50 protein-coding genes, 1 tRNA gene, 2 other RNA genes and 1 pseudogene are annotated in these 52,230 nt (G+C 31.2%); 5 read left to right on the top strand and 49 right to left on the bottom strand.

The window, feature by feature from the left end:
• Positions 1 to 145: 145 nt before the first annotated feature.
• The 7 genes from yihA to HMPREF9129_RS06970 are packed head-to-tail and all read right to left on the bottom strand — an operon-like array spanning position 146 to position 8,282.
• Positions 146 to 757 carry a ribosome biogenesis GTP-binding protein YihA/YsxC gene (yihA, locus tag HMPREF9129_RS07000; RefSeq protein WP_040552771.1) on the bottom strand — a complete coding sequence of 204 codons (612 nt, stop codon included), beginning with the start codon at positions 755 to 757 and terminating at the stop codon, positions 146 to 148.
• Positions 747 to 3,071, bottom strand: coding sequence for an endopeptidase La (gene lon / locus HMPREF9129_RS06995; protein WP_004821924.1), 2,325 nt, complete (start codon positions 3,069 to 3,071; stop codon positions 747 to 749). Before lon ends, yihA begins: the two co-directional genes overlap by 11 nt.
• Positions 3,072 to 3,115: 44 nt before the next feature.
• Positions 3,116 to 4,354 (bottom strand): ATP-dependent Clp protease ATP-binding subunit ClpX, encoded by a 1,239-nt coding sequence (clpX, locus tag HMPREF9129_RS06990; RefSeq protein ID WP_004821922.1) that lies wholly within the window; start codon positions 4,352 to 4,354, stop codon positions 3,116 to 3,118.
• Between the two features lie 8 nt (positions 4,355 to 4,362).
• Positions 4,363 to 4,947 (bottom strand): ATP-dependent Clp endopeptidase proteolytic subunit ClpP, encoded by a 585-nt coding sequence (gene clpP, locus HMPREF9129_RS06985; protein WP_004821921.1) that lies wholly within the window; start codon positions 4,945 to 4,947, stop codon positions 4,363 to 4,365.
• A gap of 29 nt (positions 4,948 to 4,976) precedes the next feature.
• A complete protein-coding gene (gene tig, locus HMPREF9129_RS06980; RefSeq protein WP_004821918.1) occupies positions 4,977 to 6,305 on the bottom strand; it encodes a trigger factor in 1,329 nt (442 codons plus the stop codon).
• Between the two features lie 60 nt (positions 6,306 to 6,365).
• On the bottom strand, positions 6,366 to 6,581 hold the full coding sequence (locus HMPREF9129_RS06975) for a YdbC family protein (protein WP_004821916.1): 216 nt from the start codon (positions 6,579 to 6,581) through the stop codon (positions 6,366 to 6,368).
• Positions 6,582 to 6,587: 6 nt separating this feature from the next.
• Positions 6,588 to 8,282 (bottom strand): proline--tRNA ligase, encoded by a 1,695-nt coding sequence (locus HMPREF9129_RS06970; protein ID WP_004821914.1) that lies wholly within the window; start codon positions 8,280 to 8,282, stop codon positions 6,588 to 6,590.
• A 270-nt stretch (positions 8,283 to 8,552) separates the two neighbouring features.
• On the opposite strand from HMPREF9129_RS06970, the gene HMPREF9129_RS06965 reads away from it, so the two are divergent.
• From HMPREF9129_RS06965 to HMPREF9129_RS12905, 5 genes are all read left to right on the top strand, one after another.
• Positions 8,553 to 8,629 (top strand) — tRNA-Pro (locus tag HMPREF9129_RS06965).
• Positions 8,630 to 8,733: 104 nt separating this feature from the next.
• The gene (locus HMPREF9129_RS06960; protein ID WP_004821912.1) at positions 8,734 to 9,369 is read left to right on the top strand and encodes an HAD family hydrolase; all 636 of its coding nucleotides are present in this window, start codon (positions 8,734 to 8,736) and stop codon (positions 9,367 to 9,369) included.
• The gene (locus HMPREF9129_RS06955) at positions 9,357 to 9,929 is read left to right on the top strand and encodes a VanZ family protein (RefSeq protein WP_004821910.1); all 573 of its coding nucleotides are present in this window, start codon (positions 9,357 to 9,359) and stop codon (positions 9,927 to 9,929) included. The genes HMPREF9129_RS06960 and HMPREF9129_RS06955 overlap by 13 nt, the downstream gene beginning before the upstream one ends.
• Before the next feature lie 30 nt (positions 9,930 to 9,959).
• Positions 9,960 to 10,302, top strand: a transfer-messenger RNA (tmRNA) gene (gene ssrA, locus HMPREF9129_RS11050).
• A gap of 384 nt (positions 10,303 to 10,686) precedes the next feature.
• Positions 10,687 to 13,932 carry a transglutaminase domain-containing protein gene (locus HMPREF9129_RS12905; protein ID WP_147285872.1) on the top strand — a complete coding sequence of 1,082 codons (3,246 nt, stop codon included), beginning with the start codon at positions 10,687 to 10,689 and terminating at the stop codon, positions 13,930 to 13,932.
• A gap of 259 nt (positions 13,933 to 14,191) precedes the next feature.
• On the opposite strand, the pseudogene HMPREF9129_RS11045 reads toward HMPREF9129_RS12905, so the two are convergent.
• The 42 genes and pseudogenes from HMPREF9129_RS11045 to hrcA all read right to left on the bottom strand — a co-directional run bounded on the left by HMPREF9129_RS11045 (position 14,192) and on the right by hrcA (position 52,058).
• Positions 14,192 to 15,360, bottom strand: a pseudogene (locus HMPREF9129_RS11045) (IS256 family transposase).
• Positions 15,361 to 15,533: 173 nt separating this feature from the next.
• On the bottom strand, positions 15,534 to 15,932 hold the full coding sequence (locus HMPREF9129_RS06930) for a hypothetical protein (protein ID WP_004821902.1): 399 nt from the start codon (positions 15,930 to 15,932) through the stop codon (positions 15,534 to 15,536).
• Entirely contained in the window at positions 15,929 to 17,347 is a 1,419-nt protein-coding gene (gene gatB, locus HMPREF9129_RS06925; protein WP_004821901.1) for an Asp-tRNA(Asn)/Glu-tRNA(Gln) amidotransferase subunit GatB, read from the bottom strand. Before gatB ends, HMPREF9129_RS06930 begins: the two co-directional genes overlap by 4 nt.
• Complete coding sequence (gene gatA, locus HMPREF9129_RS06920; protein ID WP_004821899.1) at positions 17,347 to 18,783, bottom strand: Asp-tRNA(Asn)/Glu-tRNA(Gln) amidotransferase subunit GatA; 1,437 nt, start codon at positions 18,781 to 18,783, stop codon at positions 17,347 to 17,349. Before gatA ends, gatB begins: the two co-directional genes overlap by 1 nt.
• Before the next feature lie 8 nt (positions 18,784 to 18,791).
• Complete coding sequence (gatC, locus tag HMPREF9129_RS06915) at positions 18,792 to 19,073, bottom strand: Asp-tRNA(Asn)/Glu-tRNA(Gln) amidotransferase subunit GatC (RefSeq protein ID WP_004821898.1); 282 nt, start codon at positions 19,071 to 19,073, stop codon at positions 18,792 to 18,794.
• A complete protein-coding gene (gene ligA, locus HMPREF9129_RS06910; protein ID WP_004821897.1) occupies positions 19,063 to 21,030 on the bottom strand; it encodes an NAD-dependent DNA ligase LigA in 1,968 nt (655 codons plus the stop codon). The genes gatC and ligA overlap by 11 nt, the downstream gene beginning before the upstream one ends.
• On the bottom strand, positions 21,030 to 23,210 hold the full coding sequence (locus HMPREF9129_RS06905; protein ID WP_004821894.1) for an ATP-dependent helicase: 2,181 nt from the start codon (positions 23,208 to 23,210) through the stop codon (positions 21,030 to 21,032). Before HMPREF9129_RS06905 ends, ligA begins: the two co-directional genes overlap by 1 nt.
• Positions 23,211 to 23,219: 9 nt before the next feature.
• Positions 23,220 to 23,906, bottom strand: a complete 687-nt coding sequence (locus tag HMPREF9129_RS06900; protein ID WP_004821891.1) for a tRNA threonylcarbamoyladenosine dehydratase — start codon at positions 23,904 to 23,906, stop codon at positions 23,220 to 23,222.
• 26 nt (positions 23,907 to 23,932) lie between these two features.
• The gene (locus HMPREF9129_RS10690; protein ID WP_050794632.1) at positions 23,933 to 25,117 is read right to left on the bottom strand and encodes an S-layer homology domain-containing protein; all 1,185 of its coding nucleotides are present in this window, start codon (positions 25,115 to 25,117) and stop codon (positions 23,933 to 23,935) included.
• 113 nt (positions 25,118 to 25,230) lie between these two features.
• A complete protein-coding gene (locus HMPREF9129_RS12695; protein WP_040552767.1) occupies positions 25,231 to 26,178 on the bottom strand; it encodes a C40 family peptidase in 948 nt (315 codons plus the stop codon).
• Between the two features lie 131 nt (positions 26,179 to 26,309).
• Positions 26,310 to 26,644, bottom strand: an RNA gene (gene rnpB / locus HMPREF9129_RS10730) — RNase P RNA component class A.
• Between the two features lie 27 nt (positions 26,645 to 26,671).
• The gene (locus HMPREF9129_RS06885) at positions 26,672 to 27,448 is read right to left on the bottom strand and encodes a Nif3-like dinuclear metal center hexameric protein (RefSeq protein ID WP_004821886.1); all 777 of its coding nucleotides are present in this window, start codon (positions 27,446 to 27,448) and stop codon (positions 26,672 to 26,674) included.
• Positions 27,445 to 28,110, bottom strand: coding sequence for a tRNA (adenine(22)-N(1))-methyltransferase (locus tag HMPREF9129_RS06880; RefSeq protein ID WP_004821883.1), 666 nt, complete (start codon positions 28,108 to 28,110; stop codon positions 27,445 to 27,447). The genes HMPREF9129_RS06885 and HMPREF9129_RS06880 overlap by 4 nt, the downstream gene beginning before the upstream one ends.
• Positions 28,107 to 29,219, bottom strand: coding sequence for an RNA polymerase sigma factor RpoD (rpoD, locus tag HMPREF9129_RS06875; protein WP_004821880.1), 1,113 nt, complete (start codon positions 29,217 to 29,219; stop codon positions 28,107 to 28,109). Before rpoD ends, HMPREF9129_RS06880 begins: the two co-directional genes overlap by 4 nt.
• 11 nt (positions 29,220 to 29,230) lie before the next feature.
• Complete coding sequence (locus HMPREF9129_RS12420; RefSeq protein ID WP_004821878.1) at positions 29,231 to 29,629, bottom strand: hypothetical protein; 399 nt, start codon at positions 29,627 to 29,629, stop codon at positions 29,231 to 29,233.
• 40 nt (positions 29,630 to 29,669) lie between these two features.
• Positions 29,670 to 31,034: a DNA primase gene (gene dnaG / locus HMPREF9129_RS06865; RefSeq protein ID WP_004821876.1), complete on the bottom strand. Its 1,365-nt coding sequence runs from the start codon at positions 31,032 to 31,034 to the stop codon at positions 29,670 to 29,672.
• Positions 31,015 to 32,043 carry a deoxyguanosinetriphosphate triphosphohydrolase gene (locus HMPREF9129_RS06860; protein WP_004821875.1) on the bottom strand — a complete coding sequence of 343 codons (1,029 nt, stop codon included), beginning with the start codon at positions 32,041 to 32,043 and terminating at the stop codon, positions 31,015 to 31,017. The genes dnaG and HMPREF9129_RS06860 overlap by 20 nt, the downstream gene beginning before the upstream one ends.
• A 60-nt stretch (positions 32,044 to 32,103) precedes the next feature.
• Entirely contained in the window at positions 32,104 to 32,919 is an 816-nt protein-coding gene (locus HMPREF9129_RS06855; RefSeq protein WP_004821872.1) for a pyruvate, water dikinase regulatory protein, read from the bottom strand.
• Between the two features lie 8 nt (positions 32,920 to 32,927).
• Positions 32,928 to 33,551, bottom strand: a complete 624-nt coding sequence (gene ccpN, locus HMPREF9129_RS06850; protein ID WP_004821869.1) for a transcriptional regulator CcpN — start codon at positions 33,549 to 33,551, stop codon at positions 32,928 to 32,930.
• A gap of 8 nt (positions 33,552 to 33,559) precedes the next feature.
• The gene (gene glyS / locus HMPREF9129_RS06845) at positions 33,560 to 35,644 is read right to left on the bottom strand and encodes a glycine--tRNA ligase subunit beta (RefSeq protein WP_306424721.1); all 2,085 of its coding nucleotides are present in this window, start codon (positions 35,642 to 35,644) and stop codon (positions 33,560 to 33,562) included.
• Positions 35,628 to 36,509 (bottom strand): glycine--tRNA ligase subunit alpha, encoded by an 882-nt coding sequence (locus HMPREF9129_RS06840; RefSeq protein ID WP_004821866.1) that lies wholly within the window; start codon positions 36,507 to 36,509, stop codon positions 35,628 to 35,630. The genes glyS and HMPREF9129_RS06840 overlap by 17 nt, the downstream gene beginning before the upstream one ends.
• Positions 36,510 to 36,530: 21 nt before the next feature.
• A complete protein-coding gene (locus HMPREF9129_RS11435; RefSeq protein WP_004821864.1) occupies positions 36,531 to 36,698 on the bottom strand; it encodes a hypothetical protein in 168 nt (55 codons plus the stop codon).
• Positions 36,695 to 37,216, bottom strand: a complete 522-nt coding sequence (gene recO, locus HMPREF9129_RS06835) for a DNA repair protein RecO (RefSeq protein WP_004821863.1) — start codon at positions 37,214 to 37,216, stop codon at positions 36,695 to 36,697. Before recO ends, HMPREF9129_RS11435 begins: the two co-directional genes overlap by 4 nt.
• A complete protein-coding gene (gene era, locus HMPREF9129_RS06830) occupies positions 37,213 to 38,103 on the bottom strand; it encodes a GTPase Era (protein ID WP_004821861.1) in 891 nt (296 codons plus the stop codon). The genes recO and era overlap by 4 nt, the downstream gene beginning before the upstream one ends.
• Positions 38,096 to 38,500, bottom strand: a complete 405-nt coding sequence (cdd, locus tag HMPREF9129_RS06825; RefSeq protein WP_004821859.1) for a cytidine deaminase — start codon at positions 38,498 to 38,500, stop codon at positions 38,096 to 38,098. The genes era and cdd overlap by 8 nt, the downstream gene beginning before the upstream one ends.
• Positions 38,500 to 39,207, bottom strand: coding sequence for a diacylglycerol kinase (locus HMPREF9129_RS06820; RefSeq protein WP_004821856.1), 708 nt, complete (start codon positions 39,205 to 39,207; stop codon positions 38,500 to 38,502). The genes cdd and HMPREF9129_RS06820 overlap by 1 nt, the downstream gene beginning before the upstream one ends.
• 4 nt (positions 39,208 to 39,211) lie before the next feature.
• Positions 39,212 to 39,658: an rRNA maturation RNase YbeY gene (gene ybeY, locus HMPREF9129_RS06815; protein ID WP_004821854.1), complete on the bottom strand. Its 447-nt coding sequence runs from the start codon at positions 39,656 to 39,658 to the stop codon at positions 39,212 to 39,214.
• Positions 39,658 to 40,614, bottom strand: a complete 957-nt coding sequence (locus tag HMPREF9129_RS06810) for a PhoH family protein (RefSeq protein ID WP_004821853.1) — start codon at positions 40,612 to 40,614, stop codon at positions 39,658 to 39,660. The genes ybeY and HMPREF9129_RS06810 overlap by 1 nt, the downstream gene beginning before the upstream one ends.
• A 72-nt stretch (positions 40,615 to 40,686) precedes the next feature.
• The gene (locus HMPREF9129_RS06805; protein ID WP_004821851.1) at positions 40,687 to 40,959 is read right to left on the bottom strand and encodes a hypothetical protein; all 273 of its coding nucleotides are present in this window, start codon (positions 40,957 to 40,959) and stop codon (positions 40,687 to 40,689) included.
• Positions 40,960 to 40,976: 17 nt separating this feature from the next.
• The gene (locus tag HMPREF9129_RS06800) at positions 40,977 to 41,159 is read right to left on the bottom strand and encodes a hypothetical protein (RefSeq protein ID WP_004821850.1); all 183 of its coding nucleotides are present in this window, start codon (positions 41,157 to 41,159) and stop codon (positions 40,977 to 40,979) included.
• Positions 41,159 to 42,085 (bottom strand): flotillin-like protein FloA, encoded by a 927-nt coding sequence (floA, locus tag HMPREF9129_RS06795; protein WP_370882809.1) that lies wholly within the window; start codon positions 42,083 to 42,085, stop codon positions 41,159 to 41,161. Before floA ends, HMPREF9129_RS06800 begins: the two co-directional genes overlap by 1 nt.
• A 64-nt stretch (positions 42,086 to 42,149) precedes the next feature.
• Positions 42,150 to 43,403, bottom strand: a complete 1,254-nt coding sequence (locus HMPREF9129_RS06790) for an NfeD family protein (RefSeq protein ID WP_004821844.1) — start codon at positions 43,401 to 43,403, stop codon at positions 42,150 to 42,152.
• A gap of 36 nt (positions 43,404 to 43,439) precedes the next feature.
• Positions 43,440 to 43,886: a GatB/YqeY domain-containing protein gene (locus HMPREF9129_RS06785; RefSeq protein ID WP_004821843.1), complete on the bottom strand. Its 447-nt coding sequence runs from the start codon at positions 43,884 to 43,886 to the stop codon at positions 43,440 to 43,442.
• A gap of 10 nt (positions 43,887 to 43,896) precedes the next feature.
• Complete coding sequence (gene rpsU / locus HMPREF9129_RS06780; protein WP_040552761.1) at positions 43,897 to 44,079, bottom strand: 30S ribosomal protein S21; 183 nt, start codon at positions 44,077 to 44,079, stop codon at positions 43,897 to 43,899.
• Between the two features lie 88 nt (positions 44,080 to 44,167).
• The gene (locus HMPREF9129_RS06775) at positions 44,168 to 44,506 is read right to left on the bottom strand and encodes a histidine triad nucleotide-binding protein (protein ID WP_004821839.1); all 339 of its coding nucleotides are present in this window, start codon (positions 44,504 to 44,506) and stop codon (positions 44,168 to 44,170) included.
• A 9-nt stretch (positions 44,507 to 44,515) separates the two neighbouring features.
• Entirely contained in the window at positions 44,516 to 45,805 is a 1,290-nt protein-coding gene (mtaB, locus tag HMPREF9129_RS06770; protein WP_004821837.1) for a tRNA (N(6)-L-threonylcarbamoyladenosine(37)-C(2))-methylthiotransferase MtaB, read from the bottom strand.
• Positions 45,802 to 46,515 carry an RsmE family RNA methyltransferase gene (locus tag HMPREF9129_RS06765; RefSeq protein ID WP_004821834.1) on the bottom strand — a complete coding sequence of 238 codons (714 nt, stop codon included), beginning with the start codon at positions 46,513 to 46,515 and terminating at the stop codon, positions 45,802 to 45,804. Before HMPREF9129_RS06765 ends, mtaB begins: the two co-directional genes overlap by 4 nt.
• Positions 46,491 to 47,411: a 50S ribosomal protein L11 methyltransferase gene (prmA, locus tag HMPREF9129_RS06760; protein WP_004821832.1), complete on the bottom strand. Its 921-nt coding sequence runs from the start codon at positions 47,409 to 47,411 to the stop codon at positions 46,491 to 46,493. Before prmA ends, HMPREF9129_RS06765 begins: the two co-directional genes overlap by 25 nt.
• Positions 47,412 to 47,453: 42 nt before the next feature.
• Positions 47,454 to 48,569: a molecular chaperone DnaJ gene (dnaJ, locus tag HMPREF9129_RS06755; protein WP_004821830.1), complete on the bottom strand. Its 1,116-nt coding sequence runs from the start codon at positions 48,567 to 48,569 to the stop codon at positions 47,454 to 47,456.
• A gap of 89 nt (positions 48,570 to 48,658) precedes the next feature.
• Positions 48,659 to 50,476, bottom strand: coding sequence for a molecular chaperone DnaK (dnaK, locus tag HMPREF9129_RS06750; RefSeq protein ID WP_004821828.1), 1,818 nt, complete (start codon positions 50,474 to 50,476; stop codon positions 48,659 to 48,661).
• A gap of 15 nt (positions 50,477 to 50,491) precedes the next feature.
• Positions 50,492 to 51,037, bottom strand: coding sequence for a nucleotide exchange factor GrpE (gene grpE / locus HMPREF9129_RS06745; RefSeq protein WP_004821827.1), 546 nt, complete (start codon positions 51,035 to 51,037; stop codon positions 50,492 to 50,494).
• 1 nt (position 51,038) lies between these two features.
• On the bottom strand, positions 51,039 to 52,058 hold the full coding sequence (gene hrcA / locus HMPREF9129_RS06740; RefSeq protein ID WP_004821825.1) for a heat-inducible transcriptional repressor HrcA: 1,020 nt from the start codon (positions 52,056 to 52,058) through the stop codon (positions 51,039 to 51,041).
• Positions 52,059 to 52,230 lie beyond the last annotated feature (172 nt).

Genomic DNA, 52,230 nt, shown 5'->3' with positions numbered 1-52,230 from the left:
AATTTATATATGTATGTAAATACTGTAAGATGTATAAATAATTATCAACTAAATTGTAATTTGAGTTTTCACTAGAGCTGTTATTGCAGAAAATATACACTTATTTGTAAGTTTTTCAACCGATTCATTTAACAGTTCTTCGTAATTAGAGCTCATCCTCTTCACTTCCGTCATAAAATCCAACTATATCTTCAAAAATATCCCACATTTCATCAACCATTTTTTTATCTACAGAAGAAAATGGAATTATATTATCTCTATTTTTTATTCCCAACTTCTTTTGTATCTTTGCAATATGATTTTGGTATTGTCCACGTGAAATTTTATCTGCCTTAGTTGCAATTACAAGACCTGAATGTCCATTTGCAATTAGATAATCATACATAGCTTTATCCAATTCTGAAGGTTCATGCCTAATATCAACTAACAACAATACTTCTAATAAATTCTCTCTGTTTTCAAGATAAGTATTTATAACTCCAGCCCAAGAATTTCTTTCAGTCTTAGAAACTTTCGCATAGCCATATCCCGGCAAGTCCACAAGTCTTAAATCTGAAACTCTATAAAAATTTATAGTTCTTGTCTTACCTGGAGAGGAAGAAGTCCTCGCAAGGTTCTTCCTCCCAAGCATTGCATTTATAAATGATGACTTCCCAACATTAGACCTCCCTGCAAATGCAAACTCATATACATCAGGTTCCGGATACTGTTCTCTTTTTACAGCAACTTGTTCTAAACGTGCGTCATCAGTTTTCATCATTTCCTCCAAAGATGTGTTCTATTGCTTCATTAGCTTCATTTAAAGTTACAATTTCAAGCTTATTTACAATATTTTCATCAATCTCTTTTAAATCTCTCTCGTTTTCTCTTGGTATTAAAACTTTCTTGATTCCCATTCTCTCAGCCGCTAAGAGTTTTTCTTTTAAACCGCCTATAGGCAAAACTCTTCCGGTCAATGTTATCTCGCCTGTCATCGCAACATCTGATTTAATCTTTCGACCTGTTAAACTTGAAAGCACAGAACTAAACATTGCAACTCCTGCTGATGGTCCATCTTTTGGAACTGCTCCTTCCGGAACGTGAATGTGAATGTCTGATTTTTTTCTAAACTCAGAGTCTACATTTAAAGTTTCTGCATTACTTGCTATATAAGAAATCGCAGCATTTGCCGATTCTTTCATGACATCCCCTAGTTTACCTGTCAACATCAATTTCCCTGAACCGTCCATAACTGTAGATTCAATTTCAAGAGTCTCTCCACCAACTTCAGTCCAAGCAAGTCCATTTACAACTCCCACTCTATTTTTTTCTTGAACTAAATCAAATAGAAATTTCTTTTCTCCTAAATATTGATTTAAGTTATTTTCTGTAACAGATAGAGATTTTTTATTTTCTTCTACTATTCTCAAAACAGCTTTTCTAATACATTTGGCAATTTCTTTTTCAAGGCCTCTAACTCCAGCTTCTCTTGTGTAATAATTTATGATGTCTTCGATTGCCTTGTCTGTAAATTTAATTTGAGATTTCTTTAGTCCATTCTCTTTTATCTGCTTAGGCAGCAAGTATCTCTTAGCTATTTGAAATTTTTCTTGTGGTGTATATCCGCTTAATCTGATTACTTCCATTCTATCTAAAAGTGGTCTTGGTATTGTAGAAGTTGAGTTAGCAGTTGCTATAAAGAAAACTTTCGATAAATCAAAAGGAAGTTCTAAATATCTATCTGTAAAAGTATTGTTTTGTTCCGGATCAAGAACTTCAAGTAGTCCACTTGCAGGATCCCCTTTAAAATCACTTCCAACTTTATCTATCTCATCTAATAAAAACACAGGATTATTCTCTTCTGCTTTTTTCATTAAGCTTATAACTCTTCCGGGTAGAGCGCCGATATAAGTTCTTCTATGACCTCTTATCTCAGCTTCATCGGTTATACCTCCAAGACTCATCCTTACAAATTCCTTAGATAGAGAATTTGCTATTGAAGAAGCTATGGAAGTTTTTCCAACTCCCGGAGGACCTACTAAACACAATATTGGACCTTTAGAACTTTCTGTTAAATTTCTAACTGCCATAAATTCTAAAATTCTTTCTTTTACATCTTTTAGTCCATAGTGCTCAGAATCTAATATTTCTCTAACTTTACTCAACTCAACTGTATCTGCTGAAGATTCATTCCATGGTAATTCTAATATCCAATCTAAATAAGTTAAAATTACTGAATACTCCGGTGAAGAAGGATTTAACTTAGAAAGTCTGCTAACTTCTTTAAGCGCTTTTTCTCTAACGTAGTCAGGTAAATCTGTATCTTCAATCTTTTCTTCGTACTCAAGAAGTGTATCTTCTTCTGCATTGTCGCCAAGTTCTTTGTGTATTACTTTTAACTGTTCTTTTAAATAATACTCTCTTTGAACTTTATTCATATTAGATTTAACTTGTTTGTCAATTTTTCTTTCAATAGAGAGCAATTCTATTTCTCTTTTTAAAATTCCATGAAACTTAGTAAGCCTTTCAAATGGGTCCAATGTTTCTAAAAGGTCCTGACTCTTTTCTAAATCTAAATTTATATACGCTGCTGATGTGTCTACTAAAGATTCTGGAGATGATGAATCTACAACGGACTGCAAAAGACCTGGTATAAGCCTTGAGTCCAATTCAGTATAATTTTCTAAATCTTCTTCAATGAGTCTCATAGCCGCTAAAACTTCTTGATTGTCGTCTTCATTACTTTCATATTTTATCTCTTCAACTGCGGCTTCATAAAAGAAATCCCCAATAAAAAATTCTTCTATTTTAGCTCTCTTTACTCCTTCAACGAGAACTCTGACTACTCCTCCCGGAAGTTTTAAAATTTGTTTTATTGCGGCTAAAGTTCCATAATCAAATAAATCTTCTCTCTTTGGTTCCAATACTGCAGAATCTTTTTGTGCTACCAATAAAACATATGAGCCGTTTATTTCAGCAGCCTCTACTGCCGCTATACTCTTTTGTCTTCCGCAATCAAAGTGTGTTACCATCCTTGGAAAAACGACTAAATCCCTCAATGCTATTAAAGGCACTTTTTTATTTTCACTCAAATTATCACCTACTATAAAATAGGACTCACTAAGTGAGCCCCTAATTAATTTACATTCTTTAAAATTAACTCTGGACTCTTGTCTCCACTAACCGAATCCTTTGTTATAATTACCTTCTCAACATCATCTCGAGATGGTATTTCATACATTATATCCATTATAGTATTTTCTATTATACTTCTAAGACCTCTTGCTCCAGCCTTTTTTTCTATTGCAGACTTTGCAATATACTTAAGAGCTTCATCCTCAAACTCTAATTCTACATCATCAAGCTTTAACAATGCTTTATATTGTTTGACGAGTGCATTTTTAGGTTGAGTTAAAATTTCAATCAGAGCATCTTCATCCAACTGTTCTAAAGTAACTGTTATAGGTAGACGACCTATAAGCTCAGGTATCAAACCAAATTTTAAAAAGTCCTCTGTCCTTACATCCTTTAGAAGTAGTCCTCTGTCACGATTTTTATCAGTTAATTCACTTCCAAATCCCATAGAAGATTTTTCAGTTCTGGACTCAATGATACTATCTATTCCGTCAAATGCTCCCCCAACTATAAATAATATGTTGGTTGTATCAACTTGTATAAATTCCTGATTAGGGTGCTTTCTTCCGCCTTGTGGAGGTACATTAGCTACTGTGCCCTCTATTATTTTCAATAGAGCTTGTTGTACACCCTCTCCACTTACATCTCTTGTTATAGATACATTTTCAGCTTTTCTAGCTATCTTGTCTATTTCATCAATGTAAATTATTCCCTTTTCAGCTTTTTCTATATCATAATCTGCAGCTTGAACTAACTTTAAAATGATGTTCTCTACATCTTCACCAACATAGCCCGCTTCAGTAAGAGTTGTCGCATCTGCAATTGCAAACGGAACATTTAATACCTTAGCTAAAGTTTGAGCCAGAAGAGTCTTACCACTACCGGTTGGCCCAACCATTAGAATATTAGATTTTTGTAGCTCAACATCATCTTTATCTCTATGCGTTGAAATTCTCTTATAGTGATTATATACAGCCACCGCTAATGATCTCTTTGCTTTTTCTTGCTTTATAACATATTGATCAAGCACGTTTTTTATTTCTGCAGGTTTTTTCAAATCAAACTCTGTGTTTAAAAGTTCTTTTTGTTCTTCATTTAAAATTTCTTCACAAAGGTCTATGCATTCATTACAAATGTATACATTTGGTCCTGCAATAAGTCTGTCAACCTGATTATACGCTTTACCACAAAAAGAACATCTGGCAATTTCATCCTCTTTATTTAAAGTACCTTTTGCCATTTAACACCTCAGTTTCTCTTCTCAATTACTTTATCGATTATACCGTACTCAAGAGCTTCATCTGCTGTTAAATAATAGTCTCTGTCTGTATCTAACTCTATCTTATCCAACGGTTGACCGGTTCTCTCTGAAAGTATTTTATTTAATCGTTCTCTTACTTTTAAAATTTTTTCAGCTTGAATCTTTATGTCTGTCGCTTGTCCTTGAGCTCCTCCCAAAGGTTGGTGAATCATTATATCTGCATTAGGTAGCGCAAATCTCTTCCCCTTTGTGCCAGCTATTAAAAGAAATGCTCCCATAGATGCTGCCATACCCATACATATTGTGGAAACATCACACTTTATATATTGCATAGTGTCATAGATTGCAAACCCCGCACTCACAGACCCCCCCGGGCTGTTTATATATATTTGAATATCCTTAGTATTATCTTCTGCTTCTAAAAACAATAATTGTGCAACTACAAGGTCTGCTACTTGGTCGTTTATCTCGCCTGTTAAAAATATTATTCTTTCTTTTAATAATCTTGAATAAATATCGTAGCTTCTTTCCCCTCGTCCAGTTTGCTCAACTACCATAGGCACTAATGCCATTTAATCACCTTTCTTTTCTCTTTTATAAATTATTTATCCTCTTCAGAATCAGTTTCTTCGGCAGGTTCTATAAATTTAGCATTCTCATATAAATAATCAAGAGTCTTTTTGTTCATAAGGTCTTCTTTTATGGATTCTCTATTTGAACCATTCATATACTCTCTCATTTTTGTTTTTTGTTCTTCATTATCTTTGAAATACAGGTTTACTATATTCTCAATTTCAGCATCTACATCTTCATCAGTCGGTACAATACCTTCAAGTTCAGCAACTTTTTCAAGAGCTAATGCACTTTTAACTTGCTTAAGAGCATCTTCTCTTAAGTTTTCAGCAAAATCTTTAACTTCAACACCAATCATTCCTAAGTAGTCTTCAAGGTTCATTCCTTGGCTACGTAAATTTTGATCAAAGTTTTGCATCTGAGTATTGATTTGAGCGTCAACCATTCCCTTTGGAACGTCTACTTCAACAATTTCAACTAATTTCTTAGATATAGCTTCTTTCTTTTCTGCAATTGATCTCTCTTCAAATTGCTTAACTTTCTTTTCTCTTAAATCATTTTTGTATTCTTCAACTGTATCAAATTCTGAAATATCTTTAATGAATTCATCATCTAATTCAGGAAGTTCTTCTTTTGAGATTGAATTTAATCTAACTGAGAATACAGCTTCTTTTCCCTTTAAATCTTCAGAAAAATAATCTTCCGGGAAAGTTACATTGACATCAAATTCATCATCAATATTATGTCCTTCTATTTGTTTTTCAAATCCCGGAATAAAAGTATTTGACCCCAAAACTAGATCTTGGTTTTCTCCAGCTCCACCTTCAAATTCTTCTCCATCAACTTTACCTACAAAATCGATATTTACCTTATCTCCTTCTTCAGCTGCTCTATCATCAATGTTCAGAACTCTTGCATTAAGACTTCTTTGTTGGTCAATTTCAGCATTTAAAAGTTCTTCAGTAACTTCATATTTAACATCTTCAACTTCTATCCCTTTATATCCTTCGATTTTAACTTCAGGTTTTACATCTACTGAAATTTCAACTTTAATATCTTCACCTGAGTGAGCTTCTTCAATATTTACATGCGGCTGGTCTACAACTTCAAGCTTTAATTCTTCAATAGTTTCTTCATATTTCTTAGGTAAAATTTCATTGATAGCATCTTCTAAAAATACTTCTTTGCCATAAACATTTTCGATTATTTTTCTTGGCACTTTTCCTTTTCTAAATCCAGGAACTTGGAAATACTTTCTATTTTTCTTAAAAACTGTATCTTCGGCGATTTTAACTTCTTCAGCTTTCAACACCATTTCAAACTTTACTGTGTTATTTTCTCTCTTAATATCTGTCATTTCATCCTCCGTAAATGATAATTAATCCATTATACCATATTGGTAAAAGATAGTCTAATTTTATATATTCTTAATTGCTTCAACTAACTCATTAAATTCAGCTTCATCAAATGTAATTCCCTTGCTCATTTTAATGTGCTCTGGGTCCCATTCCCTTATATCGTATTTGGGAGCACGTTCATTCCATGAAACCATATTTAGCTCTTTTGTCCATCCATTACTCTTTGTTGATAGAGTTGCAACATGTCTGGTTATTTCAAATTTAAATTCTGCCATATTACCTCAATTATTTTTAAAGTCAACTTCTATTTTACTATAAAGTTCACCTAATTCAATTTCAACATTATTTTTTTCTCTTCTTGTAGAATATTCCACTATTTTTTCGTCAGCTTTTTTACCAACTGTTATTCTTAGAGGAATACCTATAAGGTCTCTATCTTTAAACTTAACTCCAGGTCTTTCATTCCTGTCATCAAGTAAAACTTCATATCCTTTAGAAATCAATTCGTTATAAATTTCTTCCCCTAATGCCATTTGAGTTTCATCATTTGCCTTCATCACAGTGATTATAACGTGATATGGTGCAACTGATATAGGCCAGATAATTCCGTCATCATCATTAAACTGCTCAACTACTGCCGCTACAGTTCTAGTTACTCCAACACCATAAGAACCCATCCAAATGATTTGTTCTTTTCCATTTTGATCTAAATAAGTTGCTCCTATAGATTCAGAATACTTAGTTCCAAGTTGGAATATATTTCCTACTTCAACCCCACGTCTAAATTTATATTCTTCATTAGTTCCTTCAATTAAATCGCCTTCTTTTACTTCAAGTAAGTCTTCAGCAATTTCCCCTTCGAAGTCTCTTCCGTAGTTTGCATTCTTTATATGGTAATCTTCCTTATTAGCTCCAACTATTAAATTGTGAAGTCTTGCAACAGATGAATCAAAAATAAGTCTTGCATCTATTCCCATAGGTCCGGTAAATCCTTGCACACTTCCTATGCTCTTTATTTGTTCATCATTCATCGCTTCTATTTCATGTTCAGGAACGCCCAAGTAACCTTCAAGTTTTGCCATGTTGATTTCTCTATCTCCAGGTATAAAAACTACTACAGGTTTTTCTTGAACCATAAAATCAACAGCCTTTAAACATCTTGATTTTTCTTCACCAAGATAGCTTGAAACTTCTTCTATAGTCTTAGTATTAGGTGTATGAACTTCTTCAAGCTCTCTTGCCTCTTCATCTGGAACTTCGGGATAAACTACTTTTGCCTTTTCAGCAGTTGCTGCATATCCAGTACCATAAGCAATTACACCTTCTCCAGTGTCTGCAAGAGCTATAAATTCATGAGATTGGTTTCCTCCCATGGCTCCATTGTCGCCTTCAACAACAACATATTCAAGTCCTATTCTGTCAAATATCTTTTCATATGCATCATACATTTCTTGATAAGACTTTTTCATTCCCTCAGGATCAATATCAAAAGAATAAGCATCCTTCATACTAAATTCTCTCGCTCTATTAACTCCAAATCTAGGTCTCTTTTCATCTCTATACTTTGTCTGTATTTGATATAAATTTAGAGGAAGTTGCTTGTAAGATTTTACTTCGTCCTTTATTAGAGTTGTAAAATACTCTTCAGCAGTCGGTCCAAGACAAAACTCCCTTTCATGTCTATCTTTTAATTTAAACATCTCAGGGCCAAATCTATCCCATCTGCCTGATGCTTCCCAAATTTCTTTGGGTTGTATTGCAGACATTAGTATCTCTTGACTTCCCGCTCTGTCCATTTCTTCTCTTACAATATTTTCAATCTTTCTTACCACTCTATATCCTAAAGGCAAGTATGAATATATTCCACTTGCAGATTTTCGAATAAAAGCTCCTCTTAACAACAATTTATGAGATGCTATTTCCGCATCTTGAGGTGCTTCCCTAAGGGTTGGCATATATAATTTAGAAAGTTTCATAAATTCCTCCAATTCCTCTTACAATTTGCCATATAATTATATTATTAAAATAAGTCTAATTCAAGTAATTTAGCCAATCTATATATAAATTTTCATTTTTATTCAAAAATTTATTGTTTTTCTTTAAAAAATTATGTACAATGGTAGAACAAATTAATTGAATTCAAAAAATGATTAATTTCAAAGTCTTATAAAAAACTTTTTAAAAGATACAAAAAAAGACTTGCAAAATTGTCATAATAGAATTATAATTTATTAGTACTTTGATTTCGGGGTGTAGCGCAGTTTGGTAGCGCACGTGGTTTGGGACCATGGGGCCGGGGGTTCAAATCCTCTCACCCCGACCATCAAAAAGCATCGCATTAGCGGTGCTTTTTTTATACCTAAATTTAAACAATGAGATAAACCTTATTTCTTATAAGGTTTATATTTCTATAAATAAGGAGCTTATATGAACACAATTATGTTCGATTTAGATGGTACTCTCTTAGATTCCATGCATATGTGGAAAAATCTGGGAAGTAACTTTCTACTTCGTAAAAATCTAAAAATAACAGATGACGTCATTAAAACTATGAGCACTATGAGCCTTGTAATGAGTTCAGCTTTTTTAAAAGAATATTACAACCTTCCAGAAAGCTCAGATAAAATTCATAAAGATTTTAAAAATACAGTAATGTATTTCTATTTAAATGAAGTAGACCCTAAAGTTGGCGCTATAGAAGTTTTAAAAAAATATAAAAAACTTGGAAAAAAAGTACTGCTTGCAACTGCTACAAATGAAGAATTTGTAAAGCCTACTTTAGATAAATTTGGAATATACCATTATTTTGACGGAATATACACATCAGATACCGTTGGTGAGAAAAAAGATTCTCCTAAATTCTTTGATAAAATATTAAACATTGAAAATATTTCAGCAAGCTCTACACTTCTATTTGATGATTCTGAATTTGCCCTATTGGCTGCAAAAAAATCCGGAATAAAAACTTGTTGTGTAATTGACCAATATTCAATTGCCAACTATGAAATGCTCAAAAAAGAGTGTGATTTCTATATAGAAAATTTTACAGATTGGATGATATAAAATTGATTTTATTTTTTCTTTCAAAGGCGATAATAATATTTTCAGTAACATTTATTTGTTTCTCAATTATAAGAACTCATTTTTTCCCTCATTTGAAAAAAGGTTCTTCACCAATTAGAGAACTATATATCAGTATTTTCTATTCTTATATATTGACTATGAGCATATTCCTTTTTATGCCAAACTCATACGTTGTCGGCTCTAACAGCACGCAATATTTTGACATGGCAGGAAATTTCAAAAATATATTGGAACATTCTAAAATAAATTTAGTTCCTTTTAGAACTATTAGAAACTATATATTATATGCCAGTATATCTCATACAATATTAAATATCTTTGGAAATACATTTTTATTCGTTCCATTTGGATACCTACTCACAAAAATATATCCTCAATTAAAAAAAGCAAAGAGTATTTCTCTAATACTTGCCATGGCCATTTTATCAATAGAAATTATACAACTCACAGTTGGCCGAACTTTTGATATAGATGATTTTTTATTAAATTTTATTGGCGGAATCTTTGGTTATTATTTAAGTTTAATTGACCGAAAGTAGTTTTTAATTTATAATGGTCTTACTTACCTTGGGGGCGAAACTGGTTTCGACGGGGGTTTGGAGCTTACAGTAGCGAGTCGTTTTGAGAACAACGTAAAAGTCTCAAAAAAAATTAAACGACAATAACGAATTAGCGTTTGCTGCCTAAGCGCAGCTCATCTTCTCTTTGAACCCCGTGGCTTAGAGTAAGGTGTCAAATTAACGGGACACAAAACTAGGGAAGACAACATAGCTTAGTGGGTATTAATGTTGTTATAATTTAAATACTTTGTTCGTCGAGGATTTAAATCGAATTTAAATGATGTAACTGCACTCGGAGAAGCTGTCTGTAAAGGGCTTTCGGACGCGGGTTCGACTCCCGCCGCCTCCACCACACTAAATCCAACCTTGTATTTTACAAGGTTGGATTTTTTATGTAAACTGAACCCCTAAAGTTGGACCAAGAAATTTAGCATTATGAGGTCAGTTCATTATAAAGTTTTATACTTACTATTTCTTTTAAATAAGTGTTTTTATTTATACTTTAACCCTTAATTTAATAATATTTATTTTTATTTATTTCTATTTTCTTTTTTCTAATTTAAGTGTATTATACTAGTAAGCAGTCAGGAAAACATATGCAAAAATTTAAAACTAGCAACCATCATAACAGGTCTAGTACTAATAAGTCTAACAAATATTGTAAATACAAAAGAATTTAAGGACACTAAAAAGGCTGATGGTACTCCCATCAAAAAGAAAAGAAAGGAAATATAAGATGAATGAAAACGTAAAGAATGTAATACTAAAAGGGATTGTATTTGGAACACTATTAGGAACAGTAGCAAACACAAATTCAGTACAAGGGGTAGGACAAAACAACCTCAAAATAAAAGAAACAACAAAGAAAATAAACCTAGAAAATAAAAAATCCAGCAATATGCAAAATGTAGAAATTGGGGGAACAAACTATATACAATTAAGAGAATTTGTAAACATAATCAATGCAAACGCAAGCAAAGGGGTTAAAATCAACTTTGATGATGCAAAACAAGAAATCAAACTAGGCACAGATGTTAAAAATAGAGAAGCATTAAAAACAGTATTAGAAACACAAGCAAAAGAAGGAAACTTTTTAAATACATTAGTACTAAATACAAAACATAAAATAATGGTAAACGGAAAATACTTTAACTTAAAGGGTTTTCTAATCAATGGAAGAAACTATTTTAGACTATCAGATTTAGCAAAAGTATTAAACATAGGGTATTATAAACACCCAGAAACAAAACAAATCTTAATTAACACAAAAGAGGGTTACTTTGCATCACAAATCAAATCAGATAAAGAAGTAAAAGCAGAATTTGCACTACACACAATAGAAGAAGAAACAAAAGACAACTTAAAGAAAGCAGAAGTACAAACATCATACGAATATGTAGAATTTAAAGAATGGGAAAATAGATATTTTGAAGATTTAGCAGAATTAATATATAAAGACCAAAAGACAACAAAACAAGAACCGAAAATAGAGAAATCAAAAGACAATAAAAAAGTAGAACCATTAAAACCAATAAAACCATTTAAACCAGAAATAATCACAGGTTATGATGAAAACCCAATAGACTTTGAACAATACAATAAAGAAGAAGTAAAAGGACAATATACAGAAGAACAACTAAAACACTTAACAGAAACAGAAGATAGTAGGAAAAAAACAAAAATAGAAATAATTACAGGTTATGATGAAAACCCAATAGACTTTGAACAATACAACAGAGAAGAAGATTATAAAGATGTAAAAGGACAATATACAGAAGAACAATTAAAACACTTAACAGAAACAAAAGATGGAGAAATTAATCTTAAACCAGCACCATCAGAAAAAAAACCAGAATTTGTAGCACCATTAGAAGATGACTTCCCAGATGTAACAAAATATAAAGAAACAATTGGAAAACCAGACAGAGAGTTATTTAGAGGGTTAAAAGATGCATATATCGACCAACTAAGGAAGATGGGTATTAATGATAAAGCCACAGAATATGCAATTTTAGAAAATGGAAATCCATATATTATAAAGCAACTATATGAAAATGCAATAAAAGCACAAGAAGAAAGAGATAGAATCGCACATGAAAAAGCAGTTCGTCAAAAAGAATTAGAAAGAAAACAAAAAGAAGAACAAGAAAAACAAAAGAAATTAAAATTAGCACAAAACGAAGCACTACAAAAACTACAAGCAGCAGGGGTAAAAGAAACAGATTTTATCTATAATTACAAAACAGTAGAAGAACTAAACAGAGAAGTAGAAAAGAAAATAGAAGAACACAAACAAGCAGCAAAAGAACAAGCAGCAAGAGAACAAGCAGCAAAAGAACAAGCAGCAAGAGAACAAGCAGCAAGAGAACAAGCAGCAAGAGAACAAGCAGCAAGAGAACAAGCAGCAAGAGAACAAGCAGCAAGAGAACAAGCAGCAAGAGAACAAACAGATAGAATAGAAATGCTAGAAAGCTATAAAGAGTTATTACAAAGAGAGGGTATACAAGATATTTCATTCTTAGATAATTTAAAAACAAAAGAAGAAATAGAAAAAGAGGGTCTAAAAAGATTAGAACAACATAAATTAGCACTAGCAGAAGCAAGAGCAGATGCAATTAGAGAATTAACAGAAAAGGGTATCAAAGACATAGAATTTCTAACAGATATCAAGACAAAAGAAGAAATTAACAGATTAAAAGAAGAAAAACTAGCTGAAAAAGAAAAAGAAGAACAAGAAAAAGAACAAGAAAAAGAAGAAGTTACAGAAAAAACAATGGATTCTGTTACAATTGCAGAAATAAAGAAAGATAAAATAGATTATGATAAAGTTTTAAAGTTCAATGAAAGAGATTTTACGGGTAATAAAGAAGGTTTAAAAGAATTTTTAAAGAAACACATCTATTATCTTGCACCACAAGCACAATTTGTAGCTAAGGTTGGAGAAGTAAAAGATGTAATTACAGAACTTAACAATAAATCTACAGATGCAAACGTAAGATATGTTAGGAACTGGAATTTCACATATTATACTACAATGGATTCTATAAATAACTTAACAGAAAATGACAGAAAAGGGAATGTAGAATTAACATTTAATTATGGTGAGAATAAGGAAACTTTAAAACAAATAGAAGATAAAATAGATAAGTATATTAAAGAAAATATAGAAGGTAAGGATTTAACAGAAGTACAAAAAGTTAAAGTAATTCATGACTACATCATAGAAAATACAAACTATAAAGTTAATGATAACAAAGTAGACTTAGAAAGAAAAAATTATAATGAACAACTTCCAAGTTCAATCCTATTTGGAGATGGTGGGGTCTGTGAAGCCTATGCAATGACATTTGCAAGAATGGCAGAAAGAGCAGGCTTGGACTCAAAAGTAGTAGTAGGATTCCACATATCACCAAATAAGATAAAAGATGATGATATGAGAGCTAAAAAACTAGAAGAAAAGCACAAGAAAATTAAAGCCGAAAACTTTAATATTCAAAGTACAGACCAACAGAACCACGCATGGAATGCAGTTAAGGTTGACGGAAAATGGTATCATATAGACGTAACACATGATGACCCAAAGGTATTTAGAAATGGTAAACTATACACATCAGACCCTAACTTTAAAACATATGATAACTTCTTAAAATCAGATGAAACAATGAAGAAAACAAGAACATGGGATGAAGATTATGTAGAAAAAGCTCCTGAAGATTACACAGAAGAAACATTTAAATATGAAAAATCAGTTGATGGAGATACAAAAATAGAAATAGTAGGTTCAGAAGATTTTACAAATAGAGAAAAAGAAGTAAAACAAAAAGATAAAGAAAATAAAGAGTTGCTAAAAATGGTTAGACCTTCTGATGAAACATTATTAGAAGTTACAGAAGAAAATATAGCAGAAGAATCAAAAGATTTAGAGTCTGTAGAAGAAATTTCAAAAGAAGCAGAAGTAGAAACAGGAACAGAAGAAGCATAGAAAACAAAAATAAATGGGTCTGTAGGTAGTGTTAAAAGGTAAGTGTATGTAATGTGAAAAGTTTTGTGTATCAGCCCCTCCTGATAGGATATGGCTAATATTTTTCTAAAAAATATCTTAAAATTTAATATATTCAAAAATTCAATTTTAGAATCTTTGTAAACTAATTTTGGCACAACTAAATTAAAAGGTCAAGATTTATACTAAAAATCCACCTTTTTTTGCCTAATTGTTTTTTTATTATGTTGAAGGCAAAAAATTATATTCTGCCTTCAAAAAATATTGTTAATTGCGACAATATCTTATCCCAGCCCCTTATTCTAGTGGCCCACTTGCTAGATGCATCTACCATTGAAAGGTACAAGCTCTTTTGTAGGGAATAGTCGTTAGGAAATATTGTCTTGTTTTTCGTTACTTTTCTGAGTTGCCTGTTAAAGCTTTCCATGGCATTTGTTGTATATATTAGTTTTCTTATTCCTTCCGGATATTTGAAATAGGTGGATAGTTCAGCCCAATTATTTCTCCAAGAGTTAACACACATTGGATACTTTTTACCCCACTTATCTTCGAAAATATCTAAATTTATTGAGGCAAGTTCTTCTGTAGGTGCTTTATATACTGATTTTAAGTCTTTCATTAGTTCTTTTATATCTTTATATGATACAAATTTTGTTGATTTTCTTATTTGATGGATTATACATTTTTGTATTTCTGCCTTTGGATATACTGATTCTATAGCTTCACTAAATCCTGTTAAGTTATCTGTTGAAACTATGAATACATCTTCTAATCCTCTTTCTTTTAGCTGATTTAATACTAAGAGCCAGTATGCTTGATTCATTTTCTCCAACCCACATACCTAATATCTCTTTAAAGCCCTCTAAATTGTATCTTAAGGCTATATATACTGCTTTTTTTACTATTATACCATTTTCTCTTACATAGTAATGGATTGTGTCTAAAAACAGCATAGGGTAGATTTTTTCTAAAGGTCTATTTTGCCACTCTTCTATTGTTGGAAGTATTTTATTGGTTATTTTACTTACCATACCTTCTGATACTCCAAATCCATATACTTCTTTGACATTACTTGATATGTCTCTTGTTGTCATTCCTTTGGCATACATAGATATTATTTGATTTTCTATGTTTGATATGTCTTTTTCATATTTTTTAAGAACTTGTGGTTCAAAGGAGCCTTCTCTATCTCTTGGTATAGCTAGATCTATATCTCCCATAAGATGGTTTGACGGTTTTCTTACTTGAACCATTCCTAGTGTTTAGTGATAATGATTTTTCAACATATTCATATTCTAAATGCTCATCTAGTTCTGCTTTTAACATTTGCTCCGTAGTGTCCCCTAAAATGTCTTTTAATGCATCTTGCAGATCTTGTACAGTTTCCGGTTGGTATTCTTCGATTAGCATCTTTGATATTTTATTTAGTCTGGTTTCCGGTCTTTTCCTTGACATATTAAAATCCTCCTGATTAGTATTATCTTATCAGGAGGATTCGTCATACACAAACTATTTTACAGTCTCAAATGATGTCGCAGAGTAGAGTCATCTATTCTGCAACATCATCTTTTTATTTAGGAATATTATTTCTTTTTTCTCTTTTTTGATTTTTTATTTTGCATATCACTTATCAACTTATCTCTTTTACTATTTCCAATCAAAGTTGCCAAAGCCATTACGCCTAAATATAACTTTATAAAACCTGATATAGGTGTTGGTAAAGTTACTACTAAACCAAAAAATACAACTGTCAAAAATATAAAATATCTATTGTTGAAAATAATTTGTAACTTATACACTAAAATTGATAAACCACCAATTATTATACCTTCAATAAGTGGTATTAAAAATATCAAAAACGTAACAAAACCATTTTCATTCTTATAATTCATAGTTATCCAACCAAGCAATAAATTCAATATTAAAATAGCAGCTAGTCCAATAAAATAAACTAAAAAAACTGTATATTTATTTTCTTTCATTGTACTCTACTCTTTAAAATTTCATTAACTACTCCAGGATTAGCTTTACCTTTAGACTTCTTCATAACTTGTCCAACCAAGAAACCGAAAGCTCTATCCTTACCATTTTTAATATCTTCTATAGATTGAGGATTTTCACCCAACACTTCATCAACCCATATTTCTATTTGTGAGTCATCAGAAACTTGTATAAGTCCTTTTTCTTCGATTATTTCCATAGGCTTTTTTGAAGTTTCAAACATCTCTCTAAGAACTTTTTTACCAGCATTATTGTTAATTTTACCTGATTTTATTAAAGTTAATAGCTCAATAAAATCTTCTTCTTCAAACGGCAAACTAAATCCATTTTCTAAATCATCTACACGTCTTAGAACTTCTGTCATTATCCAGTTACTAACCATATTATAGTCATTAAAATTCTTAGCTACATCATCAAAATAATTTGAAAGTTGCTTAGTTGAAGTTAGAATTTTGGCATCATATTCTGAAAGACCATATTCATTCATAAATCTTTCCTTCTTAGCCTCTGGTAGTTCAGGAAGTTCTTTTCTAACTTGTTCTATATATTCATCATCTATAACTACAGAAACCAAGTCACCTTCTGGAGCAAATCTGTAATCCGCCGCAGTATATTTAACTCTCATCAATACTGTTTCATTGTTTACATCATCCCAACGTCTAGTTGTCTTTGGTTCATCTTCTCCACTTTCAAGTATTTTAATATGTCTTTGCACTTCATAATCTATAGCTTTTTCAACAGCTCTAAATGAATTTAAGTTCTTAACCTCTGTAATAGCCGTTTTCTTGCCAGTTTCTTCATCTTTGATGTTGACATTTACATCACATCTCAAAGAACCCTCTTCCATTTTTACATCAGACACACCTATATATTTTAGAGTGTTTTTTAGCTTTTCTAAAAATTCTCTTCCTTCTCTTCCTGAATTCATATCAGGTTTTGAAACTATCTCAATAAGAGGAACGCCACATCTATTATAGTCAAGTAATGTTTCATCATCTGAATGTAAAGACTTACCAGTATCTTCTTCCATTTGAATTTGGAAAATTCCTACTTTTTTCAGTCCTTCGTCACCATCTATTTCTAGATACCCTTCTGTACAAAGAGGCATATAATTTTGAGTTATTTGGAATCCTTTAGTCAAATCAGGATAGAAATAATTTTTTCTGTCGAACTTAGAATTGTGGTTGATTGTACAATTTAATGCCAAACCTGACATTACAGTATATTTGACAACTTGTTCATTTAGAACAGGAGTTGCCCCTGGAAGAGCTAAGCAAACAGGACAAACTCTTGAATTAGGTTCACCCCCAAAAGTATTTTCACAACTACAAAAAGCTTTTGTCTTGGTAGAAAGTTCAACATGAATTTCAAGCCCAACAATTGTTTTATAGCTCATTATTTCACACTCCTTTCAAATCCAACTCCAGCTTTAATACATTTACTGTCTTTAAATCTACTTGCTGTAAACATTATTCCTGTTGGAAAATCTGAATTCTTAAATGGTACACATATAGAAGGACAGCCTGACATATTAGCAGGAATAGTAAATAAATCAGCTTGATATATTTCAACTGGTTTCATATCTGAATTCAATTCAAAAGGTAACACTGGTGCAGTTGGACTTAATATCAAATCAAAATTTTTAAATATATCTTCATATTCATTCTTTATCATTGTTCTTACTTTCAATGCTTTATAATAATATTCATTTGCTAAGTCTAAACTCAATATATGAGTTCCCACCATAATTCTTTTTTTAACTTCCTCTCCAAAACCTTCAGCTCTACTTTTCTTAAACATTTCCTCGTAAGAATAATATTCACTGTTAGTTCTATGTCCATATCTTAGAGAATCAAATCTTGCTAAATTAGAAGCTATTTCTCCATTTACCAATATATGATAAGTTTGTATAGTGTACTCAAGAGATTTTAATGAAACTTCTTCAACTTTAGCTCCTTCTCTTTTTAAAATTTCTATAGTTTCTCTATAATTATTCATAACAGTAGAATTTAAATCCATAGCTAAATATTCTTTAGGCACTGCTATTTTCATTTCCTTTAAATAATTTGAATTTTCATAGTTTATTTCATCAAAAATAGAATCATTTTTTACAGAAGTGGCATCTCTTAAGTCTCTTCCTGCAATAGATTTCATCAACAAATGAGCATCTTCTACATCTCTTCCCATTGTACCAACAGTATCAAATGTATTTGCCATGCTTGACACGCCATATCTTGACACAGTTCCATACGTAGGTTTAAACCCTACAATCCCGCAGAAACCTGCAGGTTGTCTTGTTGACCCTCCAGTATCAGTTCCTATTGCTATAGCTGCCTCATGACTTGCTACAGCTGCTGCAGAGCCTCCGCTTGACCCTCCCGGAACAAGATTTGTGTCTAATGGGTTCTTTGTATTTCCAAAATATGATGTTCTTGTAGTCGCTCCCATTGCAAATTCATCCATATTTACTTTTCCAAGAATAACGCCATCACATTCTAATATCTTTTCAGATACATTTGAATTATAAGGAGATATAAAATTCTCTAACATCTTAGAAGCACAAGTCATTCTCACATCTTTTACGGCAACATTGTCCTTTATTGCCGTTGGAATTCCCGCAAGTATACCTAAGTGCTCTCTATTTTCATATTTTTGATCTACCTTACTTGCATTCTCAAGTGCTAATTCTTCTGTTATAGTTATATAAGCATTAATTTCTTCATCTTTTTCTTTTATATTTTTTAAATAGGCTTCAGTGACTTCTCTACAACTGAAATCTCTATTTTCATATCCTTTTATAAGCTCATGACCTTTTAATTTGGTTAAATCCATTTTGCCTCCTACTCTACAAACTTAATTATCTTAAAATATCCGTATTTTTCTTCAGCTGTATTCTTGGTAGCTTCTTCAACTTTCAAACTATTTTTAATTTCATCTGGTCTCAGATTATTAGTTGTGTCATTTACATGAAAAGTCATCTCTAAATCATCTAAGTTTAAATTTTTAATCTCATCTACTAATGCAAAAGTTTCATTGAAATTATCTTGGAATCCTTTTAACTCCTCTTCACTAAACTCTATCATAGCTATATCCGCTATATGTTTAATTTCCTCAAGATTCATAGCTTCCTCCTAACATTTCATTTAATTCTTGTTCATCTATAACTTTTATATTTAAATCTATCGCTTTTTGATATTTTGAGCCAGCATCTTCTCCTGCTATTACATAGTCTGTATTTTTACTAACTGCTGATACTATCTTAGCACCTTTAGACTCTAAGATGGACTCTAAATCTTTTCTAGGCATTGATAATTTACCTGTTATTACAACTTTTTTATCCGTAAATTTTGAATCTTCTTGAACAATTTCTTCATAAATAGGCTCTACTCCAAGCTCTAATAATTCATCTATTGAGTTTGAAATTTTATCATCATTTAAAAATTCAACTATATCCTTAGCTGTAATCGGTCCTACATCTTCCATTTGCACTAACTCATCATACTTTGCAGTTCTAAAATTTTCAAAACTTTTATAATTTTTAGCCAAGTCTGTAGCACTTTTAATGCCAACATTTCTTATTCCAAGTGCGTATATAAAATTATTCAAGTTCACATGTTTAGATAATTCTATAGCTTGCAATAAATTATTTACTTTCTTGTCTTTAAATCCCCTTAACTCTAATAAATCCTCTTTTTTCAATCTATATAAGTCAGGAATTTCTCTTATGTTTAGCTCACTCAATAACTGCATTATTGTTTTTTCACTCAAGCCTTCTATATTCATAGCATCTCTTGATGCAAAATGAGTTAGTCTTGAGACCAATTGTGGTACACAACTCATTGTATTTGGGCAAAATATGTGAACTCCATCTTGATAGAGCTCACTTCCACAATAAGGACAATTTACAGGTTTTTCAATTTTTTTAGTTGGCTCATCCGTAGGTACAGAACCAAGTATTTCAGGTATAACATCATTTGAACGTCTTATAATTACATTACCGCCTATTTCCACGTTCTTTCTTAAAATATCATCATAATTGTTAAGTGTTGCTCTTTGAATTGTAACCCCGCCTATATCTACAGGTTCAAGAACCGCTGAAGGAGTTACCTTTGCCGTTCTACCAACATTCCAAATCACATCTAATAGTTTTGTAACTACTTCCTCTGCTTCAAATTTATAAGCTATTGCCCATCTTGGAAATTTGTTTGTATACCCTAACTCATTTCTTAATTTGAAATTATTTACTTTTACAGTAACACCGTCAATTAATATGTCTAAGGTACTTCTAATTTCAGATATTTTATTTATGATTTCTATAACTTCATCTATCTTCTTGCAATGGTAGTAGTGAGAGTCAACTTTAAATCTATTTTCTCTCAAAAACTCTTTCATATCAAGGTCAGATTCAAAATCTTTTCCCTCTATATATCCTATGTTATAAAAATTAGCAGTTAAATTTCTCTGTGCTGTAACTTTTGGGTCTAAATTTCTAAGTGCACCGGCTGCTGCATTTCTAGCATTTTTTAATTTTTCTTCATGAGTCTTATTATATCTTTCAAGTTCATGAAGTGGCATCAAACCCTCTCCCTGAACTTCCATAATTCCTTTAAAATCAATTGTCAAAGGAATAGAGTATATTGTCTTTATCTGTTCTAAAATCTTTTCTCCAACACTTCCATTTCCTCTTGTAGAGGCAGTAAAAAGATTACCATCTTTATATGTTAAGTTTATAGTTAACCCATCAAATTTTAATTCCACAACATAATCTAATTCAAACCCGAGTAACTGAGCAGTTCTAAAATTTCTCTCATGCCACGAAACTAATTGCTCTATACTCTGAGCCTTATCCATTGAATAAAGCTGTCTAATGTGTTCATGCTTTTCAAACTTATCTAATACTTCTCCACCAATTCTGTTTGTTGGAGAATCAGCTAAAATTATACCTGTAGAACTTTCCAATTCTTTTAATTCGTCGTATAATCTATCATACTCTTTGTCAGATATAGATGGATTATCCAAAGTATAATATCTATAATTATGTTCGTTTAATAACTTAACTAATTCCTTTATTCTATCCATTATTCCACCAATGTTAGTGGTGCCATTGAAAGCATAAGTTTTTTAAGTCCTTTACCATCAAAAGAAACCACTATTTCATAATCGTCGCCCTTTTCTGTCTTAGATACTATCATACCCGTTTTCCACTTTTTATGGAATACTTTATCACCTACTGAAAGCTCCAATACAGCTTTATCAACTTGTTTTTTCTCTTCCTTTTTAGGTTTATACTGTGTGAAATCTTTTACTTCTACTAAATGGGTTCTGGACTTATATTCAACTTCTGGTTTTGTCTTCTCTAAATCTTCTCCCATTTCGTTGATAAATCTAGACTCTAAACTTGGTGTTGTTCTACCATACATAGTTCTCGTTTCAGCTGAACTTATATAAAGCTCCTCTTCCGCTCTTGTCACAGCAACATAGCAAAGTCTTCTCTCTTCTTCAACATCCTCATCTTCTTCGATAGACCTAGCTGATGGGAATAACTTTTCTTCAAGTCCCACTAAAAATACAACTTTAAATTCCAAACCTTTTGACGCATGTATGGTCATAAGATTTACACCCTTGTCATCACTTGATTTATCCACATCTGATAACAGTGAAACTCCTGCCAAGAAATCTTCTAATGTTACTGTTTCATCTCTTCTTTCGCTTTCAACAGCTGTTGATAAAAGCTCTCTTATATTTTCTATTCTTGTTCTAGCTTCTACAGTATTTTCCGCCTCCAATTCTCTCACATAACCTGATTCATAGATAACTCTCTCTATAAATTCAGATAGTCCTAAATCATCAATATGATTTCTAAGTAACTCTATTAAATCTCTAAATTCTTTAAGTTTCTTTTGAGCTCTTAGTTGTAATTCATCCATACATTCGTTACTTGATATAACATCGTACAAACTCATCCCTCTTGGTGCAGCATACTCGGCAATTTTAGCCGTTGTACTATCTCCTATTCCTCTCTTTGGAACATTTATTATTCTCAATAGAGCTACATCATCACTTGTATTTTGTATAAGTTTTAAATAAGCCATTATATCTTTGACTTCTTTTCTGTCATAAAACTTAAGGCCACCTATCATTCTATAAGGTATTGTTTCTCTTACTAAAGCTTCTTCAAACCCTCTTGATTGAGCATTAGTTCTATATAAAATGGCCATATCAGAATAATTATAGCCCTTATAATTTAACTGTTGTATTCTTTGAACTACACCATGTTCTTCTTCTGAAGAATGTCTAAATTGTCTATATTTTACTTTCTCTCCAGCGCCTTTAGAACTCCATAAATTTTTATCCCTTCTATTTGGATTGTAACTTATGACATTATTTGCAATGTTTAATATATTTGTTGTAGACCTATAATTTTGCTCAAGTAAAATTACTTTTGCATCTTTAAAATCTCTTTCAAAATTTAAAATATTAGATATATCAGCACCTCTCCACGCATAAATAGATTGGTCATTGTCCCCAACAACTGTCAGGTTTGGATTTTCTCCACTTATAAGTCTGATAAATCTATACTGCATATTATTAGTGTCTTGATACTCATCTACAAATATATACTTAAACTTTAAATTATAGAATTTTCTAATATCTTCATTCTCTTCTAACAATTCAACTGTCTTTATTATTAAATCATCAAAATCAAGAGCATTATTACTCTTAAGTTTGGACTGATATAACGAATATATTTCTCCAACATTTCTTGCATAAAAATCTACATAATGTTCTTTTATATATGAATCAGGATCTATATCTTCATTTTTCAAATGAGAAATAGTAGCTAGTATTCCCCTGCTCTTATAAACATACTTACTTAAATTCAGCTCTTTTATACAGTCTGATACAAGAGTATTTTGGTCACCCGAATCGTATATTGTAAAATTAGATGTATATCCTATTCTTTCAATATTCTTTCTCAAAATTCTCATACAAATTGAGTGGAAAGTTCCTATCCACATTGAACTTGCCTCTTCATCAATGAGTTTATCCACTCTTTCTAACATTTCCTTAGCCGCTTTATTTGTAAATGTTATTGCCAAAATAGAACTTGGAAATATATTTTTTTCTTCTATCAAGTAAGCTATCTTATTTGTAACTACTTTTGTCTTTCCTGAACCGGCTCCAGCTAATATTAAAACAGCTCCATCCGTTTGATAAAGCGCTTCACTTTGTCTATCGTTTAAATCTTTATAATTCATTTTATTCCCCTATAATTTCTCTAACAATTTGCGACGCCATAACCATACCACACACCGGTGGTACAAAGGACATTGAACCTGGTGTTGAACTCTTTTCCACATTATATATAGGTTTTGTTGGCAGCTCTGTAGAGAAAACACATTTAAGTTTTTTACACCAGCTTCCTTCAACTTTTTTCTCATAACCTTTGCCAAAGGGTCACTGTGAGTTTTTGATATATCAGATATCATAAATTTTGTTGGATCTAACCTATTTCCTGCCCCCATTGAAGAAATAAGCTTTATTTTTCTATCTTCACAAGTTTTTGCAAGAAGAACTTTTGAACTAACAGAGTCTATAGCATCTGCAATATATGTATAACTTTCTAAATCAAATTCATCTATAGTATTTTCATTTAGCTCTTTAAAAAAAGAATTACATATCAAATCAGAATTAATACTTAAAAGTCTCTTCTTAGTCTCTTCAACCTTTGAATTCCCAACAGAATCTAAAGTAGCCATAACTTGTCTATTTAAGTTGGTTATGTCAAATACATCTCTATCAACTATATCAATTTGTCCTATCCCAGCTCTTGTAAGACTTTCAACTAAGCTTCCGCCTACTCCTCCTACTCCGAAAACTAAAACCTTTGAATTCTTTAATTTCCCTATATTTTCTTTTCCGATTATCATCTCTGAACGTTGTAAAAAACTCATAACCTATAAAGGTGAAGGCCAAACCTTCACCTCTTTATATTCACCTCTACAATATATCCATTTTCAATTCTTGCATCAAAAGTTATGATATCTCCTATACTAAAATTATTTACTGTTTTAATTTCAACATTACTTCCAGAAACTATTTCAGTATTATTTGACACTAAAATATTAACACTTAATTTATTTGTATCATTTTCTATTGTTTTTCCAGTAACTCTTCCAACAAATTTAGCATTATATTTTTCAGTTTCTAAATGTGAATGTACTTTAATTTCTTTCACAACACCATTAATATGTTTTAAAGTAACTCTCGCACCATTTAATTTATTTATATTTTCAAAATTATATCCTTCTACACCACTTACATTTGTTGACGAAAAAACAATATAGTCTTTAGATGATATTTTGATTATATTCTTACTAACGTCTACAGATTCTATAACTCCAGAAACCTCTTCCAATGTACTTGAATTAACATTGTCAGTCTCTTCTTTTTTATTTATCAACGTATAATCAATTAAATTGTCTGTTTTAATATTATTTTTTTCTAAGAATTTTAAAGACTTAGCTGCAATAGATACAACTTCCGCTCTTCTTATATAATTTGAGCCATTAAATTTTCCTTCACTACCCGTTTCAGAAAATATTCCATTTTTAACTAATTCTGATAAATATCCCAACGTAACTTGCGGAACATTTTGCAAATCAGAATGCTTTAAAATTTGAGTATTACCTATTCCTGAAAATCCAAATGCTCTTCCAAAATAAACTGTAACAGAATTTCTATTAGGATAAGTTGGATTCTTATCTCTAAAAAATCCTCTCTTTTCAGCCACTTCTATAGTCTTTTCAGTTATTGTATTATTATTTAAAGCATATGCTACTGAATCATAAGCCCAATGAGGTATATTATATTTTTTAATTGTTTCTAAATAATTAGCCCTTGCTTCTTCTAATTCTGAAATAGAGGGCTGTTTAATATTTTTTATAACTTGTATGATTTCTAAAAAAGAAACTGGATTATTAGGTCTAAAATCTCCTTCTGGATACCCTCCAAATATACCTCTATCAGAAAGTGTATTTAATTCAGAATAAATCCATTTAAATTGACCATTTTGTTTTACATCTCTAAAAGACTTAGCATAAACTGAACTGCTAAATAGTGTAACAGCTCCCAATACTATAGCCGTAAATTTGATCTTTTTCAATTCCATACCTCCATATTACTTCTTATTATAACATAAGTTTTTATCACATTAACAACCGTTTTATCCAAGAATTAAAAAATCCAAGGTTACCCTTGGATTAAATAAATATTAAATTATAATACCCTTGTTGCATTTACGTATCTTTCATTATAATAATCTTCACTTAAATTCGAAGTTATTACCTTCCCTTGACTAGTTGAAGCATGAATGAAATATCCATTTCCCTTATATATACCGACATGAGAAACACCGCTTCCTCTAGTGTTAAAAAATACTAAATCTCCAGGTTGTAATTCATTTCTAGATACTTGCTTTCCATATTTAGATTGTTCCATAGATGTTCTTGGAAGATTTACTCCCAATTCATTTTTATATACTGCATAAACTAACCCTGAACAATCATATCCAGTTGATCCAGTTGAACCATAGATATATGGAGCGCCTAGTTTATTTGAAGCTGAATATACAACTGCTTGAGCTGTTGAACTAACAGCTTCGGCTGAATATGACACAACTGCTGATACATTAGCTACACTAGCCCTGCTCTTATTTACAGTCATCTTTATTTCATTTTCACCAAAAGTTTTAGCCTTAACAATTGCTTCTTCCTTATTCATCGATTTAACAATAGAAGAATTAAATTCGAGTGCTTCCACAGCTACATTTCCTGTTATACCATCTGCTGTAGTAACATTAAATATTCCATCTTTTTTAGAATTTAAAGTAACAATTTCTCCTAAAAATAAATTTCTCAAAATTTGATTTTCATCATTTTTAATTGCTACTGATTGTATGACTTTATATGTTGATGTTGTAACTTCTGTTACAGCAATTTTTGACATCGGTATTGTTACTTTAGCTGCGCCTTTTGTAACTACATAACCTCTTACAGAAGTTTCTATAATTTCGGCTTTCTCACCAGCTTCAAAATAAACTTGATTTCCGCTATAAGTAGTTTGTACATGGTCGCTTATAAAAATTCCGGTATCCTTTAGCCCTAATAGGGAAACAACTGCTAGAGCTGCAACTCCTAGAGGCACCCTCTTACTTATATTAAACAATAAAAACACTCCTTATACTTTATAGACTTCTTATCTTTTTTAAAGTATAACAAAGTGGTAACAAAAAAGCAATAAAAGATTACAAAAAAGTTAAAAAGGTTTAATGTTTTGTAATCTTTTATCTAAAATAAAAAAAGAGTAAGTTTATAAGCTGCGTTCTGTCTAGTCCAATCATCTATCTAGATTATTTGTCACCAAATAACTCAAGCGACCTACCTACCGGCAGATGCGAGCAACATCTGTTTTGTCCTATTTTGGTCTTGCTCCGAATGGGGTTTACATAGCATTTTCATCACTGAAAACCTGGTGAGCTCTTACCTCGCCTTTCCACCCTTACCTTTTTAAGGCGGTATATCTCTGTTGCACTAGCCTTAGGGTCGCCCCTACCAGTCGTTAACTGGCATCCTGCTCTATGGAGCGCAGACTTTCCTCATCAAATGATTGATGCGATTGGATAACTTACTCTTTAACAATTTTAGCAAAATTAAATACCTTAATCAAGTTTTAGTGTAAAAGCATTATCTAACATAGTCTCAATTTCTATATCAAATTTTTCTTTTATATATTCACTCATCCATTTCAAGGCTAATTTTTCACTATCGTTATGGCTTATATCTATTAAAATCAAATCATTTTCATAAGCGATTTGAGCATCGTGGTGCTTTACATCAGAAGTCAAATATACATCAGCACCATTGTCTATTGCCGATTGTATTTCACTAGCTCCTGAGCCACCTATCAAAGCTATTTTATTTATATCTTTGATACTTCTACCATATACTTTATAACTATCAACTAATAAGTTGCTCTCTAGAAATTTTAATAACTCATTTATACTCTTAAAGTTTTTATTTACACCTATTAATCCAAGACCTTTCCCACTATCTGTAATTATCAAATCTTTTGGCTCTTCTAACATTAGAAAATCAAATAGTACTTTATTAACCCCACTATTTGAAACATCAAAAGATGTATGCGCAGAATAAACGCAAATATTATTCATAACAAGTTTCTTAATCATCTTAGATTTATAATCATCTTGTATTGATTTTATACCTGAAAAGAACATTGGATGGTGTGTTATTATCAATTGAAATTCATTTTTCAATGCATATTCAATTCTTTCTAAGGTAAGATCCATACATATTAATACCTTATTTACATCAACATCACTTTTTATCTGCCAACCACTATTATCCCATGATTCTTGATATTTTGGGTCTGCAAGTTTCTCTATATATTCTACTATATCTACAGCTCTGTAACTCATAAAAGCCTCTCTAAATTGAAATTTTTAGACTCTAAAGTCTCTACTTTGTTGCTATCACTATTTGATTTTTTTACATTCCTTATTATTTCTTTATTTTTTTGAATCTTATGTTCTATAAAATCTAAACAAGCTATATCTTTTCTCTCATAAGATAATTTTGGAATTTCGTAAAATATTTCATCTACCACTGTTTCTTCTCCACTATATACAACTTGTATTATTTCAAAATACTTTGAATCTTCATAAACAACTTTTTCATCTAAAAATTTATACTTACTATATAAATACTCCCTCAAATATTCAGATGCCTGCATAGGTTGTAATATAATAGACTTTAAATTTTTCACTATATTTAAATTTTCTTCCAAAATCTTTACGATTAAATGCCCACCCATTCCAGCTATTATTATTTCATCCACTTCATTTTCAAATAAGACATTTAATCCGTCACCTAATCTTGGGTATATGTTAGTAAAATTTTTTACTATTTCCTTACTCTTTAATAATGATGGTTCACTTATATCTGAGCAAACTATATAATCAGATATTTTATTTTCAGATAGAAAAATAGGCACTTGACCATGATCCGTGCCTATATCAGCTATTTTTGAATTTTTTGTAACCATCATTGCAATTGTTTTTAATCTATCAGATAATCTCATTCCAAAAAATCCTTTAATTTTTTACTTCTGCTTGGATGACGTAACTTCCTAAGTGCCTTGGCCTCTATTTGTCTTATTCTCTCTCTAGTTACATCAAATTCTTTTCCAACTTCTTCCAAAGTTCTTGCTCTTCCATCTTCTAAACCAAATCTTAAAGTTAAAACTTTCTTTTCTCGTTCTGTAAGAGTCTCTAAAACAGTTTCTAACTGTTCTTTTAAAAGAGTAAATGTTGCGGCATCAGAAGGAGATAAGATTTCTTCATCAGGTATAAAATCTCCTAAATGCGAATCTTCTTCTTCACCTATTGGTGTTTCCAATGAAACTGGTTCTTGAGCAATCTTTTGAATTTCTCTTACTTTTTCAACATCTAAGCTCATTTCTTGAGCAATTTCCTCAGGTGATGGATCTCTACCAAGTTCTTGAACTAATTGTCTCTGAACTCTTACCAACTTGTTTATAGTTTCTACCATGTGAACTGGTATTCTTATAGTCCTGGCTTGGTCAGCTATAGCTCGAGTTATCGCTTGTCTTATCCACCAAGTTGCATATGTCGAAAATTTAAATCCTTTTGTGTAATCAAATTTTTCAACAGCTTTCATAAGCCCAAGGTTTCCTTCTTGAATTAAATCTAAGAAACTCATGCCTCTACCTACATATCTTTTAGCAATTGAAACTACCAATCTCAAATTAGCTTCTGCAAGTTCTTTTTTAGCTAAATTTTCCCCTATTTCCATACGTTTAGCTATTAGTACTTCTTCTTCACCAGTAAGCAAAGGTATCTTTCCTATTTCTTTAAGATACATTCTAACAGGATCATCTACGCTAACTCCCTTAGGAACTGATAAATCTTCTTTCTTTATATCTTCATCGTCATCTGGTTGACTCGAAATTTCCAAATCTATTTTTTCATCATCTAAAAGTTCTATACCTTCACTTTCAAAATCTTGATAGATTTTATCTATTTCTTCACTTTCTAAAGGTATTTCTTCAAGAGCTGAAACTATCTCTTCATAAGTTAAATTACCTTTAGCCTTGCCTATATTTCTCAACCCCCCAACAATACTCTCTTTTGAATGAGGTTTATTTATACCATTAAGTTTTTCTGCCATTTTTTAGCCCCCTAGCTAGGAAGATTTAGTTTAAGATTTATCTCATTTAATTCATCTATCAAACTATTTAATTCTTGCATATCAAATTTTCTATTTTGATTATCTAGAGATTTAATCTTTTCTAATAATTTATCTCTTCTATCTTCTAAATTATAATGTCTAATTGTCTTTATTAATTCTTTTATAATATCTATGGAATTTTTCAAATCTATATTCACACTCATTAGTTCAGATAAGTAATCTCTACTTATTAAGCAACTATCTAAAATTTGCTTCTCTATATTTTCTAAATCTGTATCAATATAAAAATTTCTTATTATTTCAAAAGCATCCCGTTCTTTTATTCCAGTAAATTCATATGATTCTATACTAGAGTCAATTAAATTAAACAGATTTCTATCATGTAGCATAAGTGCAATAAGTTGCTTCTCAATTTGTTCACGTGATTTTTTAACACTTAACGAGCTTTGCTCTTTTTTTTCTAGATTCTTTTTTTAATAAATTGTTCTTTTTTATTTTGCTTTTAAAATCTCTATTTTTCAACTGAATATAAGATATTATAGACTCAACTTTAATCCCAAACTGTTTTGATATTTTATCAATATAAACATCTCTTTCTATCGGATTTTTAAGTCTAATTAATATTTCAGAAACTTCAGTTGTAAATCCTACAACACCCTCAGAAGATTCAAGATTCCATCTAGATTTCACCTTTGAAATTTTGTAATCCAAATAACTTATTGCCTTAGAAACTTCTAATTCAAAATCTAACTTGCCGTATTTTTTTACAAAATCATCTGGGTCCATACCTTCTGTCAATCTTATTATCTTAGGTTTAATGTTTTGTGACAGCAATATATCTATCGCCTTATCTGTTGCCCTAATACCAGCTTGGTCTGAATCATAACAAATATACACTTCATCAGAATATTTCTTAATAAGTTTTGCCTGATTCTCAGTAAATGCTGTTCCAAGGCTTGCTACGGTATAATTTATACCACTTTTATATAGTGAAATAACATCCATATACCCTTCAACTAAGATAATTTTTCCACTTTTATTTTCTTCTCTTATCTTATTTACGTTATACAGGTTATCTCCTTTATTGAAAATCAGTGTATCACTAGAGTTTAAATACTTTGGAATTGAAGTATCTAAGCTTCTCCCACCAAAAGCAATTACTCTTTTAGATACGTCTAAAATGGGAAACATAATTCTATTTCTAAATCTATCTATGTATGTCCCCCTTTTAGATTTACTTATCAAATTAGCTTTATCTAATGTTTCATCATCATATCCCTTTGATTTTAAATAACTATATAAATTAGTCCAACCATCAGGAGAATATCCTATGCCAAACTTTAATATTGTATCTCTATCAATTTCTCTACTTTTTAAATAATTTAAAGCCATATAACTTTTAGTCAAACAATTCATATAAAATATAGCAGCATCTCTGTTTGCTTCATATAATTTTTCCCTCAACTTTTTACTATGTTGAGATTCATGCATGTCATATTCCTTCAACTCTATATTATATTTATCTGCTAAAAATTTTACTGCTTCTCTAAAAGAAAGATTTTCTTTTTTCATTATAAAACTTATATGATCACCACCTGCCCCACAACCAAAGCATTTAAAAATTCCTTTAGTTGGAGAAACGGAAAAAGACGGTGTCTTTTCATTATGAAATGGACACAGTCCCATATAATTAGATCCACTTTTTTTAAGAGGTATATAATCGGATATCAAATCAACTATATCTACTTGAGACCTTATTTTTTCTAATACTTCATCATCTACTATATAACTCATTTGCCCACCCTTTCGGAATAAACAATTTTTTATATATCTCGACTACATATATATCAGTCATTCCAGCTATATAATCACTTACAATATCTTCATCTGTGTGTTCTATATTTTCATATAAATTCAAGTGTTCTCTTGGTATTCTATTTAAATCTTTCATGTAATAATTAAATAAAGACTCTATCATGTGATATATCTTTTCATTTTCTGACTTTACTGTTTTATCATAGTATACATTCTTAAACATATACTGTCTTAAAGCTAAAGTTGCAGTTTCTATATCTGGTTCCATCTTAACAAATTCTTTGTGGTAAGAGTTCTTGTAAATAGAAGTTATCATAGTATTAATTCTCTTTGAATGACTATTGCCTAGAATTTTTATTAAATCATCTGGTAAATCCGTTTCTTTGATTATTCCAGCTCTCATTGCATCATCAATATCATGATTTATATAAGCTATTCTATCAGCATATTTTATTATCTTTCCTTCCAAAGATTCAGCCTTACCTTTTCCAGAATGATTTAAAATACCGTCTTTAACTTCATATGTCAAATTTAAACCGACTCTATTTTCTGTTTTTGATAGAAATTCTACAACTCTTATAGATTGCTCATTGTGTTTAAATCCTTTTGGATGCAATTTATTTAAAATAGTTTCTCCACTGTGTCCAAATGGTGTGTGTCCTAAATCATGCCCCAAAGACATAGCTTCTATCAAATCTTCATTTAATTCAAGCAACCTACCTATTGTCCTCGCTATTTGGGAAACTTCGAGGGTATGAGTTAATCTTGTTCTGAAATGGTCTCCTTCTGGGGATATAAAAACTTGAGTTTTATGCTTTAATCTTCTAAATGCCTTAGAATGTAGAATTCTATCTCTATCTCTCTGAAAACACGTTCTCATATCACAATCTTCTTCAATCCTCACTCTTCCTTTTGACATATCAGAAAAAGTTGCTGTCTTGTATAAAATCATGTGCTCAAGTTTTTCTCTATTTTCTCTTGGATTCATATTACCACCACCCTTTGAAATTCTAAATATAGAATACTGTCGAAAATTTTAAAAATAAATTTAAAAGACTTTCTTCATGTGTTCAATTATGAGCTCTGCAGTTTCTTCTATGGCGCTGTTTGTAACATCAAAAACTACACATCCTAATTCTTCCATTATCTTTTTCGAATAATCAAGTTCTTCTTTTACTCTTTCAATATTTGCATACTTAGCAGATGATGACAAACCTAACGCTTTTAAACGTTCAGTTCTTATTGATATTAATTTTTCCGGATTACAAGTAAGTCCTATAACTCTTCTAATATCCTTATCATATACTTCTTTAGGCACTGGAACTTCCGGAACTAAAGGTATATTTGCAACCTTATAATGTTTGTTAGCCAAATACATTGATAATGGTGTTTTTGATGTACGTGATATGCCGACAAGACAAATATCTGCTTTTTTAGCGCCTCTTGGGTCCTTCCCATCATCATATTTAACTGCAAATTCAACAGCTTCAACTTTTTTAAAGTAATTCTCATCAAGTCTTCTAATAAGCCCAGGTTCTCTTAAAGGTTTATACCCTAATACATCTTCAAGTTTATTTAATGGCTCACCCATTACATCAACAACTTTTAAATTTAATTCTTCAGCTTTTTCATTTATAAAATCTCTAGTTTCTTGAACTACATTTGTATAAATTATAAGAGATTTTTGTTCTTTAGCTGCTTCATAAAGAATTGGTTCAATTTGTTCTATGCTATTATGATATGGATATCTCTTAACTTCATAATTGTTTGTCTCAAACTGTCTTACACTGGCTTTGGCAATTAGCTCTCCAGTTTCTCCAACAGAATCTGAAATTACATAGATTACAAGTGTATTATCTGTCATTAGTCCTCCTAAAAATCCTCTCTAACCAAATCAACAAAAATCCTAGTGATGTTGGTCTTGGTAAACCTGCCAACACATTTTAATCCCGACTTACTTTTTCTTACTACAGGTAGAGAATCTATCTTATGTTCAAAAATTTTTATTGCCGCATCTAATATATTATCATCTTCTTTTACATAGATTATATTAGGCATTCTCGTCATGATAAGACCTACAGGAGTTACACTTAAATCCATTTTACCAAGAGTTGTTCTCAACAAATCTTTTCTTGAAACAACTCCTGATAAAACTCCATTTTGCGATATAAATATCGAACTCACATTTTCTAAAAATAACCCAACTATAACGTCATATACACTAGTGTTCTCATCCATAACCACAGGTACGCTCATAGTGTCTTTGACAAGAATAGTATCTATTTTCTTTTTAAGCCCATTATCTTTATTTTCCATTGAATAGTAATATCCAACTTTTGGTCTTGCTCCAAGAATTTCTATCATTGTCAGTATAGTTAAATCACTTCGTATAGTAGACCTTGATATATTCAATTCTCTAGCTATTTCATCACCGGTTATAGGACCTCTTTCTTTGACAATGGCAACTATTTCGTTTTGCCTACTTGTTAGTTCCAAAACTCACCTCAATTTATGACAAGTTTCTTAATATCCAATATCTCCTTGATCACAACATCTATTGAATGTAGTAAACTCATTCTATTATTTTTTAAATTTTCATTATCGCTTAATACAAATATATTTTCAAAGAAGTTTTGGATTGAAGGTGAAAGTTCAGACATTTTTAAAATTGCTTCTTGATATTCTCCTACAGCAATTAATCTTTCTACTTCAGGTAATACTTCTTTTGAATTTTTATAAAGTTCAATTTCCTCTTTTTCAGTTAATAATGATTCATTGATTCTTTCTATTTTTTCAGCTTTATCCAACATATTTTCAAGTCTTACAAAACTATCAAATATATCTTTTCTATCTTCCTTAAAGAAGTTGTTTAAATCTTCTGATTTTGTGAATATGGTCAATATATTGTCATTGCTTCCTAGAACAGAATCTATTACATCATATCTAATTTCTTGAGCTTGTAGTATTGTCTGTGCTCTTCCCTTAAAGAACTCAATAATTTCTTTTTTAACTACATCGTAATCAAATGTTATTTGTAAGCCATCTGTATATAAGAATAATGAAGAGTCAATTAAATCACTAAGTGACACATCCCATTTCTTATTTAAAATAATATTTATAATACCTATAGCTTGTCTTCTAAGCGCAAATGGATCTTGTGAGCCTGTTGGTATAAGTCCCACTGCAAACATACCACAAATGCTATCTAACTTATCAGCAATTGCTAGTACAGAACCTACTGTTGATTCAGGTAATTTATCTCCAGAAAATCTTGGCATATATTGTTCATTTATAGCCTTTGCTACAATTTCAGCTTCTCCTGAATTTTCAGCATATATAGAACCCATAACACCTTGTAATTCTGTAAATTCTTGTACTAATTTAGTAGTCAAGTCAGCTTTAGAAAGTTCTGCTGCTCTTTCTAAATCTTCTTTAGTTGTTTCTCCTAATTGCAAGTCTTCTCCAATTTTGATTGCCAATTTAGTATCTCTGTAAGTTTTATCTAACATATTTCCTAATTTTTCGTGGAACATTAGTCCTTTTAAATTAGCTTTATATTCTTCTAATGGTTTAGAAATATCATCTTTATAGAAAAAAACAGCATCTTCTAAACGTGCTTCTAAAACTTTTTGATTGCCACTGATTACTATATCTTTATAATCTTCATTGCCGTTTCTAATAGTTATAAAGTATGGTAGCAATCCTCCATTTGAGTTATAAATTGGTATAAATCTCAAATGATCTCTCATTGGAGTTGTTATAACTTCTTTTGGTAACTCTAAATATCTTTCTTGAATTTCGCCCATAATAGGAGTTGGATATTCAACTATAAATGTCAATTCTTCTGTTAAATCTTCATCAGGAACTATTTCTCCATTTACTGACTTAGCTAATTTCATTGAACCATATTTTATAATATCTCTTCTTCTATCTTGATCCAAAATTACATAGTTTTCTTCTAAAAGAGTTTCGTAATTATCTACTTTATCTACAACTATTTCTCCCTTTCCCAAGAATCTATGTCCATATGTCACATTAGATACTTTAATTCCTTCAAATTCAAATGAAGCTACTTCGTCATTTAAAATAGAAACAATCCATCTAATAGGCCTAGCAAATTTTATAGCTTTACCTCCCCATTTCATATTTTTAGGGAAGTTTATAGACTTTATTAAATCTGACATATTTTGAGATATTATTTCTTGGAAACTTGCCCCTTTTTTATGAATATTGGCATAAATATATTCTGTGCCTTTTAAATCTTTTTTAAATATTTCATTTTCAGTAATACCTTGTGATTTCATAAACCCTTGTAGTGGCTTAGTTGGATTTCCAGCTTCATCAAAGGCTATTTTTGCAGCTGGCCCTTTAACTTCTAAATCTACATCAGGTTGTCTTTCATCTAATCCATTTATAAAAAGTGTAAGTCTACGAGGAGTAGCATTTACCTTTATTGATTCATATCCTAGAGAATATTCCTTCATCAATTTATTTGCTTTCGCTTCTAATTGGTCAATCGCCATTTGACAGAATCTTGAAGGTAACTCCTCAACCCCTATCTCTAATAAATATTTATTCAACTTCAGCACCTCTCTTTAATGGATAACCCATTTCTTCTCTTTGCTCTAAATATAAACTAGCAACTTGTCTAGCTAAATTTCTAACTCTGTGTATATACCCGGTTCTTTCAGACACAGAAAGAGCACCTCTTGCATCTAGTAAGTTAAATGTATGAGAACATTTCAAGCAGTAATCATATGCAGGAAGAGCTAATTTTTCTTTTATAATTCTTTCACATTCATTTTCATAAGTGTTGAATAGTTCAACTAACATTTCAGTATTTGAAACTTCAAAAGCATATTTTGACTGTTCATATTCAGCTACTTTGAATACATCTCCGTATTTAATATTTTCATTCCATTGAATATCATATACATTGGATACGTCTTGTAGATACATTGCTATTCTTTCAAGACCGTAAGTCAATTCTGCAGATTCCAATTCACAATTTATTCCACCTACTTGCTGAAAATATGTAAATTGAGTTACTTCCATACCGTCTAACCATACTTCCCAACCTAACCCCCAAGCTCCAAGAGTTGGAGATTCCCAGTTATCTTCTATAAATCTTATATCGTGTTTTAATGGATCAATACCTATTTCCTTTAAAGAATTTAAATATAAGTCTTGAACATCTTCTGGTGATGGTTTTAAAATTACTTGCAATTGGTGATGTTGATATAATCTGTTTGGATTTTCTCCGTATCTTCCATCAGCTGGTCTTCTTGAAGGTTCTACATAGCACACCTTCCATTCTTCTGGTCCTAATGCCTTTAGAAAAGTTTGTGGATTCATAGTCCCAGCACCTTTTTCTATGTCGTAAGGTTGCATTAGTATACATCCCTTTTCTTGCCAATAATTTTGTAATGTTTGTATCAATTCCTGAAAGTACATTTGCTCCTCCTTTTACAATTCTTATAAAATTTTTAAAGAATTGAATTCGTGAATTTCTAAATTATATTTAATATAATCTGCTATTAAATTTAAAAGAAATATCGTTCTACTTAAATCGTAATCAAATACTAATTCATCTAATGAAGTATACAACAATTTTTTTAGGTAGTAAATATCTTCTATTCTCAAAATGGTTCCACCTTTATTGGTAACTCCACCATCATAGTTTGAAAAAATGGATTCTCTACTTCTTTTAAATTTGGTCTATATCCCATATAACTTATATATTTTAAACTAAATGCCAAAACTAATGCTTCAACATTTTTATTTCCGTTCATAAGTCTAAGTGTCTTAACTATCAAATCAAATACAGTTTCATTAGTTTCCCCTTCTAAAAAACTCTTTTCTACCATTTCTGAAATATATCCAGCCAATACAATTGTAGTATAGTCTCTTCTCAAAAAGAAATTTGAATCTATTATTTTTATAGGCTCTATATAATAAAAGTTTTTTCCTTGCGATAAATTACATAGAAAATGACAATGTGGTTGACTAAAAGTTACAAGTTTAGACTTAGGTCTAAGCGCTCCTTTTGCCATAATACTCACTTTACCTATTTCTTTAGTATATGCCCTAAGAATTTTACTAGACTCACTGTATCTAGTTTCAGATAGTATAATAGCCTCAGTTGTTATTGAATTTTTCATTGATATCCGAAATTCTTTAACTTAATTTCTTTTTCTCTCCAATTTTTTTCAACTTTAACCCAAAGCTTTAGATTTACTCTATAATCTAGTAAATTTTCAATCTCTATTCTAGCTTGAGTCCCTATTTTCTTTATCATATCCCCATTTTTACCAATGACTATCTTTTTATGTGACTCACGCTCAATATATATATTTGCCTCTATATCACAGATTTCTTTATTTTCTCTATACTTCATCTTTTCTATAGAAACTGCTATCCCGTGTGGAACTTCTTCAGATAAATTTCTAAGCGCTTTTTCCCTAATTAATTCGGCCACAATAAATTTTTCAGGTTGGTCTGTTACCAAGTCTTCCGGATAATATTGAGGTCCTTCTGGTAAATACTTTCTCAAAACTTCAATATAATCCTTAACTCCATCATTCTTTAGTGCAGAAATTGGAATTATTTCCTTGAAAAGATTTAAGTTTGAATACATTTCTATTAACTCAAACAAATTTCCCTTTTGAATTTCATCTATTTTGTTTATCAACAATACTATAGGAGTTTTTATATTGATTTCCTTTAAAGTCTTTATGATATATGAATCCAACTTACCAATTGTCGTAGAACAATCTACTATATATGTTATTACATCAACTTCATTAAGTGTAGATTCTGAAGTTTTTAACATATAATCACCCAATTTATTTTTTGGAGATTGTATTCCCGGTGTATCTAAAAACACAGCTTGAAAATCTTCTTCTGTATATATAAAAGTAATCTTATTTCTCGTAGTTTGTGGCTTATTTGAAATAGCCGAAATTTTTTGACCAACTACTTGGTTAAGTAATGTACTCTTTCCAACATTTGGTCTTCCTATTATGGTTATAAAACCTGATTTAAACATTTTTCACCCCTAGATCTTCCGGACCAAAACTATGTGGCAACAATTCTTCTAGTGTAAAAACTTTATAATCCTCAGGTGTAGTCGCTATTATTATTTGAACATCTTTCCCAAATTCTCTAATAACTTGCCTACATACTCCACACGGAAATGTTTCTCCTCCACTAGATACAATTGCTATTTTTTTTATCTCTCTATGTCCTTCACTGACAGCTTTAAATATTGCAGTTCTTTCTGCACAATTAGTTGGTGAATATGAAGATATTTCTATATTCCCTCCAGAATAAACGGAACCATCTTCCATTTCCACTGCAGCTCCAACTTTAAAATTTGAATATGGCGTATAAGAAGAGTTGTCTCTTGCTTCAATAGCCATCTCTATTAACTTTTTATTTTCCATTATCCCACTACCTTAAATATTATAATAGCAACACATATTCCCAATATAGCTCCTGAAATCACTTCGCTTATAGTGTGAATTTTACCTTCTACTCTACTTTCTGCAACTAGCAATGCTATTCCGAATACTGAAAATGTAATTAATGCATTAATAGTTAAGAGAGAAATAATTGTTGCAGCACAAAAAGCCAAAGCTGAATGTCCTGAAACTGCTCCCCCTTGAAAATAAGTTCCACCATTTATTTTAGCCCTTAAATATTTTCCTCCAACAGTCAAAATTAAAACTAATAAAATAGTTACAAAGGCTAAATGCTCATTTGAATTTGCAATTTTTCTCAAACCAAATTCAGTATACATTGCAAATTTATTGTAAAACAACAAATATCCAACTATAAATGCATTTATAGCACTTAACATAACCGCTCCTGCTGAAACGTCTTTTACATACTTTGCAATTGGATTATATTCTTGCACAATCAAATCTACAGTTCTCTCTATAGCTGTATTTATCATCTCTGCAACAACTACAAATATTATAGATAATAGTAGTATTAAAAATTCTGTTTTTGTAAAATCCATAAATAGAGATATAAAAATAGTGCCCAATGCTGCTATATAATGAAACTTTAAATTTCTTTCAGTTTTTAATGCAGATATAATCCCCTGAACTGCGTTGTTAAACGAAGCAATAAATCCACCTTTTTTCAATCTATCACCTCAAAGTTCCCATTCGCTCCATAACAGCTTCTTCTATTTCTCTCATTTCTTTTTTCTCATCATCTTCCATATGGTCATATCCCAATAAATGTAAAGTTGAATGCACTGTTAAATATGCTATTTCTCTTTCATTAGAATGTCCAAATTCTTCAGCTTGTTCAAGAACCCTTTTAGTATTAATTACCACATCACCTAGCATTGTAGGATGTATTTGAAACTCGTCATCAAGAGGAAAAGACAATACGTCTGTAACTTTATCAACCCCCCTAAAATCTCTGTTCAAAGTTTGTATTTCGTCTTCATTGACCAATGAAATACTTACTATAACATCTTTATCCATATTAAGATGGTTCAAAGTTTCTCCAACAGCTTTTTTTATTAGTTCTATTCCTTCTTCATCAAGATATACATCATCTTGCCTATCATCAAAAAGTATTTCCATTATTTTCTCTTTTCAAATTTGTCATAAGCCTCTATAATTCTTTGCACTAATGGATGTCTTACAATATCTTTTGAAGTTAAATAAGTAATTCCAACTCCCTTTACATTCTTTAAGATATTTAATACCAACTTTAGTCCTGAAGTTTTTGATTTTGGTAAGTCTGTTTGAGTTATATCTCCAGTTATTATTGCCTTAGAACCATATCCAAGTCTTGTTAAAAACATCTTCATTTGCTCATTAGTTGTGTTTTGAGCTTCGTCTAAGATTACAAATGCAGAATCCAACGTTCTCCCTCTCATATAAGCAAGAGGAGCAACTTCTATCATGCCTTTTTCGACATACTTGTTGTAATTATCTACGCCCAACATTTCAAAAAGTGCATCATATAAAGGCCTTAAATATGGGTCTACTTTCATTTGTAAGTCTCCGGGTAAAAATCCCAAACTTTCTCCAGCCTCAACAGCAGGTCTAGTTAAAATTATTCTTGAAACTTCTTGGTTTTTAAAAGCTTTTACAGCATACGCCATTGCCAAATATGTTTTACCAGTACCAGCGGGGCCAATACCAAAACATACATCATTCTTTTTAATTGCATCTAAATACTTCTTTTGACCTAATGTCTTAGCCCTTATTGGCTTTCCCATAGCTGTATAAACTATCGTTTCATTTAATAATTCAGCAATTGATTCCGTATGCCCATCTTTAACTAAGCTCAGTGCATAATCAAATTCACTTTTTTCTAATGACTTTTGTCTTAGTATCAACTCTATTAAATTTTCTAATAGAATTTTAGCGAACTCAGCTCTTTCTCCCTTTATATTCAAAAAATGATCTGAAGCTTTTATATTTACATCAAAATTTTTCTCTATTGTTATTAAATATTCATCTAATTTTCCAAATAAGACTGGTTTTAAATCACTATTTAATTTTGAAATATCAACTTTTAATTCTGCCATTAATACCTCCTGTAACCTAAAATTATATCATAAATAAATCCTGTATTCTACACAGACACAGAAAAAGGGAGATTAACTCTCCCTAAGTGATACTGGTTTATCCAAAATTTCTTTCATTACTATAGCTTTTACAAGTTCATCTCTAGTAAATTCTTTTTTCATATTTATCTCTACTTTTTCATCTTGAACTTCAGGCTCTACAAACTCATACTTATCATTTTTGATACTTTCTCTTTCAGCTTTTATCTTCTCAAGAAGCTCTTGAGTTTCTTTTTTATTCTCAATCTTCTTAGAATATTTTTTCTGGTCTTCTGGAGAAAGATGAGGTTTTATAGACTCAATCAAATTTCCTATTAGATTTTCTACTGAACTTTGCCTTTCTTTCTTTTTGGCTTAATATTCTTTTTGTGTTTATCGCCCATCGCATTATCCGATAAACTATCTGATTTTAATTTTTCATCAGATTTTTTTTTAGAATCGACCTTTTTCTTGTCTATAAGAATATTGATTAAAATAAATACAATTGGAATTAATATTTTTCCCATTATTTATCATCTACCTTGCCATCTGTAGCGTTAGATATAGATTTTCTCATATCTGTGTCAGAATTTATATTTTGAATTTTATAATAATCCATAGCCCCTATGTTGCCTTTTTTAAGAGCTTCTGCCATTGCAAGTGGAACTTGAGATTGAGCTTCTACAACTTTAGCTCTCATAGCTTCTACTTCTGCTTTCATTTCTTGTTCACGAGCAAGTGCCATAGCTCTTCTTTCAGATGCTTTTGCTTCAGCAATTCTCTTATCTGCTTCAGCTTGGTCTGTTTGAAGTCTTGCCCCAATATTTCTAGCAACATCAACATCAGCTATATCTATAGAAAGTATTTCAAATGCAGTCCCTGAATCCAATCCCTTTTCAAGAACCATCTTAGAAATCGAATCCGGATTTTCTAAAACGGCTTTGTATGTCATAGAAGAACCAACAGTAGTTACAATACCTTCTCCAACTCTTGCAATTATTGTCTCTTCTCCAGCCCCTCCGACTAACCTATCTATGTTAGCACGAACAGTTACTTTAGCTTTTACCATTACTTCAATACCATCTTGGGCAACGGCTGAAATATTTGGAGTTTCTATTACTTTTGGGTTTACAGATACTTGAACAGCTTCTAATACATTTCTGCCAGCAAGGTCTATTGCAGCTCCTCTTTCAAAAGGCAGTGGTATATTAGCCCTCTCTGCAGCTATCAACGCATCTACCAATGTATTTACATTTCCTCCAGCAAGATAATGTCCTTCTAAATCTTCAATCCTCAAATTTAATCCAGCTTTTGTGGCTTTTATCATTGGATTTACAATTCTCCCTGGCCTAACTCTTCTAAGTTTCATACCAATAAGAGTTGAAATTTTCACTTTAACCCCTGAGAAGAAAGCTGTTATCCATAGTCCTACTGGAACAAAAGAAAAGAAAATATCAAAACAAGTATAAATAAAATTATTACACCGCTACCTAAAATCGCACCACTGTTAAACATCATCAAATTATCCTCCTTACATAAATTTTAGATTTTTCAACCTTTGAAACTTCAACTTCAACATTTTTATCTATGTATCCATCTACAGAAATCGCTTCATATTTTACATCCATATATTCAATAAAACCTGTAGGTTTCATGACAGTTTTGGTTAAGCAAATATCCCCAACATTTAAATTTGCTGTATCTACACTTAAAAACCCTTCTTCAGAAGAAAGGGAATTATTTAGCTTTAGACTATTAAATAAATTAGTTTTCATTCCTTTTTTCACCATAAACATTCCTATAGCAAATGTAACAATTATAGCTAAAGATAGTGATTTAATAGCAACTTCTAAACTACCCATTGCAAACACTACACCTAATACTAACGATATTATTCCACCTATTCCAGCAATTCCAAATCCTGGCATCATTATTTCAATAAATATCAATATTAACCCCAGAACAAATATTGCTATAGCATACCAACTTGCATTTCCCGCAAATATATTGCCTATAAAGAAAAGCCCAAAAGCTATTATGCTTAAAACTCCACCTACTCCAAAACCAGGCATAAATAATTCAACAACAAGAGCTGCCATACCTATTATAAGTAGTAGAGATGAAACAGATTGAGATGAAATAAAATCTAAAAATTTCATGCCAGCATTCATATTTGCTAACTCATAATCTTTTATATTCCTTTCTGACAAAAATTCATCAAAATCTTTATACGTATAATCAGATATTCCTAAATCTTTACTTTTCTCCGCATTTAAATTTAAAAGTTTTCCCTTTTCAACTACATTTTCTATAACTACATCAGAATCTGTCATCGCCACTATAACGTCTATATTTCTCCCACGTCTACTCGCAGTATCTGAAAGTATAGATCTCCAATAAGATAAAGTCTTCTCTGTATTAGGAATCGGCTCTGCAGACCCAATTGTTGAACCCTCAACCATATAAACTTCATCACTTGCAATAGTCAACAACACTCCTGCTGATTCAGCCTTATTATCTACTACAGAAATAGTCTTAGCTTTAGACCTCATTATAGAATTTTTTATTTCTTCAGCAGAAGCTATTGAACCACCATATGTGTCAATTTTAAAAATAACAGTATCTTCATTTCTTAAATTTTTTATGGAACTATCTATAAAATTTGTCTTTGCCGAATTGATTTCCCCTTGAATAGGTACAACCAAAACTTTAGCATCAACCTTTGTAAATAGTACTAAAGCCAAAAAAATACCCAAAATAATTTTTTTCATATTACACCTCTTTACAAAAAAAGCCTAAGGATTTCCCTAGGCTTTTAGTAATTTTCCAGCAACTGCGCTTACAAGCTTACCATCTGCTCTTCCACTGACTTTAGGCATAACATTCTTCATAAGTTTACCCATATCAGCAGGTGAGTTGATTTCATGTTCGCTCATAACTTGTTTGATGATTTCAGTTAGTTCTTCTTCATCTAATTGCTTTGGCAAATATTTAAGTAGTATTTCAATTTCAGCATTGGTTTTTTCAACTAAATCGTCTCTATTACCACGCTTGAATTCATCAATTGCCGATCTTCTTTCTTTAACTTGCTTAGAAATTATGTTTAGTATATCGGAATCATTGAGTTCTATTCTCTCATCTACTTCTTTTTGTTTGATGCTGGCACGTACAAGTGTGATAGTATCTTTAGCCAACTTATCTTTGTCTCTCATTGCAGATTTTAAATCTTCCATGAGCTTGTCTTTTAATGACATACTACACCTCTTAGTGTCTTGAACGCTTCTTTCTACGCGCTTCTTCAGATTTTTTCTTTCTTTTTACGCTTGGTTTTTCATAATGTTCTCTTTTTCTAGCTTCTTTTAGAACTCCACTAGTGGCACATTGTCTCTTAAATCTCTTAAGAGCATTGTCAAGAGATTCATTTTCTCCAACTCTAATTTCTGACATTGTTTCCCCTCCCCTCATAGAAAGGTAGCTTTTCTTAGCTAATTCTTATTAATTATACACTCTAAAGCTTTAAATTTCAATATCTTTTTCAACCTGGTGGCCATTTCATACTTCTCCCACCTAATACGTGGAAGTGTAGGTGCCCAACAGTCTGCCCTCCATCTTCTCTAGTATTGATAACAACACGATATCCATCTTTTAAATTTTTTTCTTTTGCAATTTCACTTATCTTTAACATTATATGTCCTAGTAAAGCTTTATCTTTTTCTTCGATTTCATAAAGAGAAGTTATATGTTCTTTTGGAACAACCAAAAAATGTTGAGGCGCTTGTGGCTCAATGTCATTAAAAGCATATATTAACTCATCTTCATAAATTTTATCAGATGGAATTTCCCCTGTAATTATTTTACAAAATAAACAATCCACTATATCCCCCTAACTTAAAACTACTTCGAAAGGTTCGTTTTCTTCTGATACTATTCTAACACTTTTGGTTATATTTTTTAAGTCATCTGCACTTTTGATAGCACATCTTAAATAATTGGTTGAATATCCTACATATTTATCTTCTATTTTTTCTTCAAATAACACTTCTAATTCTTCTTGCTCCGAAGCAAATTTCTTCATTAATTTTTCATTTAATTCAATAAGTTTTTGAGACCTACTATGTTTTACTTCCCCATGAATTTGATCTGTTCTTTCAGCAGCTGGAGTTCCATCTCTAATAGAATATTTAAATACGTGTATTCTTGAAAACTCAATTTCTTCAACAAATCTACGTGTTATTTCAAATTCTTCATCAGTTTCTCCAGGAAAACCTACTATTATATCTGTAGTTATACCTGCCTTCGGCATATATTTTCTAATTAAATCAACTACTTCTTTGTATTCCTTAGTAGTATATCTTCTGTTCATTTCTTTTAAGACCTTATCACACCCGCTTTGTAAAGATAAGTGGAAATGGTCACAAAATTTTCCCGTTGCTATTGCTCTTTGTAAAAATTCCTCTGTAATTGTCATAGGTTCTACAGAAGACATTCTAATTCTTTCTATGCCTTCAACGTCAGCTATGCTTTCAATTAGTTCTATTAAACTTTTGCCTGACTCTTTTCCATAAGATCCTATGTGTATTCCTGTCAATACAACTTCTTTATATCCTGCTTCAGCTAATCTTTTCGCCTCTTTCACAGAATCAGAAATGCTTCTCGACCTTATTCTTCCCCTTGCATAAGGTATTATGCAATAGGTACAAAATCTATTACATCCATCTTGAACCTTCATATATGCCCTGGTCATATCTGATTCTTTTGATATATTTATTGGTTGAAATTCATAATCTCCGTCCAAACTTCTAACTGCGTTAATAAATTCTCCATTATTTTGGAAATTTTCAACCATATTTACAATATCTGATCTTTCAGTAGTTCCAAGAACTATATCCACACCTTCAATTGAAGCAACTTCTTCTGGAGATACTTGAGAATAACACCCAACAACCGCAACAATAGATTCAGGATTTTCTCTTTTTGCTTTTCTTATTACTTGTCTGGATTTTCTATCAGATAAGTTTGTAACGGTACAAGTATTTATTATATATATATCTGCAACTTCAGTTTCTTGATCAACTTTCATATAACCTTTTTCTTCAAATAACTCGCTCATCGCCTCAGATTCATATTGATTTACCTTACAACCAAGAGTAGTTATAGAAAATGTTCTTTTCATTTTTCTCCTTCCAAACAATTGATGATATGATAGCTGGCAGTGATTGCCGCTGTTTCAGCTCTTAATATTCTCTTGCCAAGAGATATTATATGAGCTCCATAACTCTTCAACTTATCTATTTCAGACTCTTCAAATCCACCTTCAGGTCCTATTACTAGCGCTATATTTTTAGATTTAATATCTAAATCTAAAAATCTTAAGTCTTCTTCATTTTCGTAGCATACTATCAATTCTCCATCAAATTTTTCCAAATCCTCAATTTTTATCGGATATGAAACCTGTGGTATATAATCTCGTTTAGATTGTTTTGCTGCCACTTCTGAAATTTTTTGCCATCTATCTATTTTTTTATCTGTCTTTCTATCTATATCACTTACATTTCTCTTTGCTATAAGTGGATTTATAAATGCTACTCCAACTTCAACAGCACCTTTTATTGCAGCTTCCATTTTGTCACTTTTTAAAATAGCTTGCACCAAAGTCAACTGTACTTCACTTTCATGCTCACTTTCTACTTTATTTAAAATTTGTAAAACTACATTTTCTGAATCAAAGTTCTCAAAAATCGCTTTAAAAATTCCACTTTCAGTTACAGCTTCAACTTCTTCATTTCCTGATATCCTAAGCACTCTCATAAAATGATGTGAATTTTGCTTATCTAAAATTATTTTCTTATCACTTTCTATCAATTTTCCGAAGAATCTGTACATATCCTACCTACTAATAAAGCCCATCCGTTCTTTTCTCTTTTTTCTATTATTTCAAATCCATTTTCAATCAATGCATTTTCAACCATATAGATTTTCTCTACAATTATGCCTGAGGAAATAAACAGCCCATCATCTTCTAAATGTGCTTTCAAATCAGGTACCATTTCAGCTATAATTTCTGCAATTATATTGGAAACTATAATGTCAGCCTTGCCACTTACTACATCAAGTAAATTTGCTGTATGAATTTCTATTTTATCTTCTACATTATTTAGTATTGCATTTTCTTTACTTACTTGTGTACATTTTGAATCGATATCAACTGCAACAATTTTTTTAGCTCCCAAATTTGTAGCTGCAACTCCTAAAATTCCAGAGCCGCATCCTATGTCAAACACAACATCATCTTCAATAACATAATCTTCAAGTGCCTCTAAACACATATATGTTGTTTCATGAGTTCCAGTTCCAAATGCCATTCCTGGTTCTATATATATCTTATTAGTGTGAGAACCGTTGTATTCAAGCCAAGATGGTATTATTACCAAACTATCACCAACTTCTACAGGTTCATAATATTTTTTCCAATTATTAGCCCAATCTTCATCATCTATTTCATTTATTTCAAGTTCTCCAAAAGTTCCCAAGTCAGTTTTTAATTTTTCAACAACCTCTGATTCAGATTCTTGAAAATAAACTTTAAAAGTTCTCATTCCAGGCTCTAAATTTAGAATTCTCTCATCAACAAAATCCCAGTCTTTTTCAATTTTATCAAGTTCTTCTATTATTTCTTTTCCTTCTTCTTCAAAAATATAAATTTCGTTATCATATAATGTGTTTAAAATGTTGTCGCGATTTTCATCTTTTGCTTTTAGGATTAATTCTATATATTTCATAATTACCTCCTGTAAAAAAATAGACAAAATCTAAGATCTTGCCTATTCAAAAAACTCTTTAAGTTTATCAAACAATGACTTGTTTTCTTGAACTGTATCCTTACTCTTCTCTCTCAATTGTTCAAGTAATTCTTTTTGTTCTCCTGTAACTTTTTTAGGAACAATTATATTTACTGTAAAATATAAATCCCCTCTACCCTCACGTCTTACATAAGGAACTCCTCTGCCCTTTAACTTAAAAGTCGTTCCTCCTGCAGTCCCTGATGGTATTTTATAATCTGCTAATTCAGTTAATGTAGGAACCTTTATTTCAGCACCTAACACTGCGTCCATGTATGTTATTGGAATGTTTAAATGTAAATCAAATCCATTTCTTTTGAAAACAGAGTCTTCCCTAACTGTGATATATACAAATAAATCCCCATTTGGTCCGCCGTTTTCTCCGACATGTCCTTGCCCTTTCATTGAAACTACAGTATTGTTGTCAACTCCTGCAGGAATTTTAACTTTTACTTTCTTAGTTATTACTTCTTTTCCAGTTCCATGACAGTGTTTACAAGGCTTTTCTATTACTTCTCCAGTTCCATGACACTTATCACATTCTACAACTCTAACAAATCTTCCAAAAGCTGAATTGCTCTCAACTCTTATTTGACCGGTTCCATGACATTTGTCACAAGTTTTCTTTTCAGAACCTTTTTCAGCTCCCGTTCCATCACAAACGTGACATTTTTCTCTAACTCTTAAGCTTATTTCTTTTTCAACTCCAAATACAGCTTCTTTAAAGTCTAGAGTTATGTCATATCTTATATCATCGCCTTTCATAGGTCCTTTATATTGTGTAGAGGTTCTAAACCCACCAGATCCTCCAAACATATCGAAGATATCTCCGAATATATCTGAAAAACCACCAAATCCTGAAGATTCAAATCCTCCACCATTTATTCCATCTTCTCCATACATATCATAGTTTTGTCTTTTATTTTCATCTGACAAAACTTCATATGCCAAATTTATTTCTTTAAATTTAATTTCTGCTTCTTCATTTCCAGGATTTAAATCCGGATGATATTTTTTTGCAAGTTTTTTATATGCTCTTTTAATTTCATCTTGAGAAGCTCTTCTCCCAACTTCTAAAATTTCATAAAAGTCTCTCAAATTTCCACCACATTTCTAAAATAATATTTTAACCTTTTTAACAAAAAAAATAAAGCTAAATCGTGTATGATTTAGCTTTAAGATATTAATTATTCTTCATCTTCATCCACAACTTCATAGTCAGCATCTACAACATCTTCTTTTTGTGCATCAGATTGTCCTGCTTCAGAATTTGCATTTTTATAGATTTCTTCAGATACTGCATAGAAAGCTTTTGTAAGAGCTTCAGTTTTAGCTTTTATCTCATCTAGATTTTCAGAATCTTTAACTGTTTTCAATTCTTCAATTGCTTTTTCTATATTTTCTTTATCTTCTGGTTTTATCTTATCTTTAACTTCTTCTAAAGTTGACTCAGATTGATAAATCATTGAATCTGCAGTGTTCTTAGCTTCTATTAATTCTTTCTTTTTAGCATCATCTTGAGCATACATTTCAGCTTCTTTTACTTTCTTTTCAATTTCTTCATCTGATAAGTTTGTAGATGATGTAATTGTAATATGTTGTTCTTTACCTGTTCCAAGATCTTTTGCTGAAACATTTACAATTCCGTTTGCATCTATATCAAATGTTACTTCAATTTGAGGTATACCACGTCTTGCCGGTGCAATACCATCTAATTGGAATCTTCCAAGAGTTACATTGTCTCCAGCCATTTGTCTTTCACCTTGTAGTACGTGAATATCTACTGATGTTTGGTTGTCAGAAGCTGTAGTGAATGTTTGACTCTTCTTTGTAGGGATCGTAGTATTTCTTTCAATCAATCTAGTTGTAACTCCACCCATTGTTTCAATCCCTAGAGATAGAGGTGTTACGTCTAATAATAGAAGGTCTTTAACATCTCCTGAAAGAACTCCTCCTTGGATTGCTGCACCTAAAGCAACACATTCATCTGGGTTGATATCTCTTTGAGGGTCTTTTCCAACTAGATTTTTTATAAAACTTTGCACTGCTGGAATTCTTGTAGAACCACCAACTAAAAGTATTTTGTCTATATCGGATGGGCTCATTCCCGCATCTTTCATAGCATCTAAAACTGGTTGTTCTGTAGCTTTTACTAAATCTTTAGTCAATTCATCGAATCTTGCTCTTGTCAAGTCCATATTCAAATGTAAAGGACCTTCTGCTGTTGCAGTTATAAATGGTAAGTTGATGTTTGTTGACATAGTTGACGAAAGTTCTTTCTTAGCTTTTTCAGCTGCTTCTTTTAATCTTTGAAGACTCATCTTATCAGATTTTAAATCTACTCCATGTTCTTTTTGGAATGAAGCTGCTATAAAATCTATAATCTTAGCGTCGAAGTCATCTCCACCAAGTTTGTTATTACCTCTTGTAGCATGTACTTCGAATACTCCATCAGATAATTCTAAGATAGATACGTCGAATGTACCACCACCAAGGTCATATACCATAACTGTTTGTGAATCTTCATCTTTATCTTCACCATAAGCTAAAGCTGCTGCTGTAGGCTCATTAACTATTCTCTTAACTTCAAGACCAGCTATTTTACCTGCATCTTTTGTAGCTTGTCTTTGAGCGTCTGTGAAGTATGCTGGAACTGTAATTACAGCTTCAGTGATTTTTTCTCCTAAATAACTTTCTGCATCTGATTTTAATTTTTGTAAAATCATAGCTGAAATTTCTTGAGGTGTATAATCTTTTCCATCTATTGAAACTTTATAATCAGTTCCCATATGTCTCTTAATAGATTGAATTGTTCTATCAGGGTTTGTAATTGCTTGACGTTTAGCTGTTTCTCCAACTAATCTTTCGCCATCTTTTGTAAAAGCTACAACAGATGGTGTAGTTCTGTTCCCTTCAATGTTTGGAATAATAACTGATTCGCTACCCTCCATAACTGCTACTGCTGAGTTTGTTGTTCCTAAATCAATTCCTATAATTTTCCCCATTTAATTTCCTCCTAGTTATTGTGAAACCTTAACCATTGCTGGTCTAAGCACTTTATCATTCATCTTATATCCTTTTTGCAAAACTTCTATTATAAGGCCTTCTTCAACGCCTTCTCTTTCTTCGACAAGCACCCCATGGTGCATATTAGGGTCGAATTTTACATTTGTTTCACTTATTTCTTCTACATCATATTTCTTTATTAACTCAATCAATTGTCCATGTATCAGCTCAATTCCTTCAGAAAAACTATCTTTTTCTGAAACTTGAGATAAAGCTCTTTCAAAATTATCTATAACACTAAGTAAATCCAAAATAACTTTTTGAGCACCTAGAGAAAGATAATCTTTCTTTTCATTTTCAGACCTTCTCCTGTAATTTGTAAAATCTGCCTGCAATCTTATAAGTTGATCTTTTAATTGAGTTTCTCTTTCTGATTGTTGTTCTTCAATATTTTCTTCAGAAATCTCTTCTTCAACTATAGATTCTTCTGTAACTACTTCTTCGTTTACTTCAATTTCTAAATTTTCTTCTGTATTTTCTAAATCTTTATCGTTCACCATCTCACCTCAACATCTTATCTATAGCTAATTTCAAGTTATCGCTTACCAATTTAACATTTTGAATTTGAGTTCTATAGTCCATTCTGATAGGTCCCAAGATACCAACTTTACCTGTTATTTCTCTTTTTCTATCATAAAATGATGACACAATTATTGAATTTTCTTTTATTATGTCTATTTCATTTTCATTCCCTATTACAACCGTTAAATCTTCTTCAAAATCATTCAATGTATTAACTAAATGACTGCTCTCCATCAAATTCATTATATCTATAACTTGACTCTTATTTATTTCATCTTGGAAATTGAACACATTCTTTATGCCATCATAAAAGAAATCTATCTTATTAGAATCCTCATTGAATTCAGCTATAGTTCTTATGACATGAGTTATAAAAGCTGTCCATTTTGTCAAAGACCCCGTAACTGTTATATCTAAGCTATCAACTTCCAATAAATTTATACCTACTAAATTCTCATTGAGCAAAGAATTTATATCAGCTAATTCTTTTTCACCTATTTTAATATCAGACTTAAAGAAATGTTTTTCAACAACCCCCTTATCTCCTACTACTAAAAGTAATATTGTGAACGAATCTATTAATACTAACTGTACAAGTCTTATCCTTGAATCAGCTTTTTTTAAAGCTATAACATAAGAAATATAATTTGATTTCTCAGATAAAATTTTAGCTGCATTTTTAAACACATCATTTAAACTCTCTGCCTGGTCAAGCATCAAATCTAATAAGTTATCTCTCACTTCAAAATCATCATCTAAGTTTTTTCTTAGCTCATTCACAAAAAATCTATAAGCTTTAACAGATGGAATTCTTCCAGCTGAGGTGTGTGGTTTATTTAAATATCCTAAATCTTCTAAATCCGCCATTTCATTTCTTATAGTCGCAGAACTTACACCTAAATTAAAATCTTTTGATATAGTCCTAGAACCAACCGGACTCGGAGAATTTATATAGGAATTTACAATCGCGTTTAAAATTTCTACCTTTCTCGATTCCATATCATCACCCTTTTGTTAGCACTCTTTTTCTTCGAGTGCTAAAGCTTATGGTTAAATATTAAACCTTTAGTCAAAGAATGTCAATAGATTTCAAAAAAAGTTTTTTACTTTCTTTCTTTAAGAAACTTTCTATGTAATAAAATTGTAGTTCTAATCGTTGTTTAATACGGTT

The sequence above is a fragment of the Peptoniphilus indolicus ATCC 29427 genome (assembly GCF_000227315.1).
GTDB lineage: Bacteria > Bacillota > Clostridia > Tissierellales > Peptoniphilaceae > Peptoniphilus > Peptoniphilus indolicus.
Note: the sequence above shows the minus strand (reverse complement) of the source record. Positions and strands in the feature narration are given on the sequence as shown.

Bases quoted from the DNA above. Each gene is read 5' to 3' on its own strand.
- yihA (WP_040552771.1), bottom strand. From the start codon at position 757: ATGAAAACTGATGACGCACGTTTAGAACAAGTTGCTGTAAAAAGAGAA.
- clpX (WP_004821922.1), bottom strand. From the start codon at position 4,354: ATGGCAAAAGGTACTTTAAATAAAGAGGATGAAATTGCCAGATGTTCT.
- clpP (WP_004821921.1), bottom strand. From the start codon at position 4,947: ATGGCATTAGTGCCTATGGTAGTTGAGCAAACTGGACGAGGGGAAAGA.
- tig (WP_004821918.1), bottom strand. From the start codon at position 6,305: ATGACAGATATTAAGAGAGAAAATAACACAGTAAAGTTTGAAATGGTG.
- HMPREF9129_RS06975 (WP_004821916.1), bottom strand. From the start codon at position 6,581: ATGGCAGAATTTAAATTTGAAATAACCAGACATGTTGCAACTCTATCA.
- HMPREF9129_RS06970 (WP_004821914.1), bottom strand. From the start codon at position 8,282: ATGAAACTTTCTAAATTATATATGCCAACCCTTAGGGAAGCACCTCAA.
- HMPREF9129_RS06960 (WP_004821912.1), top strand. From the start codon at position 8,734: ATGAACACAATTATGTTCGATTTAGATGGTACTCTCTTAGATTCCATG.
- HMPREF9129_RS12905 (WP_147285872.1), top strand. From the start codon at position 10,687: ATGAATGAAAACGTAAAGAATGTAATACTAAAAGGGATTGTATTTGGA.
- HMPREF9129_RS06930 (WP_004821902.1), bottom strand. From the start codon at position 15,932: ATGAAAGAAAATAAATATACAGTTTTTTTAGTTTATTTTATTGGACTA.
- gatB (WP_004821901.1), bottom strand. From the start codon at position 17,347: ATGAGCTATAAAACAATTGTTGGGCTTGAAATTCATGTTGAACTTTCT.
- gatA (WP_004821899.1), bottom strand. From the start codon at position 18,783: ATGGATTTAACCAAATTAAAAGGTCATGAGCTTATAAAAGGATATGAA.
- gatC (WP_004821898.1), bottom strand. From the start codon at position 19,073: ATGAATCTTGAGGAAATTAAACATATAGCGGATATAGCTATGATAGAG.
- ligA (WP_004821897.1), bottom strand. From the start codon at position 21,030: ATGGATAGAATAAAGGAATTAGTTAAGTTATTAAACGAACATAATTAT.
- HMPREF9129_RS06905 (WP_004821894.1), bottom strand. From the start codon at position 23,210: ATGAATTATAAAGATTTAAACGATAGACAAAGTGAAGCGCTTTATCAA.
- HMPREF9129_RS06900 (WP_004821891.1), bottom strand. From the start codon at position 23,906: ATGAGTTTTTTACAACGTTCAGAGATGATAATCGGAAAAGAAAATATA.
- HMPREF9129_RS06885 (WP_004821886.1), bottom strand. From the start codon at position 27,448: ATGAGTTACAGAGCTGTAGATATAGTAGAATATATAGAGAAACTTGCA.
- HMPREF9129_RS06880 (WP_004821883.1), bottom strand. From the start codon at position 28,110: ATGAGATTATCTGATAGATTAAAAACAATTGCAATGATGGTTACAAAA.
- rpoD (WP_004821880.1), bottom strand. From the start codon at position 29,219: ATGGCAGAAAAACTTAATGGTATAAATAAACCTCATTCAAAAGAGAGT.
- HMPREF9129_RS12420 (WP_004821878.1), bottom strand. From the start codon at position 29,629: ATGCTACATGATAGAAATCTGTTTAATTTAATTGACTCTAGTATAGAA.
- dnaG (WP_004821876.1), bottom strand. From the start codon at position 31,034: ATGAGTTATATAGTAGATGATGAAGTATTAGAAAAAATAAGGTCTCAA.
- HMPREF9129_RS06860 (WP_004821875.1), bottom strand. From the start codon at position 32,043: ATGAATCCAAGAGAAAATAGAGAAAAACTTGAGCACATGATTTTATAC.
- HMPREF9129_RS06855 (WP_004821872.1), bottom strand. From the start codon at position 32,919: ATGACAGATAATACACTTGTAATCTATGTAATTTCAGATTCTGTTGGA.
- HMPREF9129_RS06840 (WP_004821866.1), bottom strand. From the start codon at position 36,509: ATGTACTTTCAGGAATTGATACAAACATTACAAAATTATTGGCAAGAA.
- recO (WP_004821863.1), bottom strand. From the start codon at position 37,216: ATGAAAAATTCAATAACAACTGAGGCTATTATACTATCTGAAACTAGA.
- era (WP_004821861.1), bottom strand. From the start codon at position 38,103: ATGTTTAAATCAGGTTTTATAACCATAATAGGAAGACCAAATGTTGGA.
- cdd (WP_004821859.1), bottom strand. From the start codon at position 38,500: ATGGAAAATAAAAAGTTAATAGAGATGGCTATTGAAGCAAGAGACAAC.
- ybeY (WP_004821854.1), bottom strand. From the start codon at position 39,658: ATGGAAATACTTTTTGATGATAGGCAAGATGATGTATATCTTGATGAA.
- HMPREF9129_RS06810 (WP_004821853.1), bottom strand. From the start codon at position 40,614: ATGGCAGAATTAAAAGTTGATATTTCAAAATTAAATAGTGATTTAAAA.
- HMPREF9129_RS06800 (WP_004821850.1), bottom strand. From the start codon at position 41,159: ATGGGAAAAATATTAATTCCAATTGTATTTATTTTAATCAATATTCTT.
- HMPREF9129_RS06790 (WP_004821844.1), bottom strand. From the start codon at position 43,403: ATGAAAAAAATTATTTTGGGTATTTTTTTGGCTTTAGTACTATTTACA.
- HMPREF9129_RS06785 (WP_004821843.1), bottom strand. From the start codon at position 43,886: ATGTCATTAAAAGACAAGCTCATGGAAGATTTAAAATCTGCAATGAGA.
- rpsU (WP_040552761.1), bottom strand. From the start codon at position 44,079: ATGTCAGAAATTAGAGTTGGAGAAAATGAATCTCTTGACAATGCTCTT.
- mtaB (WP_004821837.1), bottom strand. From the start codon at position 45,805: ATGAAAAGAACATTTTCTATAACTACTCTTGGTTGTAAGGTAAATCAA.
- HMPREF9129_RS06765 (WP_004821834.1), bottom strand. From the start codon at position 46,515: ATGTACAGATTCTTCGGAAAATTGATAGAAAGTGATAAGAAAATAATT.
- prmA (WP_004821832.1), bottom strand. From the start codon at position 47,411: ATGAAATATATAGAATTAATCCTAAAAGCAAAAGATGAAAATCGCGAC.
- dnaK (WP_004821828.1), bottom strand. From the start codon at position 50,476: ATGGGGAAAATTATAGGAATTGATTTAGGAACAACAAACTCAGCAGTA.
- grpE (WP_004821827.1), bottom strand. From the start codon at position 51,037: ATGGTGAACGATAAAGATTTAGAAAATACAGAAGAAAATTTAGAAATT.
- hrcA (WP_004821825.1), bottom strand. From the start codon at position 52,058: ATGGAATCGAGAAAGGTAGAAATTTTAAACGCGATTGTAAATTCCTAT.